The sequence below is a fragment of the Allobosea lupini genome (genome assembly GCF_900109525.1).
Classification (GTDB): Bacteria; Pseudomonadota; Alphaproteobacteria; order Rhizobiales; family Beijerinckiaceae; genus Allobosea; species Allobosea lupini.
In genome coordinates this window covers 166275-220186 of record NZ_FOAN01000006.1, presented here as the reverse complement: position 1 = coordinate 220186, position 53912 = coordinate 166275, and the positions used below count along the sequence as shown (strand labels likewise).

The window sequence follows — 53912 nt, the reverse complement described above, 5'->3', positions numbered from 1 at the left end:
CAATACGGTGCGCGCGCTCGCCAACGGCAATATGGGCGCCGCCGATTTCGTCCGGCCCGGCCATGTCTTCCCGCTGATCGCGAAAGACGGCGGCGTGCTGATGCGCTCGGGCCATACCGAAGCCGCCGTCGATCTCTGCAAGCTGGCCGATCTGCCGCCGGTCGGCGTGATCTGCGAACTCGCCAACGACGACGGCACGGTGATGAAGGGCGCGCAGATCACCGCCTTCGCCCAGAAGCACAATCTCAAGCAGATCACAGTCGCCGACCTCATCGCCTATCGCCAGGCGCGCGAGAAGCTGGTCGAGCGCGTGCATTCCTTCCCGGTCAAGACCGAGTTCGGCGAGATGACCGGCCATGTCTATGTGACGCCTTTCGACGACACCCAGCATTTCGCCTTCGTGATGGGCAAGCTCGGCGACGGCGAGAAGGTGCCGGCCCGTCTGCACCGCGCCAATGTCGTTGCCGACGTGCTCGGCGGGGCGTCCTCGATCCAGTGCGTGCTGCGCCGCTTCCAGCAGGAAGGCAAGGGCGTGCTGGTCTATCTGCGCGACGGTTCGGCCGGCGTGCCGATCAAGAGTGTCGATGGCGAGGAAGGCTCGGACGCGCTGCGCTCGCAGCAATGGCGCGAGGTCGGTCTCGGCGCCCAGATCCTGCGCGATCTAGGCGTCGCCTCGATCGTCAACCTGGCGTCCTCGACCCGCGCCTTCGTCGGCCTCTCCGGCTTCGGCATCGAGATCGCCGAGACCGCGCCGCTGGAGTGAGCGGCGCCGGTTAGCCGCGCATCAGCGCCATGACATGGGCGGCGGTCGATTTCGACAGGCCTTCGAGGTCGTAGCCGCCCTCCAGGATCGAGACGAGCCGCCCGCCGGCATGGCGGTCGGCGATCTCCATCAGCTTCTGCGTCGCCCAGGCGAAATCCGCTTCCTTCAGGTTGATGTTGGCGAGCGGGTCGCGCCAATGCGCGTCGAAGCCGGCCGAGATGATCACCAGGTCGGGCGCGAAGGCCGCGAGCCGCGGCAGGATCGCGCTCTCGAAGGCGTCGCGGAAGACGTCCGTGCCGTCGCCGGCCCGAAGCGGGGCATTGACGATCGTGCCGTGCTCACCGCGCTCGGACGGCGCGCCGGTGCCAGGGTAGAGCGGCATCTCATGGGTCGAGGCGTAAAGCACGCTGGCATCGCCCCAGAAGATCTCCTGCGTGCCGTTGCCGTGATGGACGTCCCAGTCGACGATGGCGACGCGCTCGGCGCCATGGGCCCTCTGCGCATGGCGGGCGGCGATGGCGGCGTTGTTGAAGAAGCAGAAGCCCATCGCCTTGTCGCTCTCGGCATGATGGCCAGGCGGGCGCATGGCGCTGAAGGCGTTGGTCGCGCGTCGGCTCATGACCTCGTCGACGGCGTGGACGGCCGCCCCCACGCCGTGAAGCGCCGCAGCGAGTGTCCCCGGCGACATGATGGTGTCGGCGTCGACCTGGACCATGCCCTCCTGGGGCGCGGCTTCCACGATCGCCTGCGCATAGGCGGCGGGATGGCAGAGCGCGACCTGGGCGAGCGTGCCTTCCGGGGCCTCGACGCGCTGCAGGAGTGCGAATCGCTCATCCTCAAGGGCCTGCTGGACGGCGCGGATGCGGTCGGCGCGTTCGGGATGGCCCGGCGGCGTGACATGGCGGAGGCTGGAAGGATGGCTGATCAGCAGCGTCGTCACGCGCAAGTCTCCGATGGTCGCGAAGCTTTCCAAACGGGGTAGCCCGCAAGCGTGACCATATTGTCACTGCAATGCAGCAAGACGCCAGAGCAGGTGCCGAACTTCATTGCCTGAGAGTCATTTGCGCCGTAAGACCAGCCTGTGTTCGACCCGGGCCGTCTCTCGTCGGGTCACCGTTTTTTAACGATGCATTCATCATAACGAGCACTGTCTCGGTGCCGGCGGTGGACCCCATGAAGCAGACTCTCGTTACGGTGCTCGGCCTGTCGGTGCTTCTCGGAGCCTGCCAGTACAAGACGGTGCATGCACCGTCGCTGTCGGCGCGCGATGCCGAATACATGGCGCTGGTGCCGAATTTCGAGACGCAGATCACGCATCTGCCTTACGAGATCACCGACCCGACCGGCGAAGAGCCCGGCACGATCGTGGTCGATACCACCGAGAAGTTCCTCTACTTCATCCTGCCGAACAAGAAGGCGATCCGCTACGGCGTCGCGACCGGCGACGAGGCCTTCGGCTGGACCGGCACGGCCGTGATGCAGCGCAAGGCCGAGTGGCCGCGCTGGACGCCGCCGGCCGAGATGATCGCGCGCTGGCCGCATCTGGCGCCGCGCGCCGGCGGCATGGAGGGCGGGCCGGACAATCCGCTCGGCGCCCGCGCGCTTTATCTCTACCAGAACGGCAAGGACACGCTCTACCGCATTCACGGCACCAATGAGCCGGAGACGATCGGTCGCTCGGCCTCGTCCGGCTGCATCCGGATGCGCAACATCGATGCGATCGACCTCTACAACCGCGCCGCTGTCGGCGGGAAGGTCATCGTTCGCTGACCCGGAGCGACGCTGCGGCGTCGCCCGTCAGCCCAATTCGATCAGCACGATCTCCGGCGGCGCGCCCAGCCGGATCGGCAGCTTGCTGGTGCCGAGCCCGGCCGAGACCACGAGGTCGCGGCCATTCTCCCGGACATGGCCGTAGGCATAGCGGTTGCCGTAGCGCGAGGGCACGATCGGCGACCAGCCGAACAGCCTGACCTGGCCACCGTGGGTATGGCCCGAAAGGGTCAGCGCGACGCGAGAGGGCACCCTGGCGAAGATGTCGGGCTCATGCGCCATCAGGATCACAGGCGCGTCGTCGCGGATCATGGCGAGCGTGGCCGGCAGGTCGTCGAGGCCGTAGGGCAGCCCGCGCGGACGACGGCGCAGGACGAAGGCCTCCTGGTCGCCGAGCCCGGCGATCCAGAGCGGTCCGGCGCCAGTTTGGAGCCTGACCGCCCGGTTCTCCAGGACGGGAATGCCCACCGCTTCGAGCGCGACCGTGGACTGGGTTGGTCCGCGGAGCTCCTTCTGAGCGCGCTCGTCCTGCCACCAGTCGTGATTGCCGAGCACGGCGAAACGGCCGGCGGGCGCCTGCAGGCGGGCGAGTTCGGCTGCCCATTCAGCCGGTGCAGGGTCGCTCGACCTGCGGGTTCGGCTGGCGACGAAATCACCGACCAGCAAGGTCAGGTCCGGCTTCAGCGCATTGGTCTGCTCGACGATCTGGCGAACGCGCGCGACCGGCATATGCGGGCCGCCGACATGCAGGTCCGTGATCACGGCGAGCCGCAGCCGGCGCCCTTCGGGCCAGCGGGCGGGCTTCAGCCGGTAGCGGGTCACGCCCTGATGCGCGGGTTCCCAGGCATAGGCGTAACCGCCCAGGCCGAAGCTGGACAAAAAAAGACCGGCGAGAGTTTGAAGAACTCTGCGCCGGTCAAGCATTTGGGGTCTCAGTCGGAGGTCGTCGTATCAATCTTCGAAACCGTTGCGCAGGAGCGCCGGAACGTCCCTGTGCTGCGAGGTCAACGCGGCCGGGGTCCAGCGGGTTCCCGCGAGAATGGCGGGAATCGCGATCGGACGAAAGCGCGATGCATAGGCCTCACGCGCGCTGGCGTCATGAAAGCTGGCGGAGCGGTGCGCGGGGTGGCGCGGCTTATGCGTAGACATGATCCTCGGTTTCCGGTTGTGGCGCCGACGGTTCCTGGCCGTCAGCACCGCAAATGTCGCTGCCGATCGGGTCGGGCCGGCGGCGGCATTTTGAAATTGTCGTGACATTTTTCGTGTCACACCGAGGCTTTGGTCAGCTTTGGCACAGTTTCGCGGGGCGGCAGGCAAAATTCACTGCCAGCCGCCGTTTCACGTCATAGTCGGGCTTGTCCCGACCATCCACGTCTTCCTTCACCAGATGCGGTGTTCAAGACGTGGATGCTCGCCACAAGGGCGAGCATGACGTCGTGGTTCCAGAGTGCGCCTTCAGCCCGCGATCAGGCCTTCGGCCTTGACCCAGTCGAGCGTCTTGCCCAGCGCCCGCTCGTAACGGTCGAACAACTCGTCGATCTCGGCTTCGCTGATCACCAGCGGCGGGCAGAAGGCGACGCGGTCGCCGCCCAGAGCGCGCAGGATCAGGCCTTCCTCCTGGGCGAAGCTGGTCGACTTCAGGGCGACGCCCTTCTTGGCCTCGAACTGCGCCTTGCTCACCTTGTCCTTGACGAACTCGATGCCGCCGATCAGGCCGACGCCGCGGGCTTCGCCGATCAGCGGATGCTCGGCGAGCTTGGTCAGGCGCTGCAGGAATTTCGGCGCGACCTTGCGGACGTGATCGATGATCTTGTCGCGCTTGTAGATCTCCAGCGTCTTGATCGCGACCGCGCAGCCGACCGGGTGGCCGGCATAGGTGTTGCCATGGCCGAAGGTGCCGATCTTCTTGCTCTGGTCGACGAGCACCTCATAGACCGGCTCGTTGATCAGCACGGCGCTGAGCGGGAAATAGGCCGAGGTCAGGGCCTTGGCGCAGGAAAGCGTGTCGGCCTTCATCTTGTAGGTGGTCGTGCCGAACATCTCGCCGGTGCGGCCGAAGCCGGTGATGACCTCGTCGGCGATGAACAGGATGTCGTATTTGGCGAGGACGGCGTTGATCGCCTCGAAATAGCCCTCGGGCGGGGTGACCGCGCCGCCGGCGCCCATTACCGGCTCGGCGATGAAGGCGGCGACCGTGTCCGGCCCCTCGCGCTGGATCATCTCGTCGAGCTCGGCGGCGAGCCGCGCCGAGAAGTCGAGCTCGCTCTCGCCCGGTTGGGCGAAGCGATAATGGTGCGGGGACGAGGTGTGCAGAATGCCGGGGAGCGGCAGATCGAAATCGGTGTGGTTGGCCGGCAGGCCGGTCAGCGAAGCCGAAGCGACGGTGACGCCGTGATAGCCCTTCAGACGCGAGATGATCTTCTTCTTCTTCGGCCGGCCGAGCGCATTGTTCATGTACCAGACCAGCTTGACCTGGGTGTCGTTCGCGTCCGAGCCGGAGGCGCCGTAGAATACCTTGGAGATCGGGACCGGGGCGATCTCCTTGAGCTTCTCGGCCAGCTCGATCGCCGGGTCGTGGCTGCGGCCGGAGAAGAGATGGGTGAAGGGCAGCTTCTTCAGCTGCTCATAGGCGGTCTCGGCCAGCTCCTGGTTGGAATAGCCGAGCGAGGTGCACCAGAGCCCGGCCATGCCCTCGATATAGTCCTTGCCGGTGGTGTCGTAGACGAAGACCCCCTTGCCGCGCTCCAGCACCAGCGGGCCGACCTCGCGATGGGTGGCAAGGTTGGTGTAGGGGTGGACGAGCGTCTCGATGTCGCGGACGGCGAGGTTGGTCAGCATTCCCGGCTCCCGATGTTTATGCGTGATTTATGCGAGCATAGACCGCGACCAGCGCAAGCGCTGAGCGATTTTCCTGCAGATCGGAGCAGAGTCTGGCGCGGGGCGGGGCCGGCGCGTCGGATTCTTGAGGCGGCTTCCAATCTGCAGCCCTCATCCTGAGGAGCGATCGCAGATCGCGTCTCGAAGGATGCTCCAGATGGTTCAGGAGCCCCTTGGAGCATCCTTCGAGACGCAGCCTGAAGGCTGCTCCTCAGGATGAGGGCTGAGAGGCGGGTATTGCGGCTGGAATCATTCCAAATCGGCTTGCCAGCCGCCGCGACGATGCGCATGGTTCTGCGCGCTTTCGAGAGAGCCCGATGATCGATCCCGCCCGTATGGTGAACCAGCCGGCGCCCGGCCGCGACTGCGGCACGTGCACATTGTGCTGCAAGGTCTATGATGTGCCGGCGGTCGAGAGCGTCGCCGGCAGCTGGTGCAAGCATTGCCTGCCCGGCCGGGGCTGCGGCATCCATGCTACGCGGCCGGATCATTGCCGGGCCTTCTTCTGCCTCTGGATGACGCAGAACTTCCTCGGGCCGGAATGGAAGCCCGACAAAGCCCGCTTCGTGCTGACCATGGACCCGGCGACCAACTGGCTCTTCGTCCAGCTCGACCCCGGCGCGCCGCAGGCCTGGCGCAAGGAGCCTTACCTCACCCAGCTGCGCCGCTGGGCCGCCGCCGGCAACCGCCCGGTGATCGTCTTCCTGAACAAGTCGGCGACCGCCGTCATGCCGACGCATGACGTGCCGCTCGGTATACTCGCTGCAGACGAGCGGCTGGTCCTGCGCGAGGAGCTCGCAGGCGGACGGCCGCGTGTGACCGTCGCGAAGGTCAAGGCCGCGGCGTGAGCGTGCCGGAATGGCCGATGCTGCATCACCTGTCATTCGGAGTGGCCGATATCGCGCGGGCCGCGGCCTTCTACGATGCGGTCCTTGTGCCGCTGGGTTACGTCCGGGTCTGGAGCGATCTTCGGCCGGGCGAGGCCAATCAGGCGGTCGGCTACGGTGTTGCGGGCGGTGGGGACGGTCTGGCGCTGAAGCACCGCCCGGCTGGGCAGCGGCCGCCGGGACCGGGGTTCCATGTCGCCTTCGCGGCTCCCAGCCGGGAAGCGGTCGATGCTTTCCATCTGACAGCTCTCCAGCATGGCGGGCGCGACAATGGCGGGCCGGGCCTGCGCGCCCATTACGGCCCGCACTACTATGCGGCCTTCGTCACCGATCCCGATGGCCACAACATCGAAGCCGTGTTCAACACCGCCGTCTAATCGGAATTGGAGACTCGATTGAGCAAGCGGGCGCGGGACTATGGCCTGATCTACGGCTCGCTGCCGCCGGGCCCGCTCAATGCGATCACCGATGTCGCCGGCGTCGCCGTCGGTCATCGCACGATCCGCGGAGGCGATATTCGCACCGGCTTCACCGCGGTGCTGCCGCATGGCGGCGATCTCTTCCGCGAGAAGGTGAGGGCCGGCGTCGACGTCATCAACGGTTTCGGCAAGAGCGTCGGGCTGATGCAGCTCGCCGAGCTCGGCCAGATCGAGACGCCGCTCCTGCTCGGCAACACGTTTTCGGTCGCGGCGGGGATCGAGGCGCTGGTCGGGCGGGCGCTCGCAGCCAACCGCGAGATCGGCCTCAGCACCGGCACGGTCAATTCGCTCGTGCTCGAATGCAATGACGGCTTCCTCTCTGACATCCGGGCTCGCCGCCTGACGGTTGCCGATGCGGATGCCGCGCTCGATGCGGCCAAAAGCGGACCGGTCGAGGAAGGCGCGGTCGGCGCCGGCACCGGCATGAGCGCCTTCGGCTTCAAGGGCGGCATCGGCACGGCCTCGCGATTGGTCCAGCTCGATGGCCGCAGCTTCACTGTCGGCGTGCTGGTGCAGGCGAATTTCGGCAATGCCGGCGATCTCGTCCTGCCCGATGGGCGCCGCCCGGTGCCGCCGGCCGCGAGCCCGGCCCAGCCGCCGGAGCGCGGCTCGGTGATCATCATCCTGGCGACCGACCTGCCGCTGGAGAGCCGGCAGCTCAGCCGCATCGCCCGGCGCTGCGGCGCAGGGCTGGCGCGGCTCGGCGCCTTCTGGGGCAATGGCAGCGGCGACATCGCCATCGCCTTCTCGACCGCGAGCCGGATCGGACATTTCGAGGAGGCCGATCTTACCCCGCTCACTGCCCTCAACGAGAACCGGATCGACCTGCCGTTCCGCGCCGCGGCCGAGGCGACGCAGGAGGCGGTGCTGAACGCAATGCTGGCAGCACCGGAGACGATCGGCCGCGACGGCAACCGCCGGCCGTCGCTGGCGGATTGCATTTGAGCTTTCCGCACTGAGCTGGAGCCGTCGCGCCAACATGCGTATCGTAAAAGCAGGCGAGTTGGACTGAGGCCTTGTCTTTTGACATAGACTTAGGATCGCCCGTGGGCCGATTGCTGTTTGAATGAGTTCGATGCCGCAGGATTTCTCCAAAGACGTCGCGGCCATCGCATCGATCGCGGCGGTGCCGACCATACTCGACGTCGTCTGCCGGACGACCGGAATGGGCTTTGCCGCCGTTGCGCGCGTCTCCGAGGATCGCTGGGTCGCGTGCGGTGTCCGCGACGAGATCGGGTTCGGGCTCCAGCCCGGCGGAGAACTCAAGATCGAAACGACGATCTGCCACGAAATCCGGGAGCATCGTGCGGTCGTCGTCATCGACAATGTCGCGGAAGACCCGATCTATCGCACGCACCACACGCCGCAGATGTACGGCCTGCAGAGCTATATCTCGATCCCGATCATCCTGCCGGATGGCCGGTTCTTCGGCACGCTGTGCGCAATCGATCCCAGACCCCGCTCGCTCAACAATCCGGCGACGCTGGGCATGTTCAAGCTCTTCGCCGAGTTGATCGCCTTCCATCTCGATGCGCACCAGCAACTGGCGGCGAGCCAGGCGAGCCTTGCCAGCGAGGTCCAGAACAGCGAAATCCGCGAGCAGTTCATCGCCGTGCTCGGTCATGACCTGCGCAACCCCGTGGCCTCGGTCGCCGCCGGGCTGAACCTGCTCGATCGCACCGAGGACATCGCAAAAATCCGGAAGCTGACTGGCATGATGCGGCACAGCCTCATGCGGATGTCCGGCCTGATCGACGACGTCCTCGATTTCGCACGGGGACGGCTTGGTGGCGGCATTCAGCTCGATCGCGGCGACGAGCCCGAGCTAAAGGCCATGCTCGAGCAGGTCGTCGGCGAATTACGGTCCGCGCATCCCGATCGTGAGGTGCTGAGCGAATTCGATCTGTCGGGGCCGATCGATTGCGACGGCGCCCGGATCGCGCAGATGCTGTCGAACCTGGTCGCCAATGGTCTGACGCATGGGGCCGAGGATCGCCCCGTCACCGTGCGAGCCCACAGGGCGCGCGATTATTTTGAGCTGTCGGTCGCCAATGCCGGCGAGCCGATCCCGCTCGTGGTCAGGAAAGAGCTGTTCAAGCCATTCGTCCGCGCCTCAGCCAAGCCGAGCCAGCAGGGGCTCGGCCTCGGGCTGTCTATCTGCTCGGAAATCGCGAAAGCCCATGGCGGGACGCTCGAGGTTGTCTCCGATGCGGGCGAGACCCGGTTCACGTTCCGGATGCCGCTCTGATCGGGCGGCTATTGCTCTGTCGGTGCCCAGTAGCCAGCGCCGGTTTTCTCCAGCATCGCCCCGACCGCGATTGCGGTCCGGTCCTCGCCGAAGGGGGCGATGATCTGCACGCCGGTCGGCAGACCTGCCCGCGACAGCCCGACCGGGGCGCTCAGCGAAGGCAGGTCAGAGCCAGTGGCGAGGCTCGCCCAGCACAGGAAGTCGAGATAGGGCCGCTCCACCCCGTCGATGTCGAGCCGGCGGGCGTGGAAATCGGGCAGGTGGTCGTGCTTCTGGCTTGCGACCGGGGCGGGCGGGCAGAGCAGCACGTCCCAGTTCTGGAAGAAGCGAGCCCATTGCCGCTTCAAAGCGAGGCGGCGCTGATGGAGCTGCTGATAGAGGCCGGGCGTCATCCTTGCGCCGCGCGCCTGCAGCGCCTGATGCGAGAGGTCGCCGGGCGCGAACTTCGCCGCTTGCGCCTGGATGCGGGCGCGGACCTTCGGCGGCAGGCCATAGGCGATGACGGCGTGATTCAGGAGCGCATAGACCTCATAGGCCTCGCTGAAGCGGAAGCCGGGGCGGGCGGCCTCGTCGACGATGGCGCCGGCCTCAGTGAGGCGCCGGCCGGCTTCGCGCACGGTGTCCGAGACCTCCTTGGTCACCGGAGCGAACGGCTCCTGCGCCCAGATTGCGACCCGCAGGCCCTTCGCCTCCGTCCTGCGCGGGGCGGGCAGCGGCGCTCCCGCTATATTCGGGTCGCGCGGGCCGGTCAGCACCGGCAGGATCAGGTCGAGGTCTTCGGTGGCGCGGGCGATCGGGCCGGCGACGACGAGGTCGGCATTGCGCAAGGTGCGCCGCTCGGGCGGCGGCGGGATCAGACCCCAGGTCGAGACCAGGCCCCAGCTGGTCTTGAGCCCGAAGACGCCGCAGGCCTGCGCCGGCCAGCGGATCGAGGAGCCGAGATCGGAGCCGAGCTCGAAGGCGCTCATGCCCGTGGCGACCGCGACCGCTGCCCCGCCCGAAGAGCCGCCGGGCGAATACTCGGGATTCCACGGGTTGTTGGCGATGCCATGGGCCGGGTTGTAGCTCTGGAAGTCGCCGGAGAAGACCGGAACGAGCGTCTTGCCGAGGATCACCGCGCCGGCGGCGCGCAGGCGGGCGACGGCTGCGGCATCCTCCTGCGGGACGCGCTCCTTGTACGCGGGCAGGCCGCCGGAGGAGTGCAGGCCTGCGACGTCGAAGGCGTCCTTGATCGTGATCGGCAGGCCTTCGAGCGGGCGGGCGTTCCCCGCGGCAATGCGCCGATCCGACTCAGCTGCCATCGCCCGCGCGGCGTCGCGATCCTGCGCGACGATGGCATTGAGCGTGGGGTTCAGCGCATCGATACGGGCGAAGGTCGCCTCGAGCAGCTCCGCCGCGGTGAAGCGTCTGGCGAGCAGATCGGCGCGCAGGCTCGTGGCGGAGGCGGTGAGATCGATCGAAGCCATCGGCAGGTCCGGCGGGTAGGGAGTTCGAGTCGTAGCCTAAGGTCGCTGATGGGGACAATGAAACGCGGGATCCCCTCTCCCGGATGGGAGAGGGGTAGGGGTGAGGGACCGCCGATGATTATTTGAACGCAACCGGCCCGCTGCGCCTTCCACTGAGAGGGCGGGCCCTCATCCCTGCCCTTCTCCCACACGGGAGAAGGGTTCCCCGCGCCTTGTCTGCCGGCAGCGCCTAACGACCAAACCGGAAACTACCCAGCCTTCCGCCGCTCCATCGCCCTCAGAAACGCCTCGCCGTCCTTCACCCCGAGCTCATAGGCGAAGCGGATGCCCTCCCAGTTGCGGATGGTGAACTGGCTGACCGGGATCACCTGCGAGGGGCGGACATAGGTGCGGTTCTGAACCTGCGGCACCTCGGCGAAGGGGCGGGTCAGCAGCACCAGCGTCTGTTCGCCGGCCGCCTCCATCTCGGCGAGCGCCCAGGCCGGGGCGCTGTCGACCAGTCCGCCATCGAGCGCGGCGCGGGCGCCGATGTTCCCGGCGGGCATGAACGGCGGCACGGCGGCGCTCGCCATCAGCGCTTCGACCAGTTGCTCGGGATCGGCGCAGTCGGCGATGCGGATCAGATCGGGTCGGAAGCCGAGCTTGCGCCCGACCGTCGGATGGACCGGCCGGCGGAAGCGCTTCTCGAGCTGGTAGGCGCCGATGCCGATCGTGGTGATGACCGGAAGCGGCCAGAAGCGCGGCGGCCGCGAGATCGCGATCAGGAAATCGGCCTGGGCCTTCAGCGCCGCCAGCCGCTGCGGCGTGAACAGGCTCGCGAGCATGCCGCGATACATCTCCGCCACCGGGAAGAGCCGGCCGCCACGGCGGAAGGCGGCCCAGTCGATCTCGGAGGTGCGGCCGGAGCAGGCCTCGCGCAGCATCGCGCGCACGGTCGGGCCCAGCCCAAGCGCATTGTAGAGCATCGCCCCGGCGCCGGCGCTGGCGCCGACGATGCGGCGCGGCTTCAGGCCGATCTCAGGCGCGACGGTCTCGTAGAAGCCGCCCTGCCAATAGCAGCGATTGCCGCCGCCGGCATAAGCCAGGCCGGCGAACATCAGGGCGCGTCAATGGCGCGGGCGCGCTCGCGCCAGGCCAGGACCAGCCGGTCGAGCTCGGCGAGGTCGTCATGCGGGAGCTTGCCGAGCGTCTGGGCGACATAATCGCGCTGCGTCGTCATGCCGGCCTCGGCGAGGCGCCGGCCCTCCGGTGTCAGGTGCATGGCATAGGAGCGCCGGTCGCCGACGATGGCGCGGCGCTCGACGAGGCCGGCCTGCACCAGCCGGTCGACCAGTCCGGAGACATTGCCCTTGGTGACGTAGAGCCGCTCGGCGAGCTCGCTCTGGCTGATGCCCTCGCGCTCGGTCAGGGTCGAGAGCAGGTCGAATTGCGGGATGGAGAGACCGAGCTCGCGGATGCGCGCGGTCATCTGGCCGAGCATGCGCTGATGCAGGCGCATGAAGCGGAACCAGACGCGGTCCGGCTCGATGGGTTCCGGGGCGGGGATTGGGCGCGGCACTGACAAGGCGTTCATCCCTAGATCGTTTACTTGTAAACTAACTCATCTCCTAGCGGGAGGCGAGGGCTTTCGCCGCGAGCCGTCCGCTGGCTATGCTGCCAAAAAGCGAAGCAAGACGACAGGGAGAAACGCATGCTCGGGCTGATGCAGAATTGGCCGCTGCTGATCCATCGGATCATCGATCACGCGGCGATCCAGCACGGCACCCGCGAAGTCGTCTCCCGCAGCGTCGAAGGGCCGATCCGGCGCACAACCTATGCCGATATCCGCCAGAGCGCGCTCAGGATCGGCAAGAGGCTGACGCAGGAAGGCATCCGCCTCGGCGACCGCGTCGCGACGCTCGCCTGGAACACCGACCGGCATCTGGCGCTCTGGTACGGCATCAGCGGCATGGGCGCGATCACCCACACCGTCAATCCGCGGCTGTTCCCCGAGCAGATCGCCCAGCTGATCGATCATGCCGAGGATCGGCTGCTCTTCCTCGACCTGACCTTCGTGCCGCTGATGGAAGGCCTGCAGGACAAGCTGCCGACCGTCGAGCGCTACATCGTCCTGACCGATGCCGCGCATATGCCGCAGACCTCGCTCCGGAACGCCGTTCCTTACGAGGACTGGCTTGCCGAGGCCGACGACGATTTTGCCTGGGCCACGTTCGACGAGAACACCGCGGCCGGGCTCTGCTACACCTCCGGCACGACCGGCGGACCCAAGGGCGTGCTCTATTCGCACCGCTCCAACGTGCTGCACGCCATGGGCTGCGCCCAGCCGGACTATATGGGCCTGTCGGCGCGCACCGTCGTCCTGCCGGTTGTGCCGCTCTTCCACGCCAACAGCTGGTCGCTCGCCTTCTCGGCGCCGATGACCGGGGCGAAGCTGGTGATGCCTGGCATGAAGCTCGATGGGGCCTCGCTGCTGGAATTGCTCAATGGCGAGCAGGTGACGCTGACCGCGGCGGTGCCGACGGTCTGGCTCGGCCTGCTGCAGCATCTGGAAGCGACCGGCGGCAAGCTCGACACGCTGAAGCGCGTGGTGATCGGCGGTTCGGCCTGCCCACGGGCGATGACCGAGGCCTTCGAAAAGACATACGGCGTCACCGTCGACCATGCCTGGGGCATGACCGAGATGAGCCCGATCGGCTCGTTCTGCTCGATCAAGCCGGTCTATGACGGGCTCGAAGGCGATGCGCTCTACGACCTCAAGGTCAAGCAGGGCCACCCGCAGTTCGGCGTCGAGTTCCGCCTGACCGACGATGATGGCACCGACCTGCCCTGGGACGGCAAGACCTTCGGGCGCCTGAAGGTGCGCGGGCCGGCGGTCGCCGGCGCCTATTACAGGCACGATCAGCCAATCCTCGACGAGCACGGCTTCTTCGACACCGGTGACGTCGCGACCATCGATCCCCATGGCTACATGCAGGTCACCGACCGCTCCAAGGACGTGATCAAGTCGGGCGGCGAGTGGATCTCCTCGATCGAGCTCGAAAACCTTGCCATCGGCCATCCCGATGTGGCGGAAGCCGCGGTGATCGGCGTCGCCCATCCGAAATGGGACGAGCGCCCGCTCCTCGTGATCGTGCCCAAGCCCGGCAAGACGCCCGGGCGCGAGGAGATGCTCGCCTTCATGACCGGGAAGGTCGCCAAATGGTGGCTGCCCGACGATGTCGTGCTGGTCGAAGCGATCCCGCATACCGCGACGGGCAAGATCCAAAAGACGGCGCTGCGCGAGATGTTCAGGGCGTATCGGCTGCCGGGGTGAGGGGAGGCCTGCCATGCGCGGGCAGCGGGCGGCGGCCCTTGCGGCGAAGCCTCGCGCCGCAGCTATATAGGCCGGACATATCAGCAAGGACTCGTCCGCATGGCCAAAGACTTCGCCGGCAAGCGCGTGATCGTCATGGGGGGCAGCCGCGGCATCGGGCGCGCGATTGCGCTGGGCTTCGCCGCACAGGGTGCTTCGGTCTCGATCTGCGCGCGCAATCCGGGGCCGCTCGAAGCGGCGCGGCGGGAGGTCGCGGCGCTCGGCGTGACCGCGCATGGCTCAAACGTCGATCTTGCCGACGCCAAGGCGATCGAGGCCTATGTGCCGCAGGCAGTAGCCGCGCTCGGAGGCCTGGATGTGCTCGTCAACAACGCCTCCGGCTTCGGCCATACGGATGACGAGGAGGGCTGGGCCGCCTCGCTCAACGTCGACATGATGGCGATCGTCCGCGGCAGCCATGCGGCGGTCCCGCACATGAAGCCAGGCTCGTCGATCGTGAACATCTCCTCGATCTCGGCGCTGCGGGCCTCCTCCCGCTCGGCGCCCTATGGCGCGATCAAGGCGGCGGTGATGCACTACACGGCGAGCCAGGCGAAGATGCTGGCCAAGCAGGGCATCCGGGTGAACGGGGTCGCGCCAGGCTCGATCGAGTTCCCCGGCGGGACGTGGGAAGACCGGAAGACCTCCAACCCCGAGCTCTACCGAGCGACCCTTACCAGCATTCCCTTCGGCCGGATGGGCAGGCCGGAGGAGGTCGCCGAGGTCGTGCTCTTCCTCGCTTCCGACAAGGCCGGCTGGGTCACCGCCCAGACCATCGTCGTCGATGGCGGGCAGCTCGTCGGGCCCTGATCCGGGCAAAGGCAATGAACGGCTTAGGCAAGGCGAGGCTCATATCGACCGGGCGTCCCGATCCATAGGCCGAGCCAGGGAGATCGCATGGAACTCCTCTTGGTCCTCGCATTTCTGGCGCTGTTCAGTCTGAGCGCGCTGGCAGGCATCGCCTTGCGCAAGCGCCTGCACGAGCGTCACCTGACCAGCGAGACCATGGATTCGATCAGGCTGGTGACCGGCCTGATGGTCACCTTCGCGGCGCTGATCCTCTCCCTGCAATTGTCGACGGCGCGGAGTCGCTTCGACGTGACGAGCAGTCACCGGTCTGCCTATGCGGCTCGGCTCGCCAATCTCGATCAGTGCCTGCGCCTGTTCAAGGAGGCCGCCGATCCGATCAGGCTGAAGCTTCGGCGGTACACGGCTGCGGTGATCGCGAGCACCTGGCCGCACGAGGCGGCGCCGACGGTCGCGGGCATGCCGGACATAGCGGGCATGGCCCTTCGCGGCGAGGACCGGACGCTGTCGCGCTTGATCAGCGAGATCGGGGCAGAGGTGGATGCGCTTCCGACCACGGGCCTCGAGAACACCGCGACGCGCTGCCGTGCAGCCTTTGCGCAGGTTTCGTCCGCCAGATGGAACGTCATCGAGGATGCGATCGCCCCATCCGGCGACTTCTTCATCGGCATATTGAGCTTCTGGCTCAGTCTGGTCTTCCTGAGCTTCGGCCTGCAGATCCCGCGGCGCGCTCTCAGCGCCATCGTGCTGGCGATCGGGGTGCTCTCCGTCTCCAGCATCATGTTCGTGATCGTCGACCTCAGCCTGCCCTATCAGGGCGTGTTCCACGTCCCCAGCACTGCGATGCGCGAGGCACTTGCGGACATGATGCGATAGGACGACCTCTTCGGCACGACCACGGCCCCGCCGGCTTCCGCCGCGAGGGTTTGAAAGACGAGCGCAAGCCCGAGGGGAGCGCGGGGTCCGGTTGCGGCAGCGTTCCGCCGCCATGTCGAATGTCGATGTCGAAGTGTCGAGACGGCAGACGCTCACCGCCTCCGAACCCCGCGCGCGATTCTCTTCAAGGTGCCGCACCGGGCCTTCAGGTCGGGCAGGACCTGGCTTCGCCCGGACGAGGCCCCTCCGCCATTCCAGCCCGCGACGGCTGTCCAAAGCGGACACCGCTCTCCCGCCCGGCCGCACGATGCCTCGCGACAGCCCCCTTGGTCGGACGGGACGGGGGAAGAGTACGACAGGTTTCAGGGGCGGGATTGATTTGGGTGTTGTCCCCGCGACCTCTCCCTTCTCCCCTCGTGGGGAGAAGGTGGCAGCGCGAAGCGGTGACGGATGAGGGCCGTTATGCAGGGCAAGCGGCGAGCGCCTCGCCCGGTCTTCCCGCCCTCATCCCCCTGCCGAGACCTTCTCCCCCGAGGGGAGAAGGAGGCTCAAAAACCCCGCGATCGCCTCAACCAGCACATCTTCCGCCTCGCGATGCGGGACATGGCCGATTCCCGGCAGGATCAGCGCCTCGCCGCGTCCTTCGGCGATACGCTGCGGATGGCGGGCCGAGCCGTATTCGTCGAGCTCGCCATGGACGGCGAGGACGGGGCAGCGCACCCCGGCCAGCGGCCGGTCGACCGTCCAGCTCGCGAAGGCCGGCGAGAGCCAGGTCTCTATCCAGGCGTCGATCACCCAGCGCGTCTTGTCGCCGTGATAGCGCGCCAGCCGCGCGATGTTGCCGGGGCCCTCAAGGTCGCGCTGCGCCACCCTGATACCTTCCAGCGTCCGGTCCTCGACGAAGGCTTGCGCGGCAATTGTGACGAGTGCCCGGCAACGCCCCGGCCACTGTGCCGCGGTCTCCACCGCCATGCCGCCGCCGACGCTGTGGCCGCAGGCGATGAAGTCGCCGATGCCGAGCCGGTCGCAAAGCTGCGGGACGGTGCTGCGCCCTTCCTCGCCGACGAAGTCGAGGCCGAGCCTGCCGGGATGCGGATCAGAACGGCCGAAGCCGAGGCGGTCATAGGCGACGATGCGCCGCCCGGTTGCGGCCGCGAGCGTCTCCGGGAAGCTGCGCCAGAGCTCGACGCAGCCGAGCGAGTCGTGAAGGAGCAGGATCGGCGCATGTCGGCCGGTTTCAGGGTCGGATGGGATCCAGCTGCGTGCGAACAGCTGGTGGTCGCCGAGCTGGAGGAAGACGTCGTGCTCCTCGATGGTCCTCATGCCGGCAAGCTCATCCGCTCTGCTCCTTCAACGCCTCGGCCAGGAAGCCTGCCAGCGCTCGCACCGCCGGCGTCGGCCGACCCGGAGCCAGATGCAAGGCGATCTCCGAGGCGGGCAGGGGAGGCAGGCCATCGGCCTCGCCGAGCAGGCGCAGCCCTTCGCGTGCCGTGCCGGCCTTGACCACGGTCAGCGCCGCGCCCGCGGCGGCGACCGCCTCGACCGCGCCGATGCTGGAGGAGGAGAACAGGATGCGCCAGGGCCGGCCGGCCTCGTTCAGCGCCGCGAGCGCCCATTCGCGATACATGTTCGGTGCTTTCAGGAGCGCCAAAGGGAGCGGCCCTGCAGGAGGGAAGTCGTGCCGGTCGGACCAGGCCCAGGCGGTGCGTTCGCTGCGCAGCACCTCGCCGCTGCCGTCGCCCGCCTTCTGCGTCGCCAAGACGAGGTCGAAGGCCTCGCCGAGGCTGCCGATCAGGTCGCGGGTGAAGCCGGTGGTGACCTCGAGCTCGACTTCGGGATGGGAGCGGGCGAAACGGGCGAGCGTCTCGGGCAGCACGATGGTGGCATAGTCGTCCATCACCGCGAGCCGGACGCGGCCCGATACGCTCTGGGCCCGGACGACGTCGAGCGCTTCGTCATGCAGCGCGACGATGCGGCGGGCGTAACCGAGGAAATCCTCGCCGGCGCGCGTCAGGAGGACCTCCTGCGGCGAGCGCTGCAGCAGGGTCTGGCCGGCGATCTCCTCGAGCTTGCGCACCTGCGTCGAGATCGTCGACTGCGTGCGGGCGAGCGCGGCGGCGGCGCGGGTGAAGGAGCGCAGTTCCGCGATGGTGACGAAGGAACGCAGCAGGTCGATATCGATATTGCGCAGTGCCGTCACCCCGTTCTCCCTCCGCCCTCATCCTGAGGAGGGCGCGTAGCGCCTGTCTCGAAGGATGCTCCAGCTTGCCACTCGAGCCTCCTGGAGCATCCTTCGAGACGCGATCCATTCGGATCGCTCCTCAGGATGAGGGCTGAGTTTCCATTCCGCTTGCAACCCCTCTCGCGCCCGCAGCATGGACGGTGCCGATCATCCAAATCGAATAATTCAATTTTGGCTGGCCGGGCATGCCCGCTAGCTATAGGGCGAGCCCTTCTGTTCGGACGTAGCGTCAACGAGGTCAAGCATGCCGAGGCTGAGATCCGCCACCACCACCCATGGCCGCAACATGGCCGGCGCCCGCGGCCTCTGGCGCGCCACCGGCATGAAGGATTCGGACTTCGGCAAGCCGATCATCGCGGTGGTGAACTCCTTCACCCAGTTCGTGCCGGGCCATGTCCACCTCAAGGATCTCGGCCAGCTCGTCGCGCGCGAGATCGAGAAGGCCGGCGGCGTCGCCAAGGAATTCAACACCATCGCGGTCGATGACGGCATCGCGATGGGCCATGACGGCATGCTCTATTCCCTGCCCTCGCGCGAGCTGATCGCCGACAGCGTCGAATACATGGTCAACGCCCATTGCGCCGATGGGATGGTCTGCATCTCCAATTGCGACAAGATCACGCCCGGCATGCTGATGGCGGCGATGCGCCTGAACATCCCCGTCGTCTTCGTCTCGGGCGGGCCGATGGAGGCCGGCAAGTACATCGCCGAAGGCGTGCTGAAGAAGGTCGACCTCGTCGACGCCATGGTCGCCGCCGCCGACAGCAAATACTCGGACAGCGAAGTCGAGGTGATCGAACGCTCGGCCTGCCCGACCTGCGGCTCCTGCTCGGGCATGTTCACCGCCAATTCGATGAACTGCCTGACCGAGGCGCTCGGCCTCGCGCTGCCCGGCAACGGCTCGACGCTGGCGACCCATGCCGATCGCAAGCGCCTCTTCGTCGAGGCCGGGCACCTGATCGTCGACATCGCCAAGCGCTATTACGAGCAGGACGACGAGAGCGTGCTGCCGCGCAATGTCGCGAGCTTCAAGGCGTTCGAGAACGCGATGACGCTCGACATCTCGATGGGCGGCTCGACCAACACCGTGCTGCATCTGCTCGCGGCGGCGCATGAGGCGCAGATCGACTTCACCATGGCCGATATCGACCGGCTGTCGCGCAATGTGCCGGTGCTGTGCAAGGTCGCCCCGGCCGTCGCCAACGTGCACATGGAGGACGTCCACCGCGCCGGCGGCATCATGGCGATCCTCGGCGAACTCGACCGGGCCGGGTTGCTCGACACCTCGCTGCCGACCGTCCACAGCGCCACGCTGGGCGAGGCGCTGGAGCGCTGGGATATCCGGCAGACGCAGAGCGAGGCGGTGCGCTCCTTCTACAGCGCCGCGCCCGGCGGCGTGCCGACGCAGACCGCCTTCAGCCAGGACCGGCGCTACGAGGAGCTCGACCTCGACCGCGAGAAGGGCGTCATCCGCGAGAAGGCGCATGCGCATTCGCAGGATGGCGGCCTCGCCGTGCTCTACGGCAATATCGCGCTGGACGGCTGCATCGTGAAGACGGCCGGCGTCGACGCCTCGATCCTGACCTTCTCCGGCACGGCGGTGATCTTCGAGAGCCAGGACGCGGCGGTCGAGGGCATCCTGAACCGCAAGGTCAAGGAAGGCGACATCGTCCTGATCCGCTATGAGGGGCCACGCGGCGGGCCGGGCATGCAGGAGATGCTCTATCCGACGAGCTATCTGAAGTCGAAGGGTCTCGGAAAGGCCTGCGCGCTGGTCACCGACGGGCGCTTCTCCGGCGGCTCCTCGGGCCTGTCGATCGGCCATGTCTCGCCCGAGGCGGCCGAGGGCGGCGCCATCGGCCTGGTCGAGAGCGGCGACGTGATCGAAATCGACATCCCCAGGCGCAGCATCGTCCTCAAGGTCTCCGACGAGGAGCTGGCGCATCGCCGCGCCGCGATGGAGGCCAGGGGCAAGGACGCCTGGAAGCCGGTGGCGCCGCGCAAGCGCAAGGTCTCGACCGCGCTGAAAGCCTATGCGGCGCTGGCGACCAGCGCGGCCAAGGGGGCGGTGCGGGCGATCGACTGACGCGACCCGAGCCAGCGGAGGCCCCGGCATGAGCGAGCTGTGGGGGGTGGTGGCCGCGGCGGCGTCGAGCGCGCTTGGAGGAACCTCCATCGCCGCGACCCGCTATCTCGTCGGCCATCTCGATCCTCTCGCGATCGGCTCCTTCCGCTTCGGCATCGGCTGCCTGCTGCTCGCCCCGGTCGCCCTGCTCGGCGACCGGAGCTGGCCGGATCGCCGCGACTGGCTCCAGACCGCCGGGCTCGGGCTGCTCTTCTTCGCGCTCTTCCCGATCCTGTTCAACGCCTCGCTGATCCATACGAGCAGCGCGCGCGGGGCGCTGGCGCTCTCGACCTTGCCGCTTTTGTCGCTGGTCGTCGGCGCGGCGCTCGGGCGCGAGCGTTTGACAGCGCGCAAGACCGCCGGCGTGCTGATAGCGATGGCCGGCGTCGGCTTCGCGCTGCTCTCGGGCCTCGGCCATGCGCCGCCGCAGGCCTGGCGCGGCGACCTGCTGATGATCGCGGCGGCCTTGTGCATGGCGCTCTACGGCATCTGGTCGAAGCCGGTGATCGGCCGCTGCGGGCCGATTCCGTTCACGACGGTGGCGATGGCGGTCGGCGCTGCGGCGCTGATCCTGATCTCGCTGCTGCGCGGCAGCTTCGAGGCGGTGGCGCAGTTCGCCGTCCCGCAATGGTCCGCGGCGCTCTATCTCGGCGTGATCGGCGCTGCCCTGACCTTCTATCTCTGGGCCTTCGCCCTGGGGAAGGCGTCGCCGACCAGCGTCGCGGTCACCGTCACGGTCAACCCCGTCACGGCGTCGCTGGTGGCTGCCGCGTTGCTGAACGAGCCGATCGGCTGGAATCTCGTCATCGGGATCGTCGTCGTCGGGATCGGCATCTGGCTTGCGACGACGGATGGACAAGGCGTTCGCGCGAGCGGTTAGGCTTGCCCGGCGTCACATCTTCGCCACGGATCGTCCGGACAAAAGCCGCATCGACAAATCGACGCGCCAGCGCGGCACTGCGCTGGCGCTGGGATTCTGGAGGTGGCCTTGCCGGCGTTCCTGATCGTAGCCCTGCTTTGGCTCGGGCTTGTCTCAACCGCAATCGCGCAGGCGCCGCCGGTCACCCTTTCGGACAACGCCGACTCGATCGCGGTGGTGGTCGGCAACAAGACCTATAAGCAGACCAGCACGGTCGACTTCGCCCATAACGATGCCGAGGCGATCAGGACCTACCTCACCGGCACACTAGGCTTTCGCGAGCAGAACGTCTTCCTCATGAAGGATGCGACGCTCGGCGAGCTCACCCAGATGTTCGGCAGCGAAGCCAATCCGCAGGGGGGCAAGCTCTGGCGCAGCGCGGTCGAAGGGCGTTCCAACGTCTTCGTCTATTATTCCGGCCATGGCGTGCCCGACCTTGCGACGCGCCAGCCTTTCCTCTTGCCGCAGGACGGCAATCCCAATGCCAGCGAGAGCGGTTATGCGCTGCAGACGCTCTACCGGAATCTCGAACTGGTCAGGCAGAAGATCGGAGCGCAGCGGCAGCTGATCGTGATGATCGACGCCTGCTTCACCGGCGAGACCGGGCGCAAGGGCGAGAGCCTGCTCGCGGTCTCGGCGCCAGGTTTTACCCCGGCCAAGCCGCGTACAGGCGGCGGCATCATCAAGCTGGTCGCGACCTCAGGCACGACTCCGGCCAATTGGGACGCCAACCAGAAGCTCGGCCTGTTCACCAGCCGCTTCCTGATGGGCGCCGCCGGGCTGGCGCGCCCGGCTGGCGCGCCCGAGACCGGCCCGCTCGCCTGGTCCGACCTGCAGCGCTATCTCAAGGACAGTGTCGAGGCCGCGGCCCGGCGCGACAGCGGCCGCGAGCAGGCACCGGAGATCGACCTCGCCTCGATCGCACTGCCGGTGGCGCAGCCGGTGCCGGCGGTGGCGCGCGCGGTCGCATTGGCGCGGGACGAGGCCAACTGGCAGCGGGCCAAGGCGGCGGGCGAGCGCAGCGCGCTCGAGGGTTACGTCGCGCGCTGCGGCGAGACCTGCCAGTACCGCGAGGCGGCGATGGCGCTCTTGCTTGAAAAAAGCCGCAGTGGCGAGGCCGCCATCGACGAGCAGAACTGGGTCAGGCTCGGGGGCTCCGGCCGCTATGAGGACTATCTCAAGGGCTGCGGTGCGGTCTGCGCCTATCGCTCGCTGGCAGAAGGCTATCTCGGCCGGACCGACGCTTCCCGCGATCCGCGCGTGCAGGACTGCGACGAGCTCGCCGGCGATCTCAACGATCCCGACCGGCGCGAGGGCGTCAAGGGCGTGAAGTTCGCGCGGATCGATGCGCGCGCCGCGATCGCGGCCTGCAAGCAGGCGGCGGAGCAGCAGCCGCAGATCAGGCGGCTCTCCTACCAGCTCGGACGCGCCTACGACAAAGCCGAGCGCTACAAGGACGCACTGGCTGCCTACGACAAGGCGGCAGATGCCGGCAGCGCCGCGGCAATGAACAATCTCGGCGCGCTCTACGAGAATGGGCAGGGCAGCAAGGTCGACCTGCAGAAGGCCTTCGGCCTCTATGAGCAGGCCGCCGGCACCGGCAACGCCATCGCCATGAGCAATGTCGGGCGCATGCTGCAATATGGCCGCGGCCGGCCGCGCGACGAGGCCGCGTCATTGCGCTGGTACCAGAAGGCGGCGGAAGCAGGGGATGCCTTCTCGATCGCCAAGCTGGTGCCAGCCTATCTCGAAGGGCGTCCGGGCTTTCCGAAGAATCCGCAGAAGGGTTTCGACCTGTTCCGCCAGGCCGCCGACAAGGGCGATCCGATCGCGATGGTTTCGATGGCGACGCTGATCGACAACGGCTTCGGCTCTTTCTTTCCCGGCACGAGTTCGCTGCAGATGCTGATGAAGGCGCTGGCGAAGGGCGAAGCCGGCGCCGCGGCGATCTCGGCCAGCGACGTCTCCGAGCAGAAGCTGAAGCCGGACACGGTGCGGGCCTTGCAACGGGCAGCACAGAAGGCCGATCATTACAGCGGCGCGATCGATGGCCGCTTCAATCCCGTCTTCGTGCGGGCGCTGGATGGTTATGCGCGGTCGCTGGAGCAGGAGCACTAGAACCCGGCCGTGAGCGGTTTGCTGCGAAGTCTTCTCGTCGCCGGACTGTTCGTTGCCGGGGGCAGCGCCGCGCAGGCCGATGCGCTGTCGGCCTGGCTCGACACCATCGCCGCCTGCGCCGGCAAGCGCGATCTCTCGCTGGCCGTGGTCGGCTTCGATGCCGGCCAGCAGGTCTTGTCGCGCACGCAGGCCGACGAGGTCCGGCTCGCCATCGAGAGCCGGCTGCAGAGCGAGGGGCGGGTGAGGCTGGCGGCGAGCGCCGATGTCGTCCGCATCAAGACGCTGCGCGACAGCCTCAACCTGCAGAAGCCGGGCGAAGCCGAGGCGCAGATCCGGCGGGCGTTCGACGGCGACGCCAGCGTCTTCTTCACCGCGCCGGCAAGGCAGGAGGACAAAGCGAGCTTCCGCCTGCAGGCGATCACGAAGACGGGTGACTGCAAGGCGACGAGCGAGCCGGTTGAGATCGCGATCAGGACCAAGCCCGGCGTGGTCGATATCGACCAGGTCATGAGCCGGGCGGTCGACAACCTCGTGCGGGCCGCGCCGGAGCTGAAGCGGGTCGATATCTGCCCCTTCGCCGCGGCGAGCGGCTACAGCACCTGCAGCGCCGCACTCGGCGAGCGGCTGCTGCTCGCGCTCGACGCCGAGTCGCGCTCGGACGATCGCGTCCTGCGCGGCCGGCCGCTGGAGATCCGCAAGGCCGCGCCCGGACAATGCGCCGCTGTTGGCGCCGAGGTGATGACGCGCGGCCGCTTCGACAGGGATCGCGACGGCCAGAGCTGGATGGAGCTCGAGTTCCGCCGCGGCGATGCCGTGCTGGCCCCGACCGGGCGCAATCGCATTCCGGTCGAGGGACTAGGCTGCGACCCGGCGGTCAGGCCTTTCCTCGAGCATGTCGCCGCCAGCGCCGGTTCGGACCGGGCACGGCTCGCTTTGCTGCCGGCGGCCTCGCCCTTCGCGAAAGGGCGGCGGCTTGATGTCCGCATCGAGGGCAAGGCTGGCACGAAACTCTATTGCTGGGTGTTGGCGCCGGACGGCACCGCCTCCGTAGTGCTGCCGGTGCGCGGCGGGGAGGGCCGGAGCGTGCTGCGTGCCGGCGGCCAGTCCTATCCCTACGATTTCGGGCTGACCGACATCGTGCTCGACGCCGCCTTCGAGAACCTCTTTGCCTGCTTCGGCGCCGACGCCGAGCTGCCGGCAGCCTTGCGCGAGCGCTGGCTCAAGGCGGCGCCGAGCGCGAGCGAGGACGCGGCGACGCTTGCGCCGGACGAGGTGCTCGACCTGCTGGAGAAGCTGCGCGCCGTGCCCGGCGTGGTCGAGGCGACGGTGCCGATCGTCGTGCGCTGACATTCGGTCGAGGTCATCCCGGGTCTGCGCTGCGCTCCGCCCGGGACGCCCTGGTCAGTTTCAAGTGCTCCCTTGTTTTCTTCCCGAGGCTCAAGCACTTAAGAGCGCATGCATCGGCGGCTTGTCTTCGAAGAGCCAATCTCACGCGCGGCGATCTGGAGCCGGCGGCTGGCGCTGTTCGGGCTGACGGTCGTCGTGCTCGCGGTGCTGATCTTCCGCTTCGGCCAGCCTTCGCTCGAGCGGCTGGCCCCGATCGCCGGCGCCTATGTCTTCGTGCTGCTCGCCTCCCTGCTGGCGCTCGCGGCCTTCGTCAGGATCTGGCAGGAGGGGCATCGCGGCGTCGGCATTGCCGTGCAGGCCTTCCTGCTCTGCCTGCTGCTGCTGGCGCCGGTCGCGTATGGCGGCTTCCAGTTGGCGACCCTGCCGTTCCTCGCCGACGTCTCGACCGATATCGACGAGCCCCCGGCCTTCAGCCGCTCGCGCGTGGCCCTGACGGCGCGCGAGGGGCGGGTGCCGCCCGATGTTCCCGCCGAGCGGCGCAGGGCGCAGCGCCAGGGCTATCCGAAGGCGCTGCCGATCGTGCTCGAACTGCCGGCCGAGGTCGCCTACGACATCGCCCGCAAGGCCTGCGTCACGCTTGGCTGGCAGGTGCTGGAAGGGGCCGCGCCCGGCGGGCGCAGCGGGGCAGGGCGGCTCGATGCGATCGCGCGTTCGCGCGTGCTGCGGCTTTACGACGACATCACCATCCGCATCCGGCCACGCGCCGATGGCAGCCGGATCGACATCCGCTCGGCCTCGCGGCTGGGCGGCTTCGATTTCGGCGCCAACGCCAGGCGCATCGCCGCCTTCGAGGAGGAGGTGAAGCTGCTGGTGGAATTGCGCTGAGCTGCATTGCCGTCATTGCGGGCGCCGCGAGACAATCCAGTGAGACGTAGAGCACAGCCGCCTCTGGATTGCTTCGTCGCTACGCTCCTCGTAATGCCGGTTGAGCGCTCAAGCCAGCCGGTAGCGGCTCGCCAGCAGCGGCGCCCCGTCGTCGCAGATGACGACGCCGCGCTCGACCAGGTCCTCGAGCTGCGCCAGCACCGAAAGCGAGGCGGCGCCGAGCAGGCGGGGTGGCAGCTCCTGATAGATCGGCGGCACCATCTCGGCGATCGTTTCGTCGCCGGCCTGCAGGCGGCTGACAATGGCCGCCTCGCGCAGGCGCCGGTGCTGCACTAGCCCGCGCAGAAAGCGCTGCGGCTCCCGCACCGGGCCGCCATGGCCCGGCCAGTAGAGCCGGTCCTCGCGGCCACGCAATTTCTCGATCGAGGCCATGTAGGCGACCATCGAGCCGTCGGGCGGGGCGACGATCGTGGTCGACCAGGCCATGACATGATCGCCCGAGAACAGGGTGGTCTCCTCCGGCAGCGCGAAGGCGAGGTGGTTTGCGGTGTGGCCGGGCGTTTCCAATGCCTGGAGCGTCCAGCCCGGGCCCGAAACGGCGTCGCCCTCGGCCATGATCAGATCGGGCGCATAGTCCCGGTCGGCAGAGGCGTCGAGCGGGTTGATCTCGCCGAGGACGAGTTCGCGCGCCGGCCGGTGCAGGCCGCAGCCGACGATGCGCGCGCCGGTCGCCGTCTTCAACGCCCGCGCCGCCGGGGAGTGGTCGCGATGGGTGTGGGTGATGACGATGTCGGTGACGGTCTCGCCAGCGATCGCCGCGAGCAAAGCCTCGACATGGCCGGGATCGTCCGGGCCGGGATCGATGATCGCGATGCGCCCGCGGCCAACGATGTAGCTGCAGGTGCCGGTGAAGGTCATCGGCCCGCCATTGCCGGCGATCAGCCGGCGCACCAGCGGCGAGAGCTGGACGAGCTCGCCGGAAGCCGCACCGGGATCACGGTCGAAATCGAGCGGCTCGTCGGCGGTGTCCTTGTCGGCGCTGGTCATCTGCACATCCGGAAGCGAACATGATCACCGGCTTGTCGGCCGGCGGGCCATTTCCTATAGACGAACGAGCCGGGCGTCGACGGCGCTCGAAGAAGAAGGACGAGATCCGATGGCCGAGACGCTGCCACTGCCCGCCACCTCCATGGTCAACGCGGCCCTGCCGGCCCTGTCCGATCCGCGCACGCGCGTCCTGCGCAATGTCGCGCTCGCCGTCGTCGGCAGCCTGCTGATCATCGCCGCCGCCAAGGTCAAGGTGCCGTTCTGGCCGGTGCCGATGACACTGCAGACGCTGGCGGTGCTCGGCCTCGGCGCCGCCTATGGCGCGCGCCTCGGCGCTGCTACCGTCGCGCTCTACATCGCCTATGGCCTGTTCGGCCTGCCGGTCTTCACCAACACCCCGCCGGTTGCGGCCGGCCCGCTCTATCTGCTCGGACCGACGGGCGGCTTCCTGATCGGTTTCGTCGCCGCCGCGGCGATCGCCGGCTGGGCCGGTTCGCGCGGCGCTTCGCTCTGGCGCCTTGCCGGCGGCGTGGTGCTGGCCGAGATCGTGCTGATGGCGCTCGGCTTCGCCTGGCTGGCGCTCGGTGCGCAGATGGCGAGCGGGGCGACCGGCATCGGCTTCGCCAAGGCGTGGGCGGCGGGTGTCGAGCCTTTCCTGCTCGGCGACCTGATCAAGGCGGCGCTGGCTGCGAGCCTGGTCGGTGCCGGCTGGTCGATGCTGAAGCGCCGCGGCTGAGCCGATAGGCCCCCCGAATCAGAAAGCCGGGGCGTTGCCCCGGCTTTTTTGTTGTCTTGAAGCGTTTCGTGCGGTGTCAGCCGGCCGGCTTCTGGCCGGTGCAGACCTTCTTCACCGGCTGCAGGAACATGTCGAGTTCCATCATGTTGCCGCAGCGGTCGCAGCCGGCGAGCAGCGTCGTGAGGCCGAGGACGGCGATGAGGCGGAAGGCGGATTTCATGCGAGCGCGGCTCCAGATTGCGGCGCGAGCATAGCGAAGCGACCTGCTGCGCGCCACTGCGCGGCTCCCCGGTCCTGGAATGGCGGGGACGTCCTGCTTGGGAGATAAGGCGGTCGAGCGGGGATTTCTCGGTTTCTACCCAGGCTTGCAGGCGAGACGCTGCGGCGAGGCCGTTTGTTCGTGTACATCCAGGTCTGGTCAGGAAGTGAACGCTGGTTCACAGTAATTGCTGCCGTTTACCTGTTGTAAAGCCCAGCAGACGCACTCTTTTGGACAGTTTCTCAACTGCGGATCGGATGCCGGGGGGCACGCGATGCGTGAAATCGGCTTCGGCCTGGTGTTCAGCCTGGCCATGGCTTTGAGCGCCTTCCTCGTCGCGGCCTGGCCGGTTCCGGGGCAGCCGATCGCTGCCTTCTTTCCCAACGGCACCTCCCAGCCGGAGATGGCGCGCGCCGTCGCGGAGGCCGGCGGCAGCATCCTCCAACTGGACCCCGCGGCGGCCGTCGCGATCAGCGTCGGCGATGGCCGCGACTATGCCGCTTCGCTCTACCGGGCCGGTGCCTGGCTCGTGATCGACGGTTCGCTGGCTCAGTCCTGCATCCGTCAGGCGAGGAGCCTTGCAAATGGGTGAAGTCGAGCGCCTCAGGACGCGGTTCGCCAGGTTCCTGATCGCGATCCTCTGGGCCAATGTCGGACTGCTCCTGGTCGCGACGCCGGCCGGCGGGCCTGCCCAGTCGAACCTCATCGTGATGGGTGCGGCTCTCGCAATCCTGAGCACCCTTGCCTGGCGCATCGACCGCATCGGCTGGGTCACGCGCCAGGTCGCCAGCGTCGCGCTCATCGGCCAGGTCATGCTGCTGGTCTATGCCTTCGCCGGACATCCCTACCAGGCCGACCTGCACATGTATTTCTTCGCCATGCTGGCGGTGCTGGCCGGCTGGCTGGACTGGCGCATCTTCCTGCCGGCGACACTCGCCATCACCGCCCACCATCTCGCGCTGAACGCCTTCAACTCGATGGGCGTGTTTCCCGGCGGCAGCGACATCAAGCGGGCTTTCCTGCACGGCGCCATCGTGACCGTCCAGGCGGCCGCGCTGAGCTGGATCGTCTGGGCGCTGCGGCAGGCGGTGGAATCGTCCGAACGGGAGCGAAGCGAGGCGCTGGCGGCTCGCTCTATCGCCGACGAGGCGCGCCGGGACGTCGCCGAGACGACGGCGCGGGCAGCGCATGAGCGGCGGCGCATCCTGCATGACCTCGCCAACGAGTTCGAGCGCAAGATCGCCGGCATCGCGCGGGCCGTAATCGCCTCGATCGCCTCGCTCAGAGCCGCATCCGTGCAGATGCGGACGGGTGCCGAAGAGGTGTCCCAGCGCTCCGTCGCCGCATCGAAGGCGTCGCGCTCGTCGTCGTCGAACGTCGTCGCCATCACTGCGGCGACCGCGGAGCTCGCCAGTTCCTTCACCGAGGTCGACCGCCAGGTGAACGAGGCCGCCCGGCTCGTCGGCGACACTACGCGGCAGGCGCTGACCGTGCTCGACAGGGTCGGCGATCTCTCGCGCAAGGTCGACGAGATCGGCAACGTCACCAATGTCATCTCGACCATCGCCCGGCACACCAACCTGCTGGCGCTCAACGCCTCGATCGAGGCCGCGAGGATCGGCAATATGGGCGGCGGCTTCGCCGTGGTCGCCCATGAGATCAAGGGGCTTGCCGACGAGACCTGGCGGGCGACCGAGCAGATCCAGAGCCAGATCGACGCGATCGGCCTCTCCGGTGCCGACGCGATCGACGCGATCGACGCGATGACGGCGACGATCGACACGCTCAACCAGATTTCGATCGCGGTCGCCGCTGTCGTGGAGAAGCAGAACGTGGCGACGGCCGGCATCGCCGAGAATGTCAGGCGCGCCGCGGATGAAACGGTCACGGCAGGCGGGCATATCGACATCGTCAGCCGTGTCGCCGAGGAGACCGGCGAGGCGGCGAATCACGTGGCGGACTCGGCCGATGTGCTGTCGCGTCAGTCGGCCGACCTCGACACTGAAGTCGCCGATTTCCTCGGCCGGATCCGGGCGGCGTGAGGGCGAGCCACCTTGCTGGCGTGCTGCGGCCATAGGAGCCGAAGGGCTGGTGCCGGGATCGCCAGTGTCGGGCGGGCTCCTCGAAACCGCCGGGACATCCGCCCAAAAACGAAAAAAGCCCCGAAGGGCTGTTTCGCAAGGTCTGATGGTGGCCGCCGACGTGCTGGAGCGTCTCCAAGGTCATGCCGAGCAGCCGGGTAGAGCGTAGGGATCAGCGCGATTCTGCATGCTCCAGGTCGCGGCGCATGCGGTACGGGCTCTGGACCATCTGGCGAGAGCTCCCCGCCGTGCGGGTGCTGCCATTGCCGGGCTGGCGCCCCGCGGTCGCCTGGCCCTCGTAAGGGCTGGCGCGACTTTAAGGAGTCGGCCAGGCTCCTACCGGATTGTCGCATTGTAAGTCAGGCGCGCGCAGCCGGAGCCTCTCAGCGAACTACCGCATATGTAAACGACAAACGAGTCTTTCCCTCTGAACCCTTTATTCGGTTTGTAAAAGAACGAGAACTCTCCGGACTGGGAGAGATTCCCGTTTGTCGGCTCCTTCATAATAACGGCTTTCTCAAAAACCATCTCAGTATTTCTGCTATGAAACGGATTGTTGTTAATCGGGGCGAAACCGTATCGGCAGCCATTTTCATCCATTTCGGTAGCAAGCGTTATCTTGCTATTTTCTTCAAAATAGAATGGCGGCCCTTGGGTGTGGCAATTTTCACGATGAAACTGCGCCATGGAATAGGTCGTACTCACAAGTAGAAAAACTACTCCAATGCCCAAAATTCTCAGCATGATTGGCGAGCTCCGATCATGTCGATATTCTTCGCATTTATTTTATAGGGTCAAGCGCCGTGCCGACGGAGAGATCATGCGCCGGGCTGAGATCCTGGCTCAGCAGATACTGAAGCAACGACCGGCAATGAAGCGAACGCCGCGCACTGTTCTGTGAGCTGCCGAATGAAAGGACCAGGCCGTCGTCACCGAGAGGTGGCGGCGGTCTCTTCGTTTCTGTCGGCAATTCTGCCGGTCAAAGAAAAAGGGCCGATCCGGCCCTGTCTCTAACTACTTGCGATATCTCGGGAAATTTTGGTCGGAGTGGCAGGATTTGAACCTGCGACCCCCTCGTCCCGAACGAGGTGCTCTACCAGGCTGAGCCACACTCCGATCAACTGGTGGCCGGCTTATAGCCAGCCGCTCGCCGCAGCGCAACAGCCAAGGGCACGGGTCGCGCGATCTTTTTCGGAAGAGCGCCGGCGCCAGGCCCCGGCTATGCGAGGGGCTCTGCGGATGTCACCTCCGGACAGGACGATCCGCTGTTGCGCGCCGCGGCGACGCGCTCTAGAACGCAGCGCAGATTGGGGCGTCGCCAAGCGGTAAGGCAGCGGTTTTTGGTACCGCCATTCCCAGGTTCGAATCCTGGCGCCCCAGCCACGCTCTCCTCACGGTCTTGGCTGGTCGCACGCGACCTTTTGCGCCCTGCGATGTCCGCCTCCGACCCAAAACGGTCATTCGCGAGTGCCATCGCGCCGTTTACAACGTCCGGTCGGCTTGACTCTCTCAGCTCACGTGTTCTCATTATGTTCTCAAATTGAGAGTGAGAACCATGTCAGCGCTGCCGGCCGACCAGAGGGTCGAGGACGCGTCCCTCGACGCCGAAATCACGGGGATGGTCGCCGAGTTGCTTGAAGAGCACGGCTCCGAGCTCGCGGCTCTGCGGGCGCTGGCGCACGATTTCCTCGTGCTGCTTGCCGATGCCGATCGCTCGGTGTCGCGCGGCTATCTGCGCGGGCTGTTCTCGGAGGGCGCGCGTCCCATTCACCGAGAGGACGAATGAGGGTGGGGGCGCTCGCGGATGGAGATCGGCAGAAGCATAACGGAGAGGGAGCCCTGACCCCTTCCGCCGCGACGTCCCGATCATCGCCGGCGCCGATGATCGGCGGCCGGCTTTCATCGCAATAGTGCTCCGGCTCACTTGCCGTATTGCTGGATCAGCGCGCGGGCGTCGGCGAGCAGCTTCTTGCCGTCCGCACCCTTGGCGCTGACCTCCTTGACCCACTCCTCCTCGACCGAGGCGGTGGCGTCGACCCAGCGCTTGTACTCGTCCTGCGGCAGGTCATAGAAAACGCCGCCCAGATCCGCCGCCTGCTTCTTGAAGGGCTCGACCACCGCGTCGAAGCCGGTCTCGCCGGCCCAGGCCGAGGTCTGCGGCCCGCTATTGGCGTCGATCACCGTCTTCAGATCGGCCGGCAGGGCGTCGTATTTCGCCTGGTTCATCCCGAACAGGAAGATCGTGTTCGAGATGCGGGGCGCTCCGGCTGGCACGTTGAGATGGTATTTGGCGATCTCGGCGAGCTTGATCGCCGGCGAGCCCTCCCACGGCACCGCCGCGCCGTCGACGACGCCCTTGGCGAGCGATTCCGGCACGGCCGGCAGCGGCATCTGCACCGGGGTCGCGCCGAGCGCGGCGATCATCTTCGAATTGGCGCGCGTCGCGGCCCGGATCTTCAGCCCCTTGATGTCGGCAAGCGTCTTCGGCTGCTTGCTGGTGAAGTGGAAGAGCGCGCCGTCATGGACATGCATGAACAGGCGCTTCACGCCCCTGTACTCGTCCTGCGCGTTCTTCTCGACATAGTCCCAGAAGGCGCTGCTGCCGGCCTTGGCCGTCACCACCATCCAGGGCAGCTCGAAGACCTCGGATTTGGCGAAGCGGCCGGCCGCATAGGTCGGCACGGTCCAGATCGCGTCGACGACGCCGTCGCGCACCTGGTCGAAGAGCTGCGCCGGGGTGCCGCCGAGCTGCATGGCCGGGTAGATCTGGCATTTCAGCCTGTCGCCGGATTCCTTGGCGATCTTGTCGCACCAGGGCTGGATCAGCTTGACCTGCGCGCTCGAGGTCGAGGGCAGGAAATGGTGGACGCGGATGACGACCTGCTGCGCCGAGGCCTGGGTCGCCGCCAGCAGGCCTGCCAGCCCGCCGACAGCCAACAGGCCACTGCGGAACCGATTGAGGATGGACTTCCGTTGCTTGCTCATGCTGCACCTCCCTGCGTGGTTGTTGTCTGCTTCTCGGTGAACGGCCTCACAGCGCCCCGAACGCCTTGACCAGGACGAGCGAGATCGAGGGGAAGGCGACGAGGAGGACGATGCGGACGAGATCGGAGGCCAGGAAGGGCATCACGCCCTTGAAGGTCTCGACCAGCGGCACGTCCTTGGCGAGGCGGTTGATGATGTAGACGTTCATCCCGACCGGCGGATGCACCAGGCCGATCTCGACCACCATCAGCGCCAGGATGCCGAACCAGATCGACTTGTCCTCGACCGACATGCCGTAGAAATCGAGCCCGACGATCATCGGATAGAAGATCGGGATCGTCAGCAGGATCATCGCCAGCGAATCCATGACGCAGCCGAGCAGGATGTAGATCAGCAGGATCATCGCCAGCACGAAAAGCGGTGCGAGGCCGCTGTCCTTGACCCAGCCTGCGAGCTCGGCCGGCATCTGCGAGAGAGCGAGCGCCGTGTTCAGCATGTCGGCGCCGAGCAGGACGAGCAGGATCATCGCCGTCGCCTGCGCCGTGCCGAGCGCGCTGTCGATCAGCCCGCGCCAGCGCATGCCGCCGCTGATCACCGCGATCGCCCCGCAGGCCGCTGCCCCGATCGCGGCCGCCTCGGTCGGCGTCGCCCAGCCGCCATAGATGCCGACGATCACCAGCACGAAGACCAGGATCACCGGAAACACGCCGGCCAGCACCTTGAGCCGCTCCGGCCACGGCACGCGCGGGCCGGCCGGGCCTGCCTCGGGATTGCGCCGCACGATGAGCTGCACCACGAACATGTAGCCGAACATCGCGATCAGGCCGGGCAGCACGGCGGCCATGAACAGCTTGCCGATCGATTCCTGCGTTAGGATCGCGTAGATCACCAGCGGCACCGAGGGCGGGATCATGATCCCGAGCGTGCCGCCGGCGGCGAGCGCGCCGGTGGCGAGGCTGCCGGAATAGCGGTAGCGGCGCAGCTCGGGCAGGGCGACCTGGCCCATCGTCGCTGCGGTTGCCAGCGAGGAGCCGCAGATCGCGCCGAAGCCGGCGCAGGCGCCGATAGCCGCCATGGCGACGCCGCCACGGCGATGGCCGATGAAGGCGCTGACGCAGCGGAACAGGCTCGCCGACAGGCCGCCATGGGTGGCGAACTGGCCCATCAGCAGGAAGAGCGGGATGACCGTCAGGTCGTAGTTCGACAAGCGGGCATAGGGGATGGATTTCAGGATATTGAGCCAGGGCGCCCAGTTGCCGCCCATCAGGTAGACATAGCCGCCGGAGCCCGCGACGAACATCGCGATGCCGATCGGCACGCGGAACGCCATCAAGGCCAGCAGGCAGGCGAAGATGGTGAAGCCGATCGAGATCCCGCTCATCGACGGGCCTCCTCGCGATGCAGGGCTTCCTGGGCATGGCGTGTCGCCATGTAGAAGCCGGCCAGCGCCAGCATCGCAAAGCCCGGCGCCATCGCGATCTGCGCCCACCAGACCGGAATATCGAGGATCGCCGAGGTTTCGCCATCCTGCCGGGTGCCGATCGCGCCGACATAGACGCGCCAGGTCAGGACGGCTCCGACCAGCCCGACCAGGAGCGAGCCGAAGGCGTCGAGCAGGTGGTTGACCCAGGGCAGGGCCGCGGCGGTGAAGAAGTCGACCTTCACGTCGCCATGGTTGAGGTGGCAATAGGCGAAGAAGGCAGCGGAGGCGGCCGCGGCGATCATCTGCAGGAGCTCGACATCGCCGGGGACCGGGGCGGAAAACAGCTTGCGGCCGACGATCGAGACGATCGACATCGCGACGAGCCCGACGAAGAGCAGCCCGCCGACGATCGCCAGGACTTTCGCGACGGCCAGCAGCACGCGCCCTGACGGCCCGAAGACGATCGGATCGTTCGCCGGTGCGCCCGGCACGGGTTCCTGCATCTGCGCTTCTCCCCTCATTCCTGCCGGCGCGAGTTGTCCCGCGTCCGGTCGTCAGGCGGCGTGCTCCGCCAATTTCACCAATGCGTAGAGCGTCTCGGTCCGTGGAACGGCGATGCCGTGCCTTTCGGCGGCACGAACGATCGCGCCGTTCAGCGTCTCGATCTCGGTCGGGCGTTTCGCCAGCAGGTCCTGCAGCATCGAGGGCTTGTGCCCGCCATGGTGGTCGAGCGCATGGTCGATCGTCGCATGGGTGCGCTCGGCCAAGACCGCGAGCCCCTCCGCCTGCGCTACGGCGAGAGTCTCGCTCGCGACGGCATGGGCGAGCCGCCGCCCTTCGGCCGCAGCGCCAAGGCCACCGACCGTGCGCTGGGTAACCGCGCACAGGCTGTTCAGTGCCACATTGAAGGCGACCTTTTCCCAGATCGCGACGACCGCATCGGGATCGACCGTGCAGGGCAGCCCGGCCGCGTCCAGCGCTGCCGCCAGCGCAGCGAGTGCGGCGTTCTCGCTGCCATCGGCCATGACGACGCGGGTCTTGCTCTCGCCGTGCGAATGTACCTCGCCGGGCGCGACGAGATCGGCCGGGACGGTGGTCATGCCGATGGCGATGCGCGAGGCGTCGGCGAAGGCCGTCAGCTTCTCGGCGTTGCCGAGCCCGTTCTGCAGGCTGAGCAGGCGGGTCTGCGGCCCGATGAGATGCCTGGCAGCCGCGAGCGCGCCTTGCGTATGCATCGCCTTGGTGAAGACGATGAGCCAGTCCGGCTGTCTTGTCGCCTCCTCCGGCCGCTTGATCGGGATCGCGAGCCGGCGCTCGCCGGCATCGTTGCGGATCAGCAGGCCCTGCTCGCGAACCGCGGCGATCTGGGCCGGGTTGACGTCGATGAGCTCGACCGCATGCCCGGCTTCGGCCATGAGCCCGCCGAACAGCGATCCCATCGCGCCGGCGCCGAGTATCGAGATCCGGATCGGGCTCATCTGCACGTCTAGAACGGGTAGTGGCGCTGCGTGGTCTGCAGCGTCAGCCAGCGCAATTCGGTGAAGGCCTCGATGCCGGCGCGCCCGCCGAAGCGGCCATAGCCGCTGTTCTTGACGCCGCCGAAGGGCATCTGCGCCTCGTCGTGCACGGTCGGGCCGTTGACATGGCAGATGCCGGATTCGATCCGCGAAGCGACACGCCAGCCGCGCGCCGTGTCGCCGGTGAAGACGGCAGCCGAGAGACCGTAGGGGTTGTCGTTGGCGCAGGCGATCGCCGCTTCCTCGCCGTCGACGCGCACGATCGCCTTGACCGGGCCGAAGCTCTCCTCGCCATAGATCCGCATAGCCGGGGTGACATGGTCGAGCAGCGTCGCCGGGAACAAGGTCGTCTCCGACTTGCCGCCGCAGACGAGCGTCGCGCCCTTGGCGAGCGCGTCGTCGATCAGGGCGTTGCAGCGCTGGGTCGCCTTCATGTCGACGACCGAGCCGAGAACCACCGGCCCCTTGCGGGGATCGCCGAGCGGGAGGCTCGTTGCTTTCGCGGCGAGCCGGGTGACGAAATCGTCGGCTATCGCGCTATCGACCACGATGCGCTCGGTCGACATGCAGATCTGGCCGGAATTAGCGAAGGCGCCGAAGGCGATGCCGGCGACCGCCGCGTCGAGATCGGCATCGTCGAGGACGAGCGCTGGCGCCTTGCCGCCGAGCTCCAGCACCACCGGCTTCAGATGCTCGGCGCAGAGCTTGGCGATGATGCGACCGACATGGGTCGAGCCGGTGAAGTTGACGCGCCTGACCGCAGGGTGCGCCACCATCGCCGCGACGACCTCGGCGGCATCCTCCGGCGCATTGGTGACGAAGTTGACGACGCCCTCGGGCAACCCCGCCTCCTGCAGCGCCGCGATGATCAGCCCATGGGTGCGCGGGCAGAGCTCCGAGCCCTTCAGCACGACGGTGTTGCCGCAGGCGAGCGGCACGGCGACGGCGCGGGTGGCGAGGATGACCGGTGCGTTCCATGGCGCCATGCCGAGCACGACACCGGCCGGCTGACGCACCGCCATGGCGAGGCTGCCGGGCACATTGGAGGGGATGACCTCGCCGCTGATCTGCGTCGTCAGCGCGGCGGCCTCGATCAGCATGTCGGCGGCGAGATGGACGTTGAAGCCGGCCCAGATCGCGGAGGCCCCCGTCTCGGCCGACATCGCCGCCGTGAAGTCCGCAGCGCGCGCCTCCAGCGCATGCGCGCCCTTGACCAGCAGCTCGCGACGCTTCGCGGGGGGCGTCTGCGACCAGGCCGGGAAAGCACGGGCGGCGGCCTCGACCGCAGCGCGCGCGTCGTCCGGCGTCGCCGCGGCGGCGCGGCTGGCGACGGAGCCGTCGAGCGGATTCAGGCGCTCGAAGACGCGCCCGCCGGTCGCCGAGACCGCCTTGCCGTCGATCAGGTGATTTATGGTGTCGGTGCTGGTCATCTCTGGGCCTCGCAAATCAGGCGATCACGATATCGATCAGGTTCGGGCCGGACGCAGCGAAGGCGGCGCGCAGGCGCGGGGCGAGGTCTTCGGGGCGCTCGACCCGCTCGCCCGACACGCCCTGCCCACCGGCCAATTGCGCGAAATCGAGGCCCGGCAATTCGGTTCCGGCCGGCTTGTCGTTCGGCGCGTAACCGAAGACCGGTGCGAAATCCTGAAGCGCCGCATAGCGACGATTGTTGAGGATCAGGAAGGTCATCGGCAGGTCGAGCTGGGCGGCGCTGTAGAGCGCCTGGATCGAATAGAGGCTGGAACCGTCGCCGATCAGCGCGATCACCCGGCCCGGCAGCTTCATCCGCCGGCGTGCCAGGGCGATGCCGACCGCCGCCGGCATGCTGTGGCCGAGACCGCCGCTCGCCATGGTGTAGAAGCTGTCGGCGCCGTTCATCGGCAGATAGGTCTGGATGGTCGAGCGGGTGCTCGGCGCCTCCTCGACCACGACGTCGTCGGCATGACGCTCCCGGTCGATCACCGAGAGCGCATAGGCGGCCGACATCGGCACGCCGGGTAATGGGGCAGGGGGCGCAGGGCGGGACAGCGCCGCCTCGCGCCCGCTACCGGGAGCGCTCGCGTTCAGTAGCGCCCGCGCGCCGAGGTCGAGGCTGGCGATGACGCTGTCGCCGACCGGCGCCCAGGCGGCCTGCTGCGGATCGTCGACGATCTGTGCGAGCTGCGCGCCTTCTGGGACGTGCGGACCGTTGCCCTCGACATGATAGGTGAAGGCCGGCGCCCCCAACACCAGGATGAAGTCGTGCGGTGCCAGGCGCTCGACGATCTTCTCGCGCATCGCCGGCAGGAAGCCGCAGAACTGGCGATGGCGCTCGGGAAACCCGCAGCGCGCGCACATTGGCGGGACATAGACCGAGGCCTGATGGCGCTCGGCGAGCGCGACGACATCGGCGACGGCCAAATCGCGGGCGACGCCGGCGCCGACGACGAAGGCCGGCCGCTTGCTCGCGTTGAGGCGTTCGGCGATCGCGGCGATCGCATCCGGTGCCGGCGCAAGCGCCTGGCTGACGCGGCGCGGCATGACGAGTTCGCCCGGCTGGTCCCAGTCATCGGCCGGGATCGAGATGAAGACCGGGCCGCGCGGCGGCTGCATCGCGATGTGATAGGCCCGCGCCAGGGCCAGCGGCAGGTCGGCGCCGCGCGCCGGCTCGATCGCCCATTTGACGTAAGGCTTCGGGAGCTCGGTCGCCTGCACCGAGGCGAGGAACGGGTCGAAGGGCAGGATCGAGCGTGCCTGCTGGCCGGCGGTGATCAGGAGCGGCGTCTGGTTCTTGAACGCCGTGAAGATGTTGCCCATGGCGTGGCCGACGCCGGCCGCCGAGTGCAGGTTGACCAATGCCGCATTGCGCGTCGCCTGGGCATAGCCGTCGGCCATCCCGACCACGACCGCTTCCTGCAGGCCGAGCACATAGCGGAAATCCTCGGGATACTCGCGGAACATCGGCAGTTCGGTCGAGCCGGGATTGCCGAAGACCGTATCGATCTTGAGCTGGCGCAGCAGGTCGAGCACGGCGTCGCGGACGCTCGGGCGAGAAGGGGAGGATGTGCTGTCGGCTGGCATGCGCGTCCCTCGGATCGCAGGCACTGTGGCGGCACACTGGCCATTGCTCAATTAGATGAAGCGACTAAGTATTATTCGCATGGCGAATATCGATGCGATCGACCTGAACCTGCTGAGGCTGTTCGACGCGGTGTACCGCACCCGCAATGTCAGCCGCGCGGCCGAAGAGCTCGGCCTTTCGCAACCGGCGACGAGCCAGGCGCTGACGCGGCTGCGGCTGCTGCTGCGCGATCCGCTGTTCGAGCGCGGGGCCGGCGGCGTCAGGCCGACCGCCCGCTCCGAGCGTCTCGCGCATTCGGTCCAGGCGGGGCTGGCCCTGCTGGAAGCCGGCCTCAACGAAGGCGAGCGTTTCGACCCTGCTACGACGGATGCCGAATTGCGCCTGCATCTCAGCGATATCGGCGAGGGCCGCTTCCTGCCGCCGCTGATGACGACCTTTCGCGAGATCGCGCCGAACCTGCGCATTGTCGCGCGCGCCTGGCCGCATGAGGCGATCTCCGAGGCGCTGGACAACGGCCAGCTGCATTTCGCGCTCGGCTTCCTGCCGACCGTGGGCGGCACCGCCCATGCGGAAATGCTGAGCGATCGCTACCAGGTCTTCGTGCGCGCCGACCATCCGGTGACGCAACGGGCGGTCGACGGCGCCTTGAGCGCCGACGATATCGCGAAGCTCGACTTCGTTGCGGTGCGCTCGCATGCCCAGACGCAGCGCATGCTGGAGATGCTGCATCTCGACCCGCGCATCCGGCTGGTCGTCTCCAGCTTCATGGCGCTGCCGCCGATCATCCGCGCTACCGACCTCGCCGTGCTGATGCCGCGCCAGATCGGCCTGCACCTCGAGCCGCTCGGCGCCTTCGCCCTGCTCGAGCCGGCGCTGCCGCAGCGCGATTTCAGCGTCGCGCTGCACTGGAGCCGGCGGCATGCCCAGAACGCGATGCTGCGCTGGGCGCGGGAGGTCATCCTGGAGCTGTTTCGCAATCAGCAGCGAGCCGATCCAGGCGGCTAGGACCGTCCGTTCGCTGGCGTGAGGATCGTCAGATCGGCTGTGATCCGCGATAGCGCGCGAAGACGTTCTGCCGGCCGGCCGAGAAGACCACGACGTCATAAATGTCGGGCGCCTGACCCGGCACTTCCATGCCGGGCGAACCGACGGGCATGCCGGCGACGGCGAGGCCGATCACCTTCGGACGCTCGGCAAGCAGGCGCTTGATCGCCTGCGCCGGAACATGGCCCTCCAGCACATAGCCGCCGATCTCGGCGGTGTGGCAGGAGGCGAGCGCATCGGGCACGCCGAGCTTCAGCTTGAGCGGCGCGACGTCCGCGACCTCGACCACCTCGACCGGGAAGCCGGCCGCCTGCACATGCTTGACCCAGTTGCCGCAGCAGCCGCAGTTCGGATCGCGCGTCACGACCATCTTCGGCAGCGCCTCGGCGGCATCAGCCGGTCGCGGCAGCGCGAATGCGGCGGCGCCGAACAGCAGTGCGCGGCGGGAGAGGGTGAGCTCGTTCGCCATGCTCCGCCTCAATCGACCAGTTCCTCGCCCGGCGTATAACCGGCCGTGCTGATGGCCGACCTGATCGCGGCGACATCGGCGCTGCCCTCAACGCTGACCAACTTCGAGCCGGGATCGGCGGTAACGGAAGTGCCGGGGACCTTGCCCTCGACCGCCTGCTTGATCGCGCCGGCGCAATGGCCGCAGGCCATATCCTCGACGCGAAAGCTGACCGCACCGCCGGGGGTGGGTGTGACAGCTGAGGCGGTGGTCGAATGCTGCTGGCAGGAGCACATGGCGGCAAAGTCCTTCGACTGGTGATTGGCGCACTCTGCACCTTCCAACGATGGCAAGGTCAAGCGCCTTTCGCGCTTTTCTTGCCGGCGCCGGCGACACGCCGTGGCGCTCATGCCGGATATGCAGCATGGGGCTGGCCGGGCGGCGCAAAGCCTGCATTGTTCGCGGGAAAGACGAGGCTGCCACGAACGCCCATGTCCGAGCCAGACGTCCCGCGGCCAACGCCGCTGCAACTCTTCCTGATATTCGCCCGCATCGGCCTGACCAGCTTCGGCGGCGGGCTCAGCGGCTGGATGCTGCGGGAGTTCGTGCAGCGCCGCCGCCTGCTGAGCGAGGAGGATTTCCTGAACGGCCTCTCGATCGCGCAGGCGCTGCCCGGCGTCAACGTCACCAATATGGCGATCTGGATCGGCTATAGACTGGCCGGGCGGGCCGGGGCCGCCGCCTCCTGGCTCGGCATCGTCGTCCCGGCCGCGATCGTCATCGTCCTGATCGGCAGCGCCTTCGCCTGGATCTCCGGCTACGAGCTCAGCCATGTCGCGCTCGACGGCGCGGCCGCCGCGGCGATCGGCCTGTCGCTGGCGATGGGGCTGACGGCGGCGCGGCGCGTGCCGCGGCGAATCTTCCCGCTCGCCGTCATGGCCGCGACCTTCATCGCTGTCGTGGTCCTGCACTGGCCGCTGCTCTGGACGGTGCTCGGCATCGGCTCGCTCAGCGTCGCCGTGGCCTATCATCAGGCCTGAAGAGGCCAGCGATGCCGCCCACCGCCTTCAGCATCCTCCTCGTCTTCCTGCCGCTGTCGCTGGTCACGATCGGCGGCGGCCAGAGCGCGATCGCCGACATGCACCGCCAGATCGTCGACGTGAACCACTGGCTGAGCGCCTCGCAATTCGTCGACGCCTTCGCCATCGCCCGGCTGGCGCCCGGGCCGGGTTCGCTGCTGGCGACTCTGATCGGCTGGCAGATCGCCGGCTTCTGGGGGGCGCTCGCCGCGACGGTCGGCATCTTCGGGCCGACGGCGGTGCTGATCTATGCGGTGACCAGCCTGTGGTCGCGCTATCAGGGCGCCCGCATCCTCACGGCGCTGGAGACGGGCCTGCGGCCGGTCGCGGCCGGGATGATCCTGGCGGCGAGCTATGTCCTGATCCAGGCGCTCGACGGCGGCTGGTTCGCGCGCGGTCTCGCCTTGCTTTCGACCGCGCTCCTGATGCTGACGCCGGTCAACCCGCTGCTGCTGATCGGAGCCGGGGCCGGCTGCTTCATTGGCCTGCACATGCTGGCGCTGGTCTAGGCGGCCGGGCGTCCGGTTTCACACGCCGTTCCTGACAGCGCGGAACTGGGCGATGAAGGCCTGCGGCTCCAGCAGCGAGGCCATGCGCGCGACCTCGCGCTCCCTTGGCGGCTTCGCCGCGAGCCCGACGGCGCTGGTCGGGAAGAACTGGATCGCCGGCGTGCCCTCGATGCCGTAGTGCTTCGCCAGCGCCTTCTCGGTCAGCTTGCCCCCGCCGAAATCGGTGACCTCGCGGGCGCCGAGAATGTTGAGGTGCAGCACCGCGAAATTGTCGCGGATATAAGTCTCGATGGCGGGGTCGGCGAGATGAACTTGGTGCATGCGCCGGCAGGCCGGGCAGTTGCGCAGGCCCCAGAGGATCGCGAAGCGCTTGCCGGCCTGGTTCGCATTGGTCAGGTCCTCGGCGAGGTCGAGAAAGCTCTCGACATACCAGTCCTCCTGGTAGAGCCCGTCCTCGCCGAGCTTGGCCTTGGCGAAACTCGGCGCCGCCGACATTGCCAGCACCGCGCTCGCCAGCAGGCTGCGTCGTGTGATCATGGCGTCGCCTCCGCGCCGAGCTTCATCAGGCTCTGGTATAAACATATGAATACGACTATGTTCGGCGAATGATTGCAAGCGGCAGATATCGGGCGGGGCTCGCCGCAGCGTTCACGTTGTCGCTATTGTTCTCGCTGCCGGCCCTGTCGCGGCCAGCCTTCGGAGCCGAGCTCGTAATGTACACGCGCAATGGCTGCCCGTTCTGCTTGCGCTTCGAGCGCGAGGCCGCGCCGGTCTATGCCAGGACGCCCGAAGGCAAGGCGGCGCCGCTGCGGCGGGTCGACCTGCCGGCCGGCGGCGTGCGGGGCGAGGGCTTGCGCGAGCCGGTGATCGCGACGCCGACCTTCGTGCTGATGGAGGAGGGCCAGGAAGTCGGCCGGATCACCGGCTATCTCAACGACGACATGTTCTGGGGTTTGCTCGGGCGGCTGGTTGCTGTCATTGAGACTCCTCAGGTTCAACGATCAGGCGCACAGACCCAATGACCGCGATCGTCTCGAAAGCGCTCGAAACCGAACTGCGCGACGGCGCCGAGTTCTCGCCCGAGCTCGACCAGCTGATGCGCAAGGCCCGCAAGGCCAGCGATTTCCTGAAAGCGCTCTCGCATGAGAACCGCTTGCTGCTGCTCTGCCTGCTGGCCGAGCGCGAGCGGACGGTCACCGAGCTGGAGAACCTGCTCTCGCTGCGCCAGCCCATGGTCTCGCAGCAGCTCGCGCGCCTGCGCCTCGACCAGCTCGTCACCACCCGCCGCGACGGCAAGGCGATCTATTACAGCCTCGCCAGCGACGATGTCCGGCGCGTCATCGCCGTGATCTACGACATCTTCTGCAATCCGCCAGGACCCGAAGCCGGCAAATCGTGAGCGCCAATAGCGGCCAGCGGCGATTGCCATGATCGAGCTGCCGGCCTGGGGCGCGGCACTGGCTGGTGTCGCCGTCGGCGCCGCCTGCGGCTTCACCGTCCGCCGCGCGCGCCTTTGCTCTTTCGGTGCGGTCGAGGATGCCTGGATGGGCGGCGACACCCGCCGCCTCAGGATTTTTGGCCTTGCGCTCGCGATCGCACTGATCGGCACGCAGGCGCTGATCGGACTCAATCTGCTCGACCCCGCCAATTCCACCTATGTCCAGGCCGCCTTGCCCTGGCTGTCGATCCTCGTCGGCAGCACCTTGTTCGGTCTCGGCATGGCGCTGGTCGGCACCTGCGGCTTCGGCTCGCTGATCCGGCTCGGCTCGGGCGACCTGCGCAGCCTGATCGTAATGATGGTGTTCGGCGCGGTCGCCTATGCGACGCTGCGCGGCATGTTGGCCCCGATCCGGATCGAGGTGCTGGAGAAAGTCTACTGGCCGCTGCCCGGCGGCCTCAAGGGCGATCTCGCCGGCATCCTGACCTATCTCGGCGCTCCGGCCGCACGTGTCCTGATCACTGCTGTCGGGGCCATCGTCCTGATCGCCATCGTTGCGCTCGACCCGCGCCTGCGCCGCTCGCCACGCCTGCTGCTGGCGGGCTTGACGCTCGGCCTCGCCGTCGTCGCCGGCTGGTGGGTGACCGGCATCGCCGTCGATGCCTTCGAGACCGTGCCGCGGGCGCAGAGCCTGACCTTCGTCTCCCCGGTCGGCCGGGCGCTCTATGCCGTGCTGAGCGCGCCCTCGGTTCTGCTCGAATTCGGCATCGGCACGTTGGCCGGCGTCACGCTCGGCTCGTTCCTGTCGGCGCTCTACGACCGGGAATTCCGTTGGGAAGCCTTCGACGACGACCGCGAGATGCGCCGCCATCTCCTCGGCGCCGTGCTGATGGGCGGCGGCGGCGTGCTCGCCGGTGGCTGCACGATCGGACAGGGCATCTCTGCCGGCTCGATGATGGCGCTGTCCTGGCCGCTGGCGGTCGCGGGCATGATGATCGGCGCGCGGATCGGCATAGCTTTCCTGGTCGAAGGCTCGATCAGGGGGCTGTGGCAGCGCGGCTGACGGCCTGCGATCAGGTTGAGACGAAGCGGTAGGCGGTGCCCTGCTGCTCGACCCGTCCGACCGCACCGGGCAGATGGTAGCCGATGATCTGCCCCTTTTCCTGGGCAAGCCGGTCGAGCAGCTTGCGCCGCGTTACGACGGCGAGATCGGCGTCGTGGTCGGAAGCCGGGCGCCAGTCCGGCCGCGCGAACGAGATCAGCGGATGCGTCAGCGCATCGCCCAGCACCATGACCGGACCGCCGGCCGCCTTTAACGCGAAGGAGACATGGCCGGGCGTGTGGCCGGGCGTCGCCACCGCCTCGATGCCGGGCAGCCACTCGCGGCCGGGCTCCAGCCGCTCGAGCTTGTCGCCGAGTTCCTTGGCGATGCGCTGTGCCCCGGCGGCGAAGGCGTGCCGGTCTTCAGGCAGGCGCTCATAGACCTTGGGATCGGTCCAGAAGCCGATCTCGGGCGCGGCGACGAGCCAGCGGGCATTGGGAAAGAGCGGGCTGTCGAACTCGTCGAGCGCGCCCCAGAAATGGTCGGGGTGGAGATGGGTGAACAGCACATGCGTCACCGCGTCGGGCTCGATCCCGGCCGTCTTCAGGCTCTCGGCGAGCTTGCCCGAGCCGGCGAGGAAGTTCGCGCCCGAGCCGCAATCGAACAGGACGACGTCCTTGCCGCGCTGCAGGCAGGTGACGTTGAGGACCGAGCGTGTCGGCCCGCTCTGCTTCGCCTGCGCGGCGAGCTCGGCCGGTGCGATGTCGCGCGCCAGCATCGACAGCGGCAATTCGAAGCTGCCGTCGCTTAGGACGGTCAGCGTCTCCTCGCCGGAGCCGAGCGTCGCCACGACCTGCGCCAGGGCCGATGAGGCCAGGGCGCAGGCGCCGGCAGTGACGAACAGGCGACGCGTCAGCATGGTCTGCTCCGGCAAAGCCTACTTGTTCACCGGCGATTCCGGATCGAACAGATAGGCCATCACGTCCTTGATTTGCTGCTCGTCGAGCACCTTGTTTACGCCGAAGCGCGGCATGTTCGAGCAGGGCACCACCGCCATCGAATTGTAGATCTTGGTGTAGGCGTCCTTGATCGTCTCGGGATCGTATTTGCGATCCTTGCCGTACGCAGCGAGGCTCGGGCCCAGCGTGCCGTAGCTGACTTCCTTCGGATCGAGCTGGTGGCAGGCGAAACAGTTGCCGCCGGCGACGGTGCCGGGAGGATCGGAGAACTGGCCGCCGCGGCCGTTGTTGGCGACCTGATAGCCGTTCTTCCAGTTGCCGAGCAACTTGCCGTCGGCGGGATACACCACGCGGGCGCTCTCGCGCTTCAGAATCTCGTCCGACTGCGCCGAAGAGGGGTTGTTGCGGGTCGTGTTGCAGACGGCGAGCGAGTCGTCCGGCTTGATCCTGGCCTGCCATTCGGCCGAGGCCTTGCCGAAGGTCGATTTCAGATAGGCGTCGATCACGGCCTGGGCTGGGCGCTCCTGGGCGCGGGCCGAACCCGCGAGAGCCAGCAGGGCCGCAAGGGGAATGAATGTCCTGATCATCATGTTCCCCCTCAGCGCTTGATCGACGGGACTTTGATCTCGCCGCCTTCAGCCTGCTTCTGCAGGAAGACGGTGAGCGCGGTCAGGGCTTCAGAGCCGTATTCCGGCACGGGCCAGCGCTGCTGGCGATAGCAGTCCCAGAGCCGGTGCTGCATCGTCCGCAGCGCGCTCTGCGAGACCCGGTAGGTCGGCCAGGAGCCCATCGTCTCCTGCGCGGTCCTGCCCTTGACCGAGAGGTTGGGCAGCCCCTGCAGGCGGATTCGCTTGCCTTCCTCGGCATGGCAGGTGGCGCAGGAGAAATCGTTGACGCCGCCGCGGGTATAGAACAGGGCTTCGCCGACCGCCGCCATCTCCTTCTCCTTGGGATGGGAGAGCTGCGGCTGGATCGTCATCTCGCTCGACTTGTTGGCGATGAAGGCGACGAGGTCCTCCATGTCGGAGGCGACGCCCGGCCCGGAGAAGCGGCGCTTCACGACATCGGCGGTGTCGAGGTCCTGGATCTTCTGCATGCACCAGAGCAGGCGCTGCTCGGTGTCCATCACCTTGTCGGCGTCGGCGAAATAGCGCGGCAGCTTGGCGAAGGCGCCCTCGAGCTTGCCCGGCCCCTCGCCGAGATCGCAGGCTTCGAGCGAGACATTCCTGGCGCCGCGCTGGGTCGACCACAGCGCCTCGCCGCGATCGACCGCGAGAAAACCCGGATTCGAGAACGGGTCCGAGAGCATCTGGCGATAGCGCTCGATCTCCTTCTCACTGTCGTCCTGCGGCGGTGACTGCGCGGTCAGCGGCCCAGCCGCGACTATCATGACGGCCGCCAACGCGGCCGCTCCGATGATCGGAAGCTTCATCCCTCGCCCTTTCGTTTCCTCCGGCGGCGCTTATGCTGCGCCCCTTGGCGGTAGCCCTCTCGGGGGCTTTACATTCACAAAAAACAATATCACGATACGTGCAAATGATTGGCGACCGGGCGCGGCGCCGTCAAGCGCTAAAACGAGACGAATTCCAGGGAGGAGCCCCGTATGCTGATCCAACCGTCGACGCTGTCGCGCCGCGATGCGATGAAGGCCGCCGCCTGGGCGCTCGCCGCCGCCGCGATCGCACCGAAGCTCGCCTTCGCCGACGAGAAGGCGGTCGCTGCCGAGATCAAGAAGCTCTACGGCGACAAGCCGATGGCCTCCGGCAAGATCAAGCTCGACGTGCCGGAGATCGCCGAGAATGGCCTGGTCGTGCCGATCAATGTCGAGATCGAGAGCCCGATGACCGAAGCCGACTACGTCAAGACCGTGCACGTCTTCGCCGAGGGCAACCCGCTGCCCGGCGTCGTCAGCTACCAGTTCACACCGGCCTGCGGAAAAGCCTCGGCCGCCACGCGCATGCGGCTCGCCCAGACGCAGGACATCATCTGCGTCGCCGAGATGTCGAACGGCACGCTGCACACGGCCAAGGCCAACATCAAGGTCACGATCGGCGGCTGCGGCGGCTGAAGCCGCTCATCGTCATCGACCAGAACAAGGCGAGGAAACATCCATGACGACCAAGCCCACGCCCCGCGTGCGCGTTCCGGCCAAGGCCACGGCCGGCGAGATCATCGAGATCAAGACGCTGATCTCGCACGAGATGGAATCCGGCCAGCGCAAGGATGCCAAGGGCGAGACGATCCCGCGCAAGATCATCAACAAGTTCTCGGCGAGCTTCAACGGCAAGCCGGTCTTCTCGGCCGATTGGTTCTCGGCGATCTCGGCCAATCCCTACCAGTCCTTCTTCTTCAAGGCCACGGAATCGGGCGAGTTCACCTTCACCTGGAAGGATGACGACGGCTCGGAATACACGTCGAAGAACAAGCTGACAGTCGGCTGACGCCAACCGTCATTGCGAGCAAAGCGAAGCAATCCAGTCTCTCAGAGCTCTGCCCCTTCTGGATTGCTTCGTCGCTTCGCTCCTCGCAATGACGGCCAAAGCTCCACTTGAAGAGCCCCTGGATCGCGATGTGCGCGCATCCAAAGGATGAGTCATGATCTCGAGACGAGACTTCCTGCAGGCGACGGCGGTCGCCGCGGCCTTGACGACAACCTCCGGTCTCGGCCCGCTCGGGCGCGCCGCCGCCCGGCAGACGCTGTCGCAGGCAGACATCCTGCGCTTCGAGCCGCAGGGACAGGTCACCATCCTGCATGTGGCCGATATCCACGCCCAGCTGATGCCGCTGCAGTTCCGCGAGCCGGCGGTCAATCTCGGCGTCGGCGAGGTCAAGGGCCTGCCGCCGCATCTGACCGACGCCGCCTTCCGCGAGCATTTCAAGATCGCCGCCGGCTCGGCCGATGCCTTCGCACTGACCTCGGACGATTTCGTCGCGCTCGCCCGCAATTACGGCCGGATGGGCGGGCTCGACCGGATCGCGACTTTGATCAAGGCTGTCAGGGCCGAGCGCGGTGCCGACAAGGTGCTGCTGCTCGACGGCGGCGACACCTGGCAGGGCAGCTGGAGCTCGCTCCAGACCAAGGGCCAGGACATGGTCGACGTGATGTCGGCGCTGAAGCTCGACGCGATGACCTCGCATTGGGAGTTCACGCTCGGCGCCGAGCGGGTCAAAGAGATCGTCGAGGCCGCGCCCTTCGCCTTCCTCGCCCAGAACATCCGCGACAAGGAATGGAACGAGCCGGTCTTCGAAGCCCGAAAAGTCTTCGAGAAGGGCGGCGTCAAGGTCGCGGTGATCGGCCAGGCGCTGCCACGTACCGCCGTTGCCAATCCGCGCTGGATGTTCCCGGACTGGGAGTTCGGCATCCGCGAGGAGGAAATCCAGAAGCAGGTCGAGGAAGCCCGCGCCGAGGGCGCCGCGGTGGTCGTGCTGCTCTCGCATGACGGCTTCGACGTCGACCGCAAGCTGGCGAGCCGGGTCAAGGGCATCGACGTCATCCTGACCGCCCATACCCATGACGCCATGCCCGGGCTGATCCGGGTCGGGCAGACCGCCCTCGTTGCCTCCGGCTCGCATGGCAAGTTCGTCTCGCGCCTCGACATCGCGGTGAAGGACGGCAAGGTCGCCGATATCCGCTTCAAGCTGATGCCGGTCTTCGCCGATGCGATCGCGCCCGATCCGGAGATGGCGGCGCTGGTCACCAAGCTGCGCGCGCCCTATGCCGCCGAGCTCGCCAGGGCAATCGGCCGCACCGACTCGCTGCTCTACCGGCGCGGCAATTTCAACGGCAGCTTCGACGACCTGATCTGCGACGCCATGCTGTCGCAGCGCGACGCCGAGATCGCGCTGTCGCCGGGCTTCCGCTGGGGCGGCTCGCTGCTGCCGGGCGAGGCGATCACCTGGGAGGCGATCAGCAACGCGACCGCGATCACCTATCCGAACTGCTACCGGATGGAGATGACCGGCGCGCAGCTCAAGGAGATCCTCGAGGACGTCGCCGACAATATCTTCCACCCCGACCCCTATTTCCAGGGCGGCGGCGACATGGTCCGCATCGGCGGCATGGGCTACGCCATCGATGTCGGCAAGCCGATGGGCAGCCGCATCTCCGGCCTGACGCACCTCAAATCCGGCAAGCCGATCGACGCCTCTCGTAAATACGTCGTCGCCGGCTGGGCCAGCGTCAACGAGGGCACGCAGGGCCCGCCGATCTGGGACGTGGTCCGCGACCATGTCGCCGCGGCCAAGACCATCACCATCAAGCCGAACGACGCCGTGAAGGTGAGCGGGGCATGAGCGCCTCCGCCATCACGCTAGTTAAAGAGCAAGGAGACGAGGCATGACCTCTCCCGCAAAGCCCGGTCCGCTGAGCCGCCGCCACTTCCTCGGCGGGGCGGTGGTCGCCGGAGCCGGTCTCGCCGGCACCAGCATTGCCCGCGCCGAGCCGGGGAAGCCCGATCCGCTGATCACCGAGGTCCAGGACTGGAGCCGCTATCTGGGTGAGGGCGTCGACAAGCGGCCCTATGGCACGCCGTCGCGCTTCGAGAAGAACGTGATCCGCCGCGATGTCTCCTGGCTGACGGCCTCGCCGGAATCCTCGGTCAACTTCACGCCGCTGCACGAGCTCGACGGGATCATCACCCCGTCCGGCCTCTGCTTCGAGCGCCATCATGGCGGCATCGCCGACATCGACCCGGCCAATCACCGGCTGATGATCCATGGCCTCGTCGACAAGCCGCTGGTCTTCACCATGGAAGACATCAGGCGGATGCCGCGGCAGAACCGCATCCATTTCCTCGAATGCGCCGCCAATTCCGGCATGGAGTGGCGCGGCGCGCAGCTCAATGGCTGCCAGTTCACCCACGGCATGGTCCACAACGTCATGTATACCGGCGTGCCGCTGAAGCTGCTTCTGGCCGAGGCGGGGGTGAAGGCCAATGCCAAATGGCTGCTGCTGGAAGGCGCCGATTCCTCCGGCATGAACCGCTCGCTGCCGATCGAGAAGGCGCTCGACGACGTGCTGATCGCCTTCGCCATGAACGGCGAGGCGCTGCGCCCAGAGCAGGGCTATCCGCTGCGTGCCGTCATCCCCGGCTGGGAGGGCAATCTCTGGGTCAAATGGCTCCGGCGCATCGAGGTCGGCGACCAGCCGTGGCAGGCACGCGAGGAGACCTCGAAATACACCGACCTTCTGGCCGATGGCCGCTCGCGCCGATTCACTTTCTTCATGGACGCCAAATCGGTGGTGACCAATCCCTCGCCGCAGGCGCCGCTGAAGCAGAAGGGCCGCAACGTCCTCTCCGGCCTGGCCTGGTCGGGGCGCGGCACGATCAAACGCGTCGACGTGACCCTCGACGGCGGCAGGAACTGGCAGCACGCCAGGATCGACGGGCCGGTGTTCGATAAGTCGCTCACCCGCTTCTATGTCGACTTCGACTGGGCCGGACAGGACCTCCTGATCCAGTCGCGCGCCATCGATTCGACCGGCTATCTCCAGCCGACCAAGGAGGAGCTGCGCAAGATCCGCGGCACCAACTCGATCTACCACAACAACGGCATTCAGACCTGGCATGTGAAGGCGAACGGGGAGACCGAAAATGTCGAGATCGGTTAATCCCGTCCTGCTCGCGGGCCTGGCGGCGCTCGCCGTGCTCGCCGCCGCGCCGCTGATCGCCCAGACCAAGCCGGCGGCCAAGCAGGCGCAAGCCCATCTCCCGGCCAAAACCGCCCAGGCTCCGGCCCCGGCGGCCAAGCTCGGCCTCGGCCGCGAGGCGCTGCCGGAGGAGATCAAGGCCTGGGACATCGCGGTGCGGCCTGACGGCAAGGGCCTGCCGCCCGGCAAGGGCACGGTCAAGCAGGGCGACGAGATCTTCCAGGCGCAATGCGCCAGCTGCCATGGCGAATTCGGCCAGGGCAACAACCGCTGGCCGGTGCTGGCCGGCGGCATGGGCTCGCTCAGATCCGACCGGCCGGAGAAGACGATCGGCTCGTTCTGGCCCGATCTCTCGACCGTGTTCGACTATGTCCGCCGGGCCATGCCCTATGGCAACGCCCAATCGCTGTCGCCGGACGAGCTCTACGCCGTCACCGCCTATTTGCTCTATCTGAACGACATCGTGAAGGACGAGGACTTCGAACTGTCCGATAAGAACTTTACCAGCGTGAAGCTGCCGAATGCGGCCGCCTTCTACGACGACGACCGCGAGACCACGGAGAAGGCCTTCTGGGGCAAGGAGCCGTGCATGACCAATTGCAAGCCGGAGGTGAAGATCACCGGACGGGCGGTGATCCTCGACGTGACGCCGGATTCCAAGACGGCGCCGAAGGTCGACTGATGCGAGGAGCCGGCGCCGTCCGTCTCGCGGTGCTCGGGCTGCTACTGGCCTGTGCGCCGGCGAACGCCGCCGGCGACAAGGCGCTGGGGGAGTATCTCTCGTCCGAATGCACGAGCTGCCATCAGAGCAGCGGCAGGCAGGTCGGCGGCATTCCGGCGATCATCGGCCACCCCGCCGAGCAGTTCGTCGCGTTAATGAACGCCTATCGGCAGCGGCAGCGCGACAACCAGGTGATGCAGGCGGTTGCCGCGCGACTCTCCAGTGAGGAGATCGCGGCGCTGGCCGCTTATTACGAGAGTCTGAAGCCCGGTCCTTAGGGCTAGCCGTCACGAGGGGAAGGGGAGAGGGAACCATGTCGACCAGTCGCCGCACATTCCTGACCGGCCTCGCCGCCGCCGGCAGCTTCGCCATCGCCTCGCCGGCCGTGCTCGGCCAGGCCAAGCCGCGCGTCGTGGTGATCGGCGGCGGAGCCGGCGGCGCGACCGCGGCGCGGTACATCGCCAAGGACTCGAACGGCGCCATCGCGGTGACGCTGGTCGAGGAGAACGAGGTCTACCAGACCTGCTTCCACTCCAACCTCTTCATCGGCGGCTTCAAGAGCTATGACGAGATCAGCCATCGCTACGACGCGCTGGCGAAGAACCATGGCATCACGCTGGCCCGGGCCCGCGCCACCCAGATCGACCGCGACAAGAAGGAGGCTGTGCTCTCGACGGGCGATCGCCTGCCCTATGACCGCCTCGTCGTCTCGCCCGGCATCGACCTGAAATACGATTCAGTCCCCGGCTGGTCGAAGGAGGCCGAGGAGGCGATGCCGCATGGCTGGAAGCCCGGCCGGCAGACGCAATTGATCAGGCAGAAGCTCGACGCGGTGCCAAATGGCGGCACGATCGTGATGATCGCCCCGCCCAATCCCTATCGCTGCCCGCCCGGCCCCTATGAGCGGGCATCGATGTTCGCCCATCTGCTCAAGGCGAGCGGCAGGCGCGACTGCAAGATCCTCATCCTCGACCCCAAGGACAGCTTCTCCAAGCAGGGCGTCTTCCAGGAGGGCTGGGAAAAGCACTATGGCGCGATGATCGAATGGCTAGGGCCGAAGGTGCATGACGGCATCAAGTCGGTCGATCCCAAGACCAACACTGTCGTCACCGGCTTCGAGACCTACAAGGACTGCGCCTTCGTCAATGTCATCCCGGCGCAGATGGCCGGCGAGATCGCCCGCTCGGCGGGCCTGGCGCCCGCCGGCGGCTACTGCACCATCGACGCGGCCTCGATGAAGTCGGCCGTCGATCCAAACATCTTCGTTCTCGGCGATGCCTGCATCGCCGGCGACATGCCGAAATCCGCCTTCGCCGCCAACAGCCAGGCCAAGGTCGCGGCGATGGTGATCCGGGGCGAGCTCACCAATGCCCGCACCTTTCCGGCCCGCTACATCAACACCTGCTGGTCGCTGATCGAGACCGACGACACGATCAAGGTCGGCGGCCGCTACGAGGCCAAGGACGGCAAGATCGCGGCGACCGAGACCTTCGTCTCGCAGCCACGCGAGAGCGCCGAACTGCGCAAGGAGAACCAGGCCGAGAATGTCGGCTGGTACGCCGCGATCACCGCCGACATGTTCAGCTGAAGCCTTCACCGCGCCGTCGCTTCGTGCGGCGGCGCCAACTCACTCTCCTTATCAGGGTCCAAACTGCATGAAATTGCCTGTCGTCGCCGCTGCCTTCGCCGCTGCCTTTCTCACGACCAGCGCGAAGGCGCAGGACGTTTCGGCCGGCGAGCGCTCCTGGAATAAGTGCCGGGCCTGCCACCAGGTCGGCGAAGGCGCCAAGAACCTGGTCGGCCCGCAGCTCAACGGGCTGTTCGGGCGCCATACCGGCGCAGTCGAGGGCTACAGCTATTCGACAGCCAACAAGGGCGCCAACATCACCTGGGACGAGGCCGTCTTCGCCGAATACATCAAGGACCCGAAGGCCAAGATCCCCGGCACCAAGATGGTCTTCGCCGGCATCAAGAACGACAAGGAGATCGCCGACCTCACTGCCTTCCTCAAGCAGTTCGACAAGGACGGCAAGAAGATGTGAGCCGGCTTAATTGATGGCGCCGCGCTCGATCTGGAGGGTCTCGTCGGCGATCGCGTCGAGCAGCGCCGGCGTCGATTCCGTGATCAGGATGGCAAGGTCCGGCCGGCCACGCCTGAGCTCGCCGAGCGTGCGCGCGTAGTCGAGCGCCAGCGCCGGGGCGAGCCCCTGGAAGGGTTCGTCCAGCAGCAGCGCCGTGCGGGCGACCATCAGCGCCCGGCCCAGCGCCACCATCTTGCCCTGGCCGCCCGAGACGCCCCCGCCCGGGCGCGTGCGCATGGTGAGGAGCTGCGGCAGCAGCGCATAGACCTCGTCGAGCCGCCGTGCCCGCTCGGGCGCCGGCAAGGAGAGCGCCAGCGCAGGCAGCAGGATGTTGTCCTCGACCGTGAATTCGGGCACCAGTCGGCGGTCCTCCGGCGCGTAGCCTATGCCCTGCGCGGCACGCTGATAGGCCGGGGTCGTGCCGATCTCCTGTTCGCCGAGATGGACCGCGCCGGCCTCGACCGGCAAAAGCCCCATGATCGCCCGCAGCGTCGTGGTCTTGCCGGCGCCATTGCGGCCGATCAGGATCGTGGTCCTGCCGGAGGTCAGCCCCAGCGACACCGATCGCAGCACCTGCACGCCAGCGATGGCGACGGTCACGTCTTCCATGCGCAGCATCACGCCACCCCCACGACATTGCGCAGCACGCGCTCATCCTTGAACACCTCGGA

Annotated in this window: 57 protein-coding genes and 2 tRNA genes (2 of these 59 cut by a window edge); 33 read left to right on the top strand and 26 right to left on the bottom strand. The window is 67.5% G+C overall.

The features are described 5' to 3' along the window. Positions 1–763 carry the 3' portion of a 3,4-dihydroxy-2-butanone-4-phosphate synthase gene (gene ribB, locus BMZ21_RS18900; protein ID WP_091837631.1) on the top strand. 524 nt of this gene lie to the left of the window's left edge, so the window shows 763 of its 1287 coding nt (coding positions 525–1287); the start codon falls outside the window, past its left edge; it ends in the stop codon at positions 761–763. Between the two features lie 10 nt (positions 764–773). Here the strand turns inward: ribB and BMZ21_RS18895 are convergent, their stop codons facing one another. Beyond that, entirely contained in the window at positions 774–1703 is a 930-nt protein-coding gene (locus tag BMZ21_RS18895) for a histone deacetylase family protein (RefSeq protein ID WP_091838305.1), read from the bottom strand. 233 nt (positions 1704–1936) lie between these two features. Here BMZ21_RS18895 and BMZ21_RS18890 point away from each other — a divergent pair, with 233 nt between their 5' ends. Beyond that, positions 1937–2533, top strand: a complete 597-nt coding sequence (locus tag BMZ21_RS18890; RefSeq protein WP_091837628.1) for a L,D-transpeptidase — start codon at positions 1937–1939, stop codon at positions 2531–2533. A gap of 27 nt (positions 2534–2560) precedes the next feature. Here BMZ21_RS18890 and BMZ21_RS18885 read toward each other — a convergent pair whose 3' ends face one another. Continuing rightward, a complete protein-coding gene (locus tag BMZ21_RS18885; protein ID WP_091837626.1) occupies positions 2561–3457 on the bottom strand; it encodes a metallophosphoesterase in 897 nt (298 codons plus the stop codon). Between the two features lie 531 nt (positions 3458–3988). After that, positions 3989–5371, bottom strand: coding sequence for an aminotransferase (locus tag BMZ21_RS18880; protein WP_091837623.1), 1383 nt, complete (start codon positions 5369–5371; stop codon positions 3989–3991). A gap of 356 nt (positions 5372–5727) precedes the next feature. Between BMZ21_RS18880 and BMZ21_RS18875 the strand changes: the two genes are divergently transcribed. From BMZ21_RS18875 to BMZ21_RS18860, 4 genes are all read left to right on the top strand, one after another. After that, positions 5728–6258: a hypothetical protein gene (locus BMZ21_RS18875; protein ID WP_091837621.1), complete on the top strand. Its 531-nt coding sequence runs from the start codon at positions 5728–5730 to the stop codon at positions 6256–6258. A 17-nt stretch (positions 6259–6275) separates the two neighbouring features. Next, positions 6276–6674: a VOC family protein gene (locus tag BMZ21_RS18870; protein ID WP_091837619.1), complete on the top strand. Its 399-nt coding sequence runs from the start codon at positions 6276–6278 to the stop codon at positions 6672–6674. A gap of 18 nt (positions 6675–6692) precedes the next feature. Next, positions 6693–7721 carry a DmpA family aminopeptidase gene (locus tag BMZ21_RS18865; protein ID WP_167561676.1) on the top strand — a complete coding sequence of 343 codons (1029 nt, stop codon included), beginning with the start codon at positions 6693–6695 and terminating at the stop codon, positions 7719–7721. A 121-nt stretch (positions 7722–7842) separates the two neighbouring features. Continuing rightward, positions 7843–9024, top strand: a complete 1182-nt coding sequence (locus tag BMZ21_RS18860) for a GAF domain-containing sensor histidine kinase (RefSeq protein WP_342029039.1) — start codon at positions 7843–7845, stop codon at positions 9022–9024. An 8-nt stretch (positions 9025–9032) separates the two neighbouring features. Here BMZ21_RS18860 and BMZ21_RS18855 read toward each other — a convergent pair whose 3' ends face one another. The 3 genes from BMZ21_RS18855 to BMZ21_RS18845 form a co-directional block, all read right to left on the bottom strand. Next, complete coding sequence (locus BMZ21_RS18855; RefSeq protein WP_091837615.1) at positions 9033–10490, bottom strand: amidase family protein; 1458 nt, start codon at positions 10488–10490, stop codon at positions 9033–9035. 248 nt (positions 10491–10738) lie between these two features. Beyond that, entirely contained in the window at positions 10739–11587 is an 849-nt protein-coding gene (locus tag BMZ21_RS18850; protein WP_091837613.1) for a patatin-like phospholipase family protein, read from the bottom strand. Continuing rightward, on the bottom strand, positions 11587–12063 hold the full coding sequence (locus BMZ21_RS18845) for a MarR family winged helix-turn-helix transcriptional regulator (RefSeq protein WP_091837611.1): 477 nt from the start codon (positions 12061–12063) through the stop codon (positions 11587–11589). The genes BMZ21_RS18850 and BMZ21_RS18845 overlap by 1 nt, the downstream gene beginning before the upstream one ends. Before the next feature lie 117 nt (positions 12064–12180). Here BMZ21_RS18845 and BMZ21_RS18840 point away from each other — a divergent pair, with 117 nt between their 5' ends. The 3 genes from BMZ21_RS18840 to BMZ21_RS18830 all read left to right on the top strand — a co-directional run bounded on the left by BMZ21_RS18840 (position 12181) and on the right by BMZ21_RS18830 (position 15525). Beyond that, positions 12181–13803: a long-chain-fatty-acid--CoA ligase gene (locus BMZ21_RS18840; protein WP_091837609.1), complete on the top strand. Its 1623-nt coding sequence runs from the start codon at positions 12181–12183 to the stop codon at positions 13801–13803. 99 nt (positions 13804–13902) lie between these two features. Beyond that, positions 13903–14652 carry an SDR family NAD(P)-dependent oxidoreductase gene (locus tag BMZ21_RS18835; RefSeq protein WP_091837607.1) on the top strand — a complete coding sequence of 250 codons (750 nt, stop codon included), beginning with the start codon at positions 13903–13905 and terminating at the stop codon, positions 14650–14652. An 87-nt stretch (positions 14653–14739) separates the two neighbouring features. Next, complete coding sequence (locus tag BMZ21_RS18830) at positions 14740–15525, top strand: bestrophin-like domain (protein WP_091837605.1); 786 nt, start codon at positions 14740–14742, stop codon at positions 15523–15525. Positions 15526–16029: 504 nt separating this feature from the next. Here the strand turns inward: BMZ21_RS18830 and BMZ21_RS18825 are convergent. Beyond that, positions 16030–16848, bottom strand: coding sequence for an alpha/beta fold hydrolase (locus BMZ21_RS18825; protein WP_091837603.1), 819 nt, complete (start codon positions 16846–16848; stop codon positions 16030–16032). 10 nt (positions 16849–16858) lie between these two features. After that, complete coding sequence (locus BMZ21_RS18820) at positions 16859–17725, bottom strand: LysR substrate-binding domain-containing protein (RefSeq protein ID WP_091837602.1); 867 nt, start codon at positions 17723–17725, stop codon at positions 16859–16861. Between the two features lie 286 nt (positions 17726–18011). Here BMZ21_RS18820 and ilvD point away from each other — a divergent pair, with 286 nt between their 5' ends. The 5 genes from ilvD to BMZ21_RS18795 all read left to right on the top strand — a co-directional run bounded on the left by ilvD (position 18012) and on the right by BMZ21_RS18795 (position 25161). Continuing rightward, on the top strand, positions 18012–19853 hold the full coding sequence (gene ilvD / locus BMZ21_RS18815; protein WP_091837601.1) for a dihydroxy-acid dehydratase: 1842 nt from the start codon (positions 18012–18014) through the stop codon (positions 19851–19853). Between the two features lie 28 nt (positions 19854–19881). Continuing rightward, positions 19882–20772 carry a DMT family transporter gene (locus BMZ21_RS18810; RefSeq protein ID WP_091837598.1) on the top strand — a complete coding sequence of 297 codons (891 nt, stop codon included), beginning with the start codon at positions 19882–19884 and terminating at the stop codon, positions 20770–20772. Positions 20773–20874: 102 nt separating this feature from the next. Continuing rightward, entirely contained in the window at positions 20875–22929 is a 2055-nt protein-coding gene (locus BMZ21_RS18805) for a caspase family protein (RefSeq protein ID WP_244543905.1), read from the top strand. Between the two features lie 9 nt (positions 22930–22938). After that, positions 22939–24276: a hypothetical protein gene (locus BMZ21_RS18800; RefSeq protein ID WP_244543904.1), complete on the top strand. Its 1338-nt coding sequence runs from the start codon at positions 22939–22941 to the stop codon at positions 24274–24276. Positions 24277–24384: 108 nt separating this feature from the next. Beyond that, on the top strand, positions 24385–25161 hold the full coding sequence (locus tag BMZ21_RS18795; protein WP_091837595.1) for a DUF1499 domain-containing protein: 777 nt from the start codon (positions 24385–24387) through the stop codon (positions 25159–25161). A 108-nt stretch (positions 25162–25269) separates the two neighbouring features. On the opposite strand, the gene BMZ21_RS18790 is transcribed toward BMZ21_RS18795, so the two are convergent. Continuing rightward, positions 25270–26208, bottom strand: a complete 939-nt coding sequence (locus tag BMZ21_RS18790; protein ID WP_091837588.1) for an MBL fold metallo-hydrolase — start codon at positions 26206–26208, stop codon at positions 25270–25272. A 109-nt stretch (positions 26209–26317) separates the two neighbouring features. On the opposite strand from BMZ21_RS18790, the gene BMZ21_RS18785 reads away from it, so the two are divergent. After that, on the top strand, positions 26318–26944 hold the full coding sequence (locus tag BMZ21_RS18785) for a biotin transporter BioY (protein ID WP_208862320.1): 627 nt from the start codon (positions 26318–26320) through the stop codon (positions 26942–26944). 76 nt (positions 26945–27020) lie between these two features. On the opposite strand, the gene BMZ21_RS30405 is transcribed toward BMZ21_RS18785, so the two are convergent. Next, the gene (locus BMZ21_RS30405; protein ID WP_158673395.1) at positions 27021–27164 is read right to left on the bottom strand and encodes a hypothetical protein; all 144 of its coding nucleotides are present in this window, start codon (positions 27162–27164) and stop codon (positions 27021–27023) included. Positions 27165–27390: 226 nt separating this feature from the next. Between BMZ21_RS30405 and BMZ21_RS18780 the strand changes: the two genes are divergently transcribed. Both BMZ21_RS18780 and BMZ21_RS18775 read left to right on the top strand, forming a co-directional pair. Continuing rightward, positions 27391–27795: a hypothetical protein gene (locus BMZ21_RS18780; protein ID WP_143079736.1), complete on the top strand. Its 405-nt coding sequence runs from the start codon at positions 27391–27393 to the stop codon at positions 27793–27795. Next, on the top strand, positions 27788–29245 hold the full coding sequence (locus tag BMZ21_RS18775; RefSeq protein WP_091837583.1) for a methyl-accepting chemotaxis protein: 1458 nt from the start codon (positions 27788–27790) through the stop codon (positions 29243–29245). The genes BMZ21_RS18780 and BMZ21_RS18775 overlap by 8 nt, the downstream gene beginning before the upstream one ends. 375 nt (positions 29246–29620) lie before the next feature. Here the strand turns inward: BMZ21_RS18775 and BMZ21_RS29975 are convergent, their stop codons facing one another. Together BMZ21_RS29975 and BMZ21_RS18770 are read right to left on the bottom strand one after the other, a co-directional pair. Beyond that, positions 29621–29971: an Ig-like domain-containing protein gene (locus BMZ21_RS29975; RefSeq protein WP_143079735.1), complete on the bottom strand. Its 351-nt coding sequence runs from the start codon at positions 29969–29971 to the stop codon at positions 29621–29623. Between the two features lie 352 nt (positions 29972–30323). After that, positions 30324–30400, bottom strand: a tRNA-Pro gene (locus tag BMZ21_RS18770). A 192-nt stretch (positions 30401–30592) separates the two neighbouring features. Between BMZ21_RS18770 and BMZ21_RS18765 the strand changes: the two genes are divergently transcribed. Continuing rightward, positions 30593–30667, top strand: a tRNA-Gln gene (locus BMZ21_RS18765). Positions 30668–30839: 172 nt separating this feature from the next. Then, positions 30840–31070, top strand: a complete 231-nt coding sequence (locus BMZ21_RS18760; RefSeq protein WP_091837580.1) for a hypothetical protein — start codon at positions 30840–30842, stop codon at positions 31068–31070. A 134-nt stretch (positions 31071–31204) separates the two neighbouring features. Here BMZ21_RS18760 and BMZ21_RS18755 read toward each other — a convergent pair whose 3' ends face one another. From BMZ21_RS18755 to mdlC, 6 genes are read right to left on the bottom strand one after another with little or no spacing between them, the layout of a single operon-like run. Beyond that, a complete protein-coding gene (locus tag BMZ21_RS18755) occupies positions 31205–32269 on the bottom strand; it encodes a TRAP transporter substrate-binding protein (protein ID WP_091837577.1) in 1065 nt (354 codons plus the stop codon). 46 nt (positions 32270–32315) lie between these two features. Beyond that, positions 32316–33650: a TRAP transporter large permease gene (locus tag BMZ21_RS18750; RefSeq protein WP_091837575.1), complete on the bottom strand. Its 1335-nt coding sequence runs from the start codon at positions 33648–33650 to the stop codon at positions 32316–32318. Continuing rightward, entirely contained in the window at positions 33647–34195 is a 549-nt protein-coding gene (locus tag BMZ21_RS18745) for a TRAP transporter small permease (protein ID WP_091837573.1), read from the bottom strand. Before BMZ21_RS18745 ends, BMZ21_RS18750 begins: the two co-directional genes overlap by 4 nt. Before the next feature lie 51 nt (positions 34196–34246). Then, the gene (locus BMZ21_RS18740; protein ID WP_208862319.1) at positions 34247–35170 is read right to left on the bottom strand and encodes a ketopantoate reductase family protein; all 924 of its coding nucleotides are present in this window, start codon (positions 35168–35170) and stop codon (positions 34247–34249) included. Positions 35171–35178: 8 nt separating this feature from the next. Beyond that, positions 35179–36639 carry an aldehyde dehydrogenase gene (locus BMZ21_RS18735; RefSeq protein ID WP_091837571.1) on the bottom strand — a complete coding sequence of 487 codons (1461 nt, stop codon included), beginning with the start codon at positions 36637–36639 and terminating at the stop codon, positions 35179–35181. Between the two features lie 16 nt (positions 36640–36655). Then, entirely contained in the window at positions 36656–38269 is a 1614-nt protein-coding gene (gene mdlC / locus BMZ21_RS18730; protein ID WP_091837568.1) for a benzoylformate decarboxylase, read from the bottom strand. A 79-nt stretch (positions 38270–38348) separates the two neighbouring features. Between mdlC and BMZ21_RS18725 the strand changes: the two genes are divergently transcribed. Beyond that, positions 38349–39275 (top strand): LysR family transcriptional regulator, encoded by a 927-nt coding sequence (locus tag BMZ21_RS18725; RefSeq protein ID WP_208862318.1) that lies wholly within the window; start codon positions 38349–38351, stop codon positions 39273–39275. Positions 39276–39303: 28 nt separating this feature from the next. On the opposite strand, the gene BMZ21_RS18720 is transcribed toward BMZ21_RS18725, so the two are convergent. Next, positions 39304–39783 carry a DUF411 domain-containing protein gene (locus BMZ21_RS18720; protein ID WP_091837565.1) on the bottom strand — a complete coding sequence of 160 codons (480 nt, stop codon included), beginning with the start codon at positions 39781–39783 and terminating at the stop codon, positions 39304–39306. Positions 39784–39791: 8 nt separating this feature from the next. Next, positions 39792–40172, bottom strand: a complete 381-nt coding sequence (locus BMZ21_RS18715; RefSeq protein ID WP_244543903.1) for a heavy-metal-associated domain-containing protein — start codon at positions 40170–40172, stop codon at positions 39792–39794. Between the two features lie 81 nt (positions 40173–40253). On the opposite strand from BMZ21_RS18715, the gene BMZ21_RS18710 reads away from it, so the two are divergent. Both BMZ21_RS18710 and BMZ21_RS18705 read left to right on the top strand, forming a co-directional pair. After that, on the top strand, positions 40254–40802 hold the full coding sequence (locus BMZ21_RS18710; protein WP_091837562.1) for a chromate transporter: 549 nt from the start codon (positions 40254–40256) through the stop codon (positions 40800–40802). 11 nt (positions 40803–40813) lie between these two features. Next, complete coding sequence (locus BMZ21_RS18705; RefSeq protein WP_091837559.1) at positions 40814–41350, top strand: chromate transporter; 537 nt, start codon at positions 40814–40816, stop codon at positions 41348–41350. 18 nt (positions 41351–41368) lie between these two features. On the opposite strand, the gene BMZ21_RS18700 is transcribed toward BMZ21_RS18705, so the two are convergent. Then, on the bottom strand, positions 41369–41887 hold the full coding sequence (locus BMZ21_RS18700; RefSeq protein WP_091837557.1) for a thioredoxin family protein: 519 nt from the start codon (positions 41885–41887) through the stop codon (positions 41369–41371). 176 nt (positions 41888–42063) lie between these two features. On the opposite strand from BMZ21_RS18700, the gene BMZ21_RS18695 reads away from it, so the two are divergent. From BMZ21_RS18695 to BMZ21_RS18685, 3 genes are read left to right on the top strand one after another with little or no spacing between them, the layout of a single operon-like run. Beyond that, positions 42064–42372 carry a thioredoxin domain-containing protein gene (locus BMZ21_RS18695; protein WP_091837555.1) on the top strand — a complete coding sequence of 103 codons (309 nt, stop codon included), beginning with the start codon at positions 42064–42066 and terminating at the stop codon, positions 42370–42372. Continuing rightward, complete coding sequence (locus BMZ21_RS18690) at positions 42369–42749, top strand: ArsR/SmtB family transcription factor (RefSeq protein WP_091837552.1); 381 nt, start codon at positions 42369–42371, stop codon at positions 42747–42749. Before BMZ21_RS18695 ends, BMZ21_RS18690 begins: the two co-directional genes overlap by 4 nt. Before the next feature lie 28 nt (positions 42750–42777). Then, positions 42778–43851 (top strand): YeeE/YedE family protein, encoded by a 1074-nt coding sequence (locus tag BMZ21_RS18685; protein ID WP_091837550.1) that lies wholly within the window; start codon positions 42778–42780, stop codon positions 43849–43851. Between the two features lie 10 nt (positions 43852–43861). Here BMZ21_RS18685 and BMZ21_RS18680 read toward each other — a convergent pair whose 3' ends face one another. From BMZ21_RS18680 to soxA, 3 genes are read right to left on the bottom strand one after another with little or no spacing between them, the layout of a single operon-like run. Beyond that, positions 43862–44749, bottom strand: a complete 888-nt coding sequence (locus BMZ21_RS18680) for an MBL fold metallo-hydrolase (protein WP_091837548.1) — start codon at positions 44747–44749, stop codon at positions 43862–43864. An 18-nt stretch (positions 44750–44767) separates the two neighbouring features. Beyond that, positions 44768–45379: a sulfur oxidation c-type cytochrome SoxX gene (gene soxX / locus BMZ21_RS18675; RefSeq protein ID WP_091837546.1), complete on the bottom strand. Its 612-nt coding sequence runs from the start codon at positions 45377–45379 to the stop codon at positions 44768–44770. 8 nt (positions 45380–45387) lie between these two features. Beyond that, a complete protein-coding gene (soxA, locus tag BMZ21_RS18670; protein ID WP_091837544.1) occupies positions 45388–46221 on the bottom strand; it encodes a sulfur oxidation c-type cytochrome SoxA in 834 nt (277 codons plus the stop codon). Between the two features lie 171 nt (positions 46222–46392). On the opposite strand from soxA, the gene soxY reads away from it, so the two are divergent. The 8 genes from soxY to BMZ21_RS18630 all read left to right on the top strand — a co-directional run bounded on the left by soxY (position 46393) and on the right by BMZ21_RS18630 (position 53202). Continuing rightward, positions 46393–46857 (top strand): thiosulfate oxidation carrier protein SoxY, encoded by a 465-nt coding sequence (soxY, locus tag BMZ21_RS18665; RefSeq protein ID WP_091837541.1) that lies wholly within the window; start codon positions 46393–46395, stop codon positions 46855–46857. A 43-nt stretch (positions 46858–46900) separates the two neighbouring features. Then, a complete protein-coding gene (soxZ, locus tag BMZ21_RS18660) occupies positions 46901–47230 on the top strand; it encodes a thiosulfate oxidation carrier complex protein SoxZ (RefSeq protein ID WP_091837539.1) in 330 nt (109 codons plus the stop codon). A 154-nt stretch (positions 47231–47384) separates the two neighbouring features. After that, on the top strand, positions 47385–49082 hold the full coding sequence (gene soxB / locus BMZ21_RS18655) for a thiosulfohydrolase SoxB (protein WP_091837537.1): 1698 nt from the start codon (positions 47385–47387) through the stop codon (positions 49080–49082). A 43-nt stretch (positions 49083–49125) separates the two neighbouring features. Continuing rightward, a complete protein-coding gene (gene soxC, locus BMZ21_RS18650) occupies positions 49126–50400 on the top strand; it encodes a sulfite dehydrogenase (protein ID WP_091837535.1) in 1275 nt (424 codons plus the stop codon). After that, positions 50384–51121: a c-type cytochrome gene (locus BMZ21_RS18645; protein WP_091837532.1), complete on the top strand. Its 738-nt coding sequence runs from the start codon at positions 50384–50386 to the stop codon at positions 51119–51121. The genes soxC and BMZ21_RS18645 overlap by 17 nt, the downstream gene beginning before the upstream one ends. Continuing rightward, positions 51121–51438, top strand: a complete 318-nt coding sequence (locus BMZ21_RS18640; RefSeq protein WP_091837530.1) for a c-type cytochrome — start codon at positions 51121–51123, stop codon at positions 51436–51438. Before BMZ21_RS18645 ends, BMZ21_RS18640 begins: the two co-directional genes overlap by 1 nt. A 35-nt stretch (positions 51439–51473) precedes the next feature. Further along, positions 51474–52748, top strand: a complete 1275-nt coding sequence (locus tag BMZ21_RS18635) for an NAD(P)/FAD-dependent oxidoreductase (RefSeq protein ID WP_091837528.1) — start codon at positions 51474–51476, stop codon at positions 52746–52748. A gap of 67 nt (positions 52749–52815) precedes the next feature. Then, a complete protein-coding gene (locus BMZ21_RS18630; RefSeq protein ID WP_091837525.1) occupies positions 52816–53202 on the top strand; it encodes a c-type cytochrome in 387 nt (128 codons plus the stop codon). 6 nt (positions 53203–53208) lie between these two features. On the opposite strand, the gene BMZ21_RS18625 is transcribed toward BMZ21_RS18630, so the two are convergent. Together BMZ21_RS18625 and BMZ21_RS18620 are read right to left on the bottom strand one after the other, a co-directional pair. Further along, a complete protein-coding gene (locus BMZ21_RS18625; protein WP_091837523.1) occupies positions 53209–53859 on the bottom strand; it encodes an ATP-binding cassette domain-containing protein in 651 nt (216 codons plus the stop codon). After that, positions 53859–53912: the final stretch of an ABC transporter ATP-binding protein gene (locus BMZ21_RS18620; protein WP_091837521.1), read on the bottom strand. Its footprint extends 693 nt past the window's final position; the window shows 54 of its 747 coding nt (coding positions 694–747); its start codon lies off the right edge, out of view — the gene reads right to left on this strand; the stop codon is at positions 53859–53861. Before BMZ21_RS18620 ends, BMZ21_RS18625 begins: the two co-directional genes overlap by 1 nt.

What these genes read in the sequence shown, in the direction of transcription:
- BMZ21_RS18740 (WP_208862319.1), bottom strand. Translation starts at nt 35,170, where the DNA reads ATGAGCCCGATCCGGATCTCGATACTCGGCGCCGGCGCGATGGGATCG.
- BMZ21_RS18685 (WP_091837550.1), top strand. Translation starts at nt 42,778, where the DNA reads ATGATCGAGCTGCCGGCCTGGGGCGCGGCACTGGCTGGTGTCGCCGTC.
- BMZ21_RS18705 (WP_091837559.1), top strand. Translation starts at nt 40,814, where the DNA reads ATGCCGCCCACCGCCTTCAGCATCCTCCTCGTCTTCCTGCCGCTGTCG.
- BMZ21_RS18775 (WP_091837583.1), top strand. Translation starts at nt 27,788, where the DNA reads ATGGGTGAAGTCGAGCGCCTCAGGACGCGGTTCGCCAGGTTCCTGATC.
- soxB (WP_091837537.1), top strand. Translation starts at nt 47,385, where the DNA reads ATGATCTCGAGACGAGACTTCCTGCAGGCGACGGCGGTCGCCGCGGCC.
- BMZ21_RS18715 (WP_244543903.1), bottom strand. Translation starts at nt 40,172, where the DNA reads ATGAGCGCCACGGCGTGTCGCCGGCGCCGGCAAGAAAAGCGCGAAAGG.
- soxA (WP_091837544.1), bottom strand. Translation starts at nt 46,221, where the DNA reads ATGAAGCTTCCGATCATCGGAGCGGCCGCGTTGGCGGCCGTCATGATA.
- ilvD (WP_091837601.1), top strand. Translation starts at nt 18,012, where the DNA reads ATGCCGAGGCTGAGATCCGCCACCACCACCCATGGCCGCAACATGGCC.
- BMZ21_RS18855 (WP_091837615.1), bottom strand. Translation starts at nt 10,490, where the DNA reads ATGGCTTCGATCGATCTCACCGCCTCCGCCACGAGCCTGCGCGCCGAT.
- BMZ21_RS18850 (WP_091837613.1), bottom strand. Translation starts at nt 11,587, where the DNA reads ATGTTCGCCGGCCTGGCTTATGCCGGCGGCGGCAATCGCTGCTATTGG.
- BMZ21_RS18695 (WP_091837555.1), top strand. Translation starts at nt 42,064, where the DNA reads ATGTACACGCGCAATGGCTGCCCGTTCTGCTTGCGCTTCGAGCGCGAG.
- BMZ21_RS18890 (WP_091837628.1), top strand. Translation starts at nt 1,937, where the DNA reads ATGAAGCAGACTCTCGTTACGGTGCTCGGCCTGTCGGTGCTTCTCGGA.
- BMZ21_RS18645 (WP_091837532.1), top strand. Translation starts at nt 50,384, where the DNA reads ATGTCGAGATCGGTTAATCCCGTCCTGCTCGCGGGCCTGGCGGCGCTC.
- BMZ21_RS18790 (WP_091837588.1), bottom strand. Translation starts at nt 26,208, where the DNA reads ATGACCAGCGCCGACAAGGACACCGCCGACGAGCCGCTCGATTTCGAC.
- BMZ21_RS18860 (WP_342029039.1), top strand. Translation starts at nt 7,843, where the DNA reads ATGAGTTCGATGCCGCAGGATTTCTCCAAAGACGTCGCGGCCATCGCA.
- BMZ21_RS18625 (WP_091837523.1), bottom strand. Translation starts at nt 53,859, where the DNA reads ATGCTGCGCATGGAAGACGTGACCGTCGCCATCGCTGGCGTGCAGGTG.
- soxC (WP_091837535.1), top strand. Translation starts at nt 49,126, where the DNA reads ATGACCTCTCCCGCAAAGCCCGGTCCGCTGAGCCGCCGCCACTTCCTC.
- BMZ21_RS18840 (WP_091837609.1), top strand. Translation starts at nt 12,181, where the DNA reads ATGCTCGGGCTGATGCAGAATTGGCCGCTGCTGATCCATCGGATCATC.
- BMZ21_RS18720 (WP_091837565.1), bottom strand. Translation starts at nt 39,783, where the DNA reads ATGGCGAACGAGCTCACCCTCTCCCGCCGCGCACTGCTGTTCGGCGCC.
- BMZ21_RS18635 (WP_091837528.1), top strand. Translation starts at nt 51,474, where the DNA reads ATGTCGACCAGTCGCCGCACATTCCTGACCGGCCTCGCCGCCGCCGGC.
- BMZ21_RS18785 (WP_208862320.1), top strand. Translation starts at nt 26,318, where the DNA reads ATGGCCGAGACGCTGCCACTGCCCGCCACCTCCATGGTCAACGCGGCC.
- BMZ21_RS18760 (WP_091837580.1), top strand. Translation starts at nt 30,840, where the DNA reads ATGTCAGCGCTGCCGGCCGACCAGAGGGTCGAGGACGCGTCCCTCGAC.
- BMZ21_RS18810 (WP_091837598.1), top strand. Translation starts at nt 19,882, where the DNA reads ATGAGCGAGCTGTGGGGGGTGGTGGCCGCGGCGGCGTCGAGCGCGCTT.
- BMZ21_RS29975 (WP_143079735.1), bottom strand. Translation starts at nt 29,971, where the DNA reads ATGGCGCAGTTTCATCGTGAAAATTGCCACACCCAAGGGCCGCCATTC.
- BMZ21_RS18745 (WP_091837573.1), bottom strand. Translation starts at nt 34,195, where the DNA reads ATGCAGGAACCCGTGCCGGGCGCACCGGCGAACGATCCGATCGTCTTC.
- soxY (WP_091837541.1), top strand. Translation starts at nt 46,393, where the DNA reads ATGCTGATCCAACCGTCGACGCTGTCGCGCCGCGATGCGATGAAGGCC.
- BMZ21_RS18750 (WP_091837575.1), bottom strand. Translation starts at nt 33,650, where the DNA reads ATGAGCGGGATCTCGATCGGCTTCACCATCTTCGCCTGCCTGCTGGCC.
- BMZ21_RS18735 (WP_091837571.1), bottom strand. Translation starts at nt 36,639, where the DNA reads ATGACCAGCACCGACACCATAAATCACCTGATCGACGGCAAGGCGGTC.
- BMZ21_RS18795 (WP_091837595.1), top strand. Translation starts at nt 24,385, where the DNA reads ATGCATCGGCGGCTTGTCTTCGAAGAGCCAATCTCACGCGCGGCGATC.
- soxX (WP_091837546.1), bottom strand. Translation starts at nt 45,379, where the DNA reads ATGATGATCAGGACATTCATTCCCCTTGCGGCCCTGCTGGCTCTCGCG.
- BMZ21_RS18830 (WP_091837605.1), top strand. Translation starts at nt 14,740, where the DNA reads ATGGAACTCCTCTTGGTCCTCGCATTTCTGGCGCTGTTCAGTCTGAGC.
- BMZ21_RS18875 (WP_091837621.1), top strand. Translation starts at nt 5,728, where the DNA reads ATGATCGATCCCGCCCGTATGGTGAACCAGCCGGCGCCCGGCCGCGAC.
- BMZ21_RS18725 (WP_208862318.1), top strand. Translation starts at nt 38,349, where the DNA reads ATGGCGAATATCGATGCGATCGACCTGAACCTGCTGAGGCTGTTCGAC.
- BMZ21_RS18835 (WP_091837607.1), top strand. Translation starts at nt 13,903, where the DNA reads ATGGCCAAAGACTTCGCCGGCAAGCGCGTGATCGTCATGGGGGGCAGC.
- BMZ21_RS18690 (WP_091837552.1), top strand. Translation starts at nt 42,369, where the DNA reads ATGACCGCGATCGTCTCGAAAGCGCTCGAAACCGAACTGCGCGACGGC.
- BMZ21_RS18755 (WP_091837577.1), bottom strand. Translation starts at nt 32,269, where the DNA reads ATGAGCAAGCAACGGAAGTCCATCCTCAATCGGTTCCGCAGTGGCCTG.
- BMZ21_RS18680 (WP_091837548.1), bottom strand. Translation starts at nt 44,749, where the DNA reads ATGCTGACGCGTCGCCTGTTCGTCACTGCCGGCGCCTGCGCCCTGGCC.
- BMZ21_RS18710 (WP_091837562.1), top strand. Translation starts at nt 40,254, where the DNA reads ATGTCCGAGCCAGACGTCCCGCGGCCAACGCCGCTGCAACTCTTCCTG.
- BMZ21_RS18845 (WP_091837611.1), bottom strand. Translation starts at nt 12,063, where the DNA reads ATGAACGCCTTGTCAGTGCCGCGCCCAATCCCCGCCCCGGAACCCATC.
- BMZ21_RS18700 (WP_091837557.1), bottom strand. Translation starts at nt 41,887, where the DNA reads ATGATCACACGACGCAGCCTGCTGGCGAGCGCGGTGCTGGCAATGTCG.
- BMZ21_RS18640 (WP_091837530.1), top strand. Translation starts at nt 51,121, where the DNA reads ATGCGAGGAGCCGGCGCCGTCCGTCTCGCGGTGCTCGGGCTGCTACTG.
- mdlC (WP_091837568.1), bottom strand. Translation starts at nt 38,269, where the DNA reads ATGCCAGCCGACAGCACATCCTCCCCTTCTCGCCCGAGCGTCCGCGAC.
- soxZ (WP_091837539.1), top strand. Translation starts at nt 46,901, where the DNA reads ATGACGACCAAGCCCACGCCCCGCGTGCGCGTTCCGGCCAAGGCCACG.
- BMZ21_RS18825 (WP_091837603.1), bottom strand. Translation starts at nt 16,848, where the DNA reads ATGAGGACCATCGAGGAGCACGACGTCTTCCTCCAGCTCGGCGACCAC.
- BMZ21_RS18880 (WP_091837623.1), bottom strand. Translation starts at nt 5,371, where the DNA reads ATGCTGACCAACCTCGCCGTCCGCGACATCGAGACGCTCGTCCACCCC.
- BMZ21_RS18870 (WP_091837619.1), top strand. Translation starts at nt 6,276, where the DNA reads ATGCTGCATCACCTGTCATTCGGAGTGGCCGATATCGCGCGGGCCGCG.
- BMZ21_RS30405 (WP_158673395.1), bottom strand. Translation starts at nt 27,164, where the DNA reads ATGAAATCCGCCTTCCGCCTCATCGCCGTCCTCGGCCTCACGACGCTG.
- BMZ21_RS18885 (WP_091837626.1), bottom strand. Translation starts at nt 3,457, where the DNA reads ATGCTTGACCGGCGCAGAGTTCTTCAAACTCTCGCCGGTCTTTTTTTG.
- BMZ21_RS18630 (WP_091837525.1), top strand. Translation starts at nt 52,816, where the DNA reads ATGAAATTGCCTGTCGTCGCCGCTGCCTTCGCCGCTGCCTTTCTCACG.